Origin of the sequence: Azospirillum sp. SYSU D00513 (genome assembly GCF_017356015.1) — a bacterium.
GTDB lineage: Bacteria > Pseudomonadota > Alphaproteobacteria > Azospirillales > Azospirillaceae > Azospirillum.
In genome coordinates, this window is the sequence record NZ_JAFIQV010000047.1 from 1 (window position 1) to 51265 (window position 51265).

A 51265-nucleotide genomic window follows, 5' to 3' on the forward strand; every position below is an offset into this window, starting at 1 on the left:
CGATGGCATTCTTGGCCCAGTCGGGAGTTGCTGCCCTGAGTTGTAGCCCTTAACCACTCTCCGGTGTCCAACCTATTGGTGGCGGTACAAGCCAAGCGGGTACGCCGTTATGGATGCCTCAGATTCAACGCACGCCGCTGTAACGCAGGAGGTTTTGCCCCTTTCCTTGATCCAGTGCCTATCCGAGGTCGGGCAGAGAACGTCAACTGTCTCTGAGCATGGAATCAATGGTGGCCAGCAGCTTGTCGAGAGCTACCGGCTTGTTGAGCATCTGCATGCCGGGCTGCAACGGCTCTTCGCCGATGCCGGTGTTGTGGGCGTAGCCTGTGATAAAGAGAACCCTGAGGTCCGGGCGCAAACGCTGCGCCTCCTCCGCCACTTGACGGCCGTTCACGCCGGGGAGGCCGACGTCGGTGGCGAGCAGATCGATCTTCGTGCCCGCCTCTAGGATCTCGACGGCCGCTGAGCCGTCGCTCGCTTCCACGACCTTATAGCCATGGCTGGTCAATGCCTCTACCATTACCATTCGGACAAGCGCCTCGTCTTCCACCACCAAGATGGTGCCAGTCGCGGCGCGGGGTGCCTCCTTGACAATCTCGGCCTCCGGCAGGGCGTGTTCCATTCGATCCCGGCGGGGCAGGTAGAGCGTCACGGTTGTGCCCTGGCCCAGGCTGCTGATAATCTTGGCGTGACCGCCGGACTGGCGTGCGAAGCCGTAGAGCTGGCTGAGACCCAGGCCGGTGCCTTGGCCGAGCGGTTTGGTGGTGAAGAAGGGCTCGAAGGCGCGGTCCAGCACCTCCGGTGTCATGCCAGTGCCTGTGTCGGTAACCGAGAGCCGGACATAGTCGCCGGGAGGCAACCCGGCTTCTGGCTCATCCACAGCCGTAATGGTGTCGTTCGACGTCGCGATCGTCAGGCGCCCGCCGTTGGGCATAGCGTCCCGGGAGTTGACTGCGAGGTTGAGGAGGACGTTTTCCACTTGGTTGACATCGGCCCAGCCCATCCAAAGATCTGGCGGTAATCGCAGATCGATCTGGATCGATAGGCCGACAGAACGGCGGATCAGATCTTCCATGCCCAGAACCAAGCCATTGAGGTCGATTGCGCGCGGTTGGAGCGGCTGGCGCCGGGCGAAGGCGAGCAGGCGCTGCGTCAAGGTTGCTGCCCGCTCCACGGAAAGTCGGGCGGAGCGAGCAAACTGCTCCACCTCGGTCGTACCATTCCTGAGGCGCTGCTGGAGCAGTTCCAGATTGCCGCTGATAGCCTGGAGCAGGTTGTTGAAGTCATGTGCGATGCCGCCAGTGAGTTGGCCGACCGCTTCCATCTTTTGTGCCTGACGAAGCGCATCCTCCACCCGCTTGCGCTCATTGATCTCGGCGGCAAGCTCACGCGTGCGCTCCTCCACCCGACGCTCCAGCAGGCGGGACGCTTCAGCTATTTGGGTCAGGTGGGAGCGGGTGCGGTATTGCCGGTGTCGCGCACGGGCTGCCGCCTTCGCGGCGCTCTGCAGGCTCTCCCCGGTCATCGGCCGTTCGAGCAGCGTGATGTTGCCCAATTCCTCAAACAACGCGCGCCGTTGGCCGCTCACCGCGCGGCCGTTGCGTGCGCCCAGCAGAATGATAGGCAGGTCGGACCAGGGCGGTTGTGTTTTTAGATAATGCAACAGTTCGTCCAGAACATTGGTAAGCGCGCCCTCTGACAGGATGAGCGCGGTGACGCCTCCGGCGGATAATCTCTGGCAGATGCTGCTGAGATCGGCGCAAACGAGCGTAGGCAAGCCGGCCTCGCCCAATACGAGGCCGATTACCTCCGCGTCCCGACCCTCAGGTGCCAGAACAAGTATCGGATCGTCCATGGGGCAGCGTCAGTTCGCCTCAGTCATATCGCGCAACAGCGGGTCGGGCGACCCGCTGTAGCTGGGCACACCCGTGAGGATACCATGAAAGTCCATCAGGCGGGGACCGACCTGCATGCCCTCGGGGAAGAGACGGAATTCGCGTATCGACAGCTCATGCACGCCGCTGCGCTTCTTAACAACGGAAATGGCTTTGCGGACCTCGCCATAGGCCTCGAAGAAGCGCATGAGCACTACCGCATCGCTCATGAAGGAGAGGTCCACTGGGTTCTGCACGTCGCCGACAATGCCCTGTTGCGCGAGGATCAGGATGGTGACCACACCTTGGTTGTTCAAATAGGTCAGCAGCTCGTGCATTTGAAGGGTTAGAGCCTGCTCCTCCGGCATGGTGCTGAGGTAGGAATTTAGGCTATCGATGACCACGACGCGCGCCTTCCTGTCCTCCACCCCGCGACGGACCTGCCACACGAACTCCCCTGGCGAGAGGCGGGAGGGATTGGCGCGCTCCCAGCCGAGCTTTCCCTCCTTGAGAGCCTCGGCGATGTCGATGCCGAGCGCAGTGCTCCGCTGCAGTAGTGTCGCGAAAGTCTCGTCGAAGGAGAAGTAGGCGGCGTATTCGCCGCGCCGGACCGCCTCGGCCACATACTGCAACGCGAGAGAGGATTTACCGACGCCGGACGGGCCGACCAGCATGGTGGTCGTGCCGCGCGCCAACCCGCTACCTGTCAACTCGTCCAAGCTTTTGACGCCGCTGGAAACTTCGCCGGCCTCGAATTCGGTCTTATGCTCTTCCGCGATCAAACTAGGGAAGACAAGCACGGCCCCGGAGGTGATGGCGAAGTCGTGCCAGCCACTCTGGTAGGTAGCGCCGCGCATTTTGGCGATGCGCAGACGGCGGCGGGCGGCGCCGTACGAGCGCTCGACTTGCTCGAGTGAGATCACAGTATGCATCAAGCTGTGCAGGTCTTTGGATCCGTCGCGGTTGGTAAGGTCGTCGAGCACCAGCGTGGTGCAGCGGCGTTCCTGCAGGAACTGCTTCAGAGCCAAGATTTGCCGACGATAGCGGAGCTGGTCCTGGGCCAGTAGCCGCAGCTCCGACAGGGAGTCGATCACCACGCGGTCGGGATCAAGCGCCTGGATACGGTCCATGACCAGGCGCATGGTTTCACCCAGTTCAATTTCCGCCGGGTAGAGGATGCTCTGTTGGCGATCAAGCTGCGCCTCCAGCGGGACCAGTTCAAACACTTCGATTCCGTCGAGCGACCATCCATGGCTGGCCGCTGAAGCGGCAAGTTCGCTGGTGCTCTCCGACAGGGAAACATAGAGCCCCTTTTCTCCAACATCATCACGGCCTTGGATCAGGAACTGCATCGCGATGGTCGTTTTGCCCGTTCCCGGCGATCCTTCCAGCAGATGGAGCCGCTCGCGTGGCAGGCCGCCACGCAGGATAAGATCAAATTCCGGAATGCCGGTTTGCATTTTGTCGGGCGATTTGGGGGTAGGCACGCGCGACTCCTCTGAATGGTGCAGCCTGACCATAACAGTGCAAGTGCGCATAAGTGTCTTCAATGGTCTTTTTACGTCTTCTTGGGGCTTTGTCGCGTAAATCCGGTTCGTGGTTCCGGAGGGCGGCGCGTTGGGTATAGAGGCAAGTCCTGCCGCCGAGAGCCCGCATGTCGTACAAGCACCATGAACCGCGCCGTACACCGGAGGTAACGTCCAGAGTGGTGGTGGAAAAGGGCCCATGAAGGATCGGGCTGGTGCCGGGTGAAGCCCCTACACAGCGTAGCCCGCTACGAACCCCCTTGAGCGTCTCAACAAGGAAGTCAAACGGTGCACCGACGTTGTTGGCATATTTCCCAACGAAGACAGCGTTCGAAGGCTGGTCGGTGCAATCTTGCTGGAGAAGAACGATGACTGGCAGCTCCAGCACCGTTACCTGACACTCGAAACCATGACTGGGATCGCCGTAGCCGACGAGCCCGCCATCACACCGCTTCCCTCAACAAAGGCGGCCTGACTGACGACGCCCCTGACCACCTTCCAATTTCCACCACCTTGACGGACGTGCCCACTGGATACGCCTGTCGGAGGGTGAGGGCACCAAGGGTCCGCGCCTGTTCGACTGGGCCTACTTGGAACTGGCTGACAATGATCCGGAGGACGTCGGAGCCCCGGCCGGCCTGGGCCTGTGGACACGCGGTCTGCTGATCCGGCGTCATCCCGCCGATGGCGAACTGGCTTACTTCACGACTTGGTGTCGGCACGGCACGGAGCTGGAAACTCTGGTCCAGGTCGAGGGACGGCGCTGGTCGATCGAGGACGCGTTCGAGACGGCGAAGAACGAACTCGGCCTGGATCACAACGAGACCCGGAGTTGGCACGGCTGGCACCGCCATGTCTCGCTGGTGATGCTCGCCTTCGCCCTGCTCGCCGTGGTCCGCCACAAGGCCGACACCCTGGCCGCGCCCCTAAAAACGACGAGGAAAGAACCCCGGCAATGGTCCGCTGGTCCATGCAGGAGATCCGTCGCGTTGCCACCCGCTTAGCTCAGCGGCAGATCGAGCCCGCTCTCATTATCGCATGGTCCGTCTGGAGGCGAACCCACCAAGCCCTTGCCAAGCAGGCCCACCTCAGAAGAGCAGTGCAACTCTGATGCTAGACTTCCGCCCGCCTCCGTCAAATCCCGGAGGCGGGCTTTCTTGTGCCGGCTTACAGGTCGTGGGCGTACTCGGGGAACACCAATTCCAGGAACGAGTTCTGGCCGAAGCCTGTACCGCCGGCCACGCTATCCAGAGCGTCATCATTCAGTTCCATTGCCTTGACGGCCTGAAGATCCTCTTCGGTGACGTCATAGCCACATGCCTTCAGGGCGGCCGATGCACCAGCCGCATCCGTTGCCTCCGAAACAGCCTGGGCAATGGATGCCTTCAGTTCGGGGTTGCCTTCGGCGTCATTCTGTAGGCGTTGCAGTTCCTGGGCGCTCACCGTGGCCTCCTGGATTGAGTGAGCGGAAACGATACCACTTTCGCGCAGCTCGGGGTAGGTGAGCAGCGTCTTCGGAACCCACCGACCGTCAGCCGGTTTCCGAGCCGGGGCCGCTCCTGCCGGGCGTCCCTACGACCCGTATCCACTTGGCCCGCCTCTCGATTCGGAGGCGGGCTTTTTCGCGCTTGGGCGGAGACAGGGTAAGCCGCCCTCACAGCTGTTCATCGGCTGGCAATGTGGAGCAAGCTGAGGGCGCCCTTTACCGGGCATTGCTTTGTGCACTTAGCCCGCCACTCCGTTCCAACTGCACCGGAGTGGTGGGCTTCCTTATGCCCGGAGCCACGGCGCCTCTGCCTTTTGGTACGTTTCCGTACATTGGCATAAGGCGCCAGCGATATGGCAACGCAGCAAAGCAGCCCCATTTTCGGCTCATGGACAAGTCGCCGCCATCAACCATAGCAGTCGATGAGCTGCTCTTCTCAGCTACCCAGCTGCTGGAGTGCTATCGGCGTTCTCTGGAGCGATCCCGTGAGAGCGTAGAGCGGACACGCAAGTTCCTAGAACAGTTGGACCGGCCGCCACAGTAGTGAACCGCGCCGGGTTTCCCGGAGGCTCCATTTTCTGAGAGAGTGGGGTCATCATGACGAAACAGGCATCACCCAAATACGCTCCTGAAGTCCGCGAGCGCGCGGTTCGGATGGTGTTCGAGCACGAAGGGGAGCACGCCTCGCAATGGGCGGCGATCAGTTCGATCGCGTCGAAGATCGGCTGCAATCCCGAGACGCTGCGGAATTGGGTCCGGCAAGCCGAGCGTGACCAGGGCAAACGGCCCGGCCCGAGGACGGACGAGCAGGAGCGGATCAAGGCACTGGAGCGGGAGAACCGGGAGCTGCGCCAGGCGAACGAGATCCTTCGCAAGGCGTCGGCGTATTTTGCCCAGGCGGAGCTCGACCGCCCGTTCAGGAAATGATCGCCTTCATCGATGAGCATCGCGCCGTCCACGGGGTCGAGCCGATCTGCAAAGTGCTGCCGATCGCCCCGTCGACCTACCGCGCCCATGCTGCTCGCCAAGCTGATCCGTCAAAGGCACCAGCCCGCTCGCGAAGCGACGCGGAGCTGAGTGTGGCTATCCGGCGGGTCTGGGATGAGAACTTCCAGGTCTATGGGGTGCGCAAGGTCTGGCGGCAGTTGCGGCGGGAGGGCATGGACGTGGCGCGCTGCACGGTGGCCCGGCTGATGAGGCAGATGGGCCTGAAGGGAGTGACCCGCGGCAAGGCGGTGCGCACCACGATCGGCGACCGGGCGGCGCCGTGCCCCGCTGACCGGGTGAACCGCCAGTTCCAGGCACCCCGCCCGAATGCCCTGTGGGTGGCGGATTTCACGTATGTCGCGACTTGGCAAGGCTTCGTCTACGTGGCGTTCGTCATCGACACCTTCGCCCGCCGCATCGTTGGCTGGCGGGTGTCGCGCACAGCCCATGCCGGCTTCGTGCTAGATGCCCTGGAGCAGGCGCTCTACGACCGCCGGCCGGCAAAGGGCAGCGGCCTCATTCATCATAGCGACCGCGGGTCGCAATACGTTGCCATCAGGTACACCGAGCGCCTCACCGAGGCCGGTGTCGAACCCTCCGTAGGCAGCGTCGGTGATTCCTACGACAACGCTTTGGCCGAGACGATCAACGGCCTCTACAAGACCGAGGTGATCCGCCGCCGCGGGCCATGGCGCACCCTAGAGGCCGTCGAGTTCGCCACCCTGGAATGGGTGGATTGGTTCAACCACCGGCGCCTCCTCGAACCCATCGGCAACATTCCTCCCGCTGAGGCCGAAGCGCGCTACTATGCTCAAACCGAGGACGTCGCTATGGCGGCGTGACTCAACCAAAATAGCCTCCGGGAAACCCGGCGCGGTTCAGACCTCTTTGCCGATACGTTCCTGTACGGCCAGGGTATGGGCGCCCTACTTACTTATCTCAGAGCCGTTTTGAAAGCAGCCTCTGCCCCTTTTGAGTGGGGGTGCGGGATGAGGGTGCCGGCTGTTCAGAGGATGTTTTTCCCGTCTGGAGGCCGCCGATGTGGACACCCTCGGATCGCGCTCTGGTTGGGGACTTTGGATCCGGCCAAGCGCTCAGCAATGATCAGTTTCGTCTGCTCGAACCGTTGACTCCACCGGCCAAAGCTGGTGGCGGGCCACGGAAAACAGACATGCGGCGCATGCTGGACGGCCTGTTCTACGTTGTGCGTACAGGCTGCCAATGGCGCCATCTTCCGCCACCTCCGGCCTTCCCGCCCTGGCAGACGGTGTACGGGTACATGCGTGCGTTCCAGAAGGCGGGCGTGTGGGAGGCCATGCGCCACCATCTGCTGGTCATGTTGCGCGAGCAGGAAGGGCGCGAGGCCAGCCCGACAGCCGCCATCATCGACACCCAGAGCGTCAAGACGACGGAAAAAGGGGGCATCGCGGCTATGGCGCGGCCAACAAGGTCTGGGGCGCAAACGCCACTTCGCCGTCGAGACCAGCGGCCTGCCGCTGGGGGTCTCGTCCACGCCGCCAACCTCCAGGACGCCGACAGCGCCGGGGATCTGCTGAAACGGATCAAGCGCCTGTACTGCTGGCTGGAGGTTGTTTTCGCCAACAGCGTCTGCAATCGGCTGTCGGTCCTGCTCGCCTGCTTCCTGCTCGGCCTGACGCTTATCATCGTGCGCCGGAATGCCAGGACCGGCTTCACCGTCCTGCCACGGCGATGGGTGGTCAAAAGGACGCTCGGCCGGTTTGGTCGCTATCGGCGCCTGGGCAGGGACTATGAACAGCTGCCGGAGGTGTCCGAAACCATGGTCACACTGGCCGCAATCCGCCTCAGGATCCACCGATTGGCTCACCCAAACCGAAAGCGACTGCCATCACCATGACTTTCAAAACGGGCTGTGAGAAAATACCGAGTGCCTCAATGAACCTTTGAGGCTGCTCCACCTCAGGGGCAGCTAACCTCATCCTATGCCTTCTCCGCCTCGCGCACCAAGCCCTGCTCTTTGGCGCGATCCAGCAGGTGCTTTACTGACGAGCGACTCCACCGCAAGCCGCCACGGGGGGTGCGCTGTCCCATGCCCTGGAGTCGCCGCGCAATGCCGTCCAGCGTGATACCGGGCTCAGCACGCGCCAACCCCGCCACCATCAACACAAGATCGTTGCTATCGACCCGCTTGGGAGCCGGACTGAGAACGTCTTGACGGACCAAGCCCGCTGCGGCCAGCCGGCGCACGGATCGGACCAGGCTGTTGGGCGTCCACGGCCTGCCGTCCCAGGGTCGGCTTCGGCCCTGCCCCTTCAGCGCGCGCACCACCTGGTCCCACGGTGCCGTCGGCCGTAGCGCCTCTACGGTCGGTAGGTAATCCTGGGCGTGCGCGATGACCAAATCGTCGCGGGCGGACTCGCGGCCCTGGTGCGCTTTCTCCAATGCCGCAGGGTCACGGCGACGCAGGCCGGGGTTGCCGGGCTCCTTTCCCTTTGCCACGGCGGCCTTGAGCCCAGCGATGGAGCGCTCGCGTATCAGCGCTCGCTCCAACTCGGCGGCGGCTCCCAGAACTTGGAGCGCGAAGCGGCCCTGCGGGCTGGTGGTATCGATCGGGTCGCCCAGTGACTTGAAGGCGATGCCGCGCTGCCCCAAGCCGTCGATCACCTCCAGCAGGTGGAACAGTGAACGCGCCAGACGGTCGATGCGCGCCACTACCAGTGTGTCGCCCTTACTGAGGCTGGCCAGTGCCTTCGCCAACACCGGGCGGTCACGATCACCACCGGAGGCATGCTCCTCGAAGATGATCGAGCAGCCTGCCTGCTTGAGAGCGAGCAGTTGCGAACCTGTGGACTGCTCTTCGGTCGAGACACGGGCGTAGGCGACGAGGGCCATGGGATGTCCTATGGTTTTGGGAGGGCGAAACCTCCGCCAGCCCCCTTTGTACAGAATGTGTGTTGGCTTTATCCACCCGGATGAACATGGACGCATTCTCCATCCGGGGCGCCGCCCTGCCCTGCCCGCTCACCCACCCATGCCCGAGGATCCTCAGGCACACCATGGGCAATGCACCTCGCGAGCAACGCTGGGCGCCCCAATCAGCCGCGAAAGATGGCGCGAAGCCTCGCCGATAACCGCCCTACCCTGCTGGCATCGTGCGGCAAAACCCCCGCCCCTCCGCCTGCATCCAGCACGACTAGAAAGCGGAATTTTCGGACAGCGGGCGACGGCGGGGAGGCGCCGGTTTTTTTGTTGCGGTCTCAGAACTGTTCATATTCTTTGGTATCATCTCTTCAGCCTCACGCGTCCTCCTGGCTCACGATAGCTCTCCGCAGGCCTGCCAATGCATTGCGTTGGCACAGAACCCCTTCATTAAATTCAATGACTTACGGTAAGCTGCTCGCCGACGCCTGGTGCACGGGATCTGGGCCACACCGACGAGCCCGCCCTCCAGGACCGGCCGCTGGTGGCTGCCCGGCCAGCCCCGCCACTGCGTCAGGTCATCGGGGACGTTGGCGCGTGATTCGCCCAAGGCTGGCGGTGCCATGGTTCCGGCAGGTATAGAGGCGTCCCGCTGAAGCTGAGAGCCAGATGCCGTACAAGGCCAATGAGCCCCGTCGTCACAAGATCCCGCGCGCCCGTCACCGGGAAGGTTTTTGGCAAGGGCAAGTGGCACCTGGAGAAACACGGCGGCACGGCACGCCGGACGTGGCGGAAGCTGCACTTGGCGGTCGATCCCGGCACCGGCGAGATCCTCGCCTCGGCATTGACGAGCAACGAGGAGGGCGACGCCTCGCTGGTCGGTCCGCTGCTCGATCAGATCCCGCGCCCGATCGGCACGGTGCTGGCGGACGGTTCCTACGACGGCGAACCCGTCTATCACTGCGTGACCTCCCACAGCTCCACTGCGGAGTTGATCATCCCGCCGCGCTCAAACGCGGTGCCGAGCGATACAATCGCAAGCGCCCGCACACCGCGCGACCGCCACATCCAGCTGATCAATGAGCGTGGTCGGCTCGGATGGCAGCGGGCGGTTCAGTACGGCCGCCAATCCTTGGGCGAGGTGGCGATGATGCGCTACAAGCAAGTGATCGGGCGCAGCCAGCTCGCTCGGACTCTGCCTGCCCAGAAGCTCGAGGCCGCCGTCGGCTGTAAGGTCATGAACATCATGACCAGCTTGGGCATGCCGGCTACCTTTAAGGTCACCTGATCAACGGCTGGTCTGCCGCGGACTGCACCCTCACGCCGATTTGTGCGCCAAAGTCACCCTATAATGGTTGGGATTCGTACGTCCGTATCCTTGCGGCATCGGTTTTTTGCTATCATTAGCTTGTCGCCCGGAGGGGCGATACTTTAGTTTCCATTTGGTGTTTTTTAAAAGTTATGTGATATGCATATAGTACACGAGAGGGCCGCCCCCTGGCCCCGGTTCCCCCTGGCCGGCTGCGCCGCGAAGGCACAAGGTACTGTGATACCGTTTTTTCCCTTCTTTCCCCGGGTTCTGGCCCTGAAATTCCGAAAACTTAGGATCTGCAGGGCTTTGGCGATGATGCGATGTCATTGCTCCCACTAGTTTTGAGACGTGGCTGCTCCACGGCCATTCAACCGCGCTGCCAGGAGTGAAGCTACAGGACGAGTTTACTCAACGAGGCAAGTTCGTGCCGAAAACTTATCTTGTAAGCTTGTAGCCCCGGGGCCAACTATCTCAAGTGCGTCGTGAGCGACGTCGATTGTCCCATTGCTCTGACACCGCGGAAACGAGGGTGTTCGCTTCGGAGATCGCAGACCGGTCGATGTGGTTAGCCCGCTTAGCTTCAGCCTGGTGGGCAACCCACTCAGCTTCTCGCCGCGTGGAGCACTCAGCGACCCACTGCCCGTCCGTTCCATAGACGGTCCACCAGCCTTCGTGGTCAGGACCTATCAAGGCAGGCGAACGGCGCATGATGCTTCAGAAGGGCAGTTACAACGACGCGGGCTTATACCAGACACCGTCTTGTCGCGTCACTACGCCGAATGTCGGTACTGTGGCACGCAAAACACGGCGCAATCACCTAGCATCCGTGCCTCAGGAAAGGTCCTGTACAGCGCAAGCTCGACGGCTTGCTATGAGCCTGGATGCGAAACGCAAAGGCAATGATCTGATGGCTCCTCCTTCCAACTCACCCCGTTTTTCCAAGCCGCATTTCAACCGACGCCCGCAAGCGAGCCCAGTGCAAGGTGGGGGCGCTCAGTCGCTTCGGATCAATGGTTCTGCCCAGCAGAAACAAACTCAGTGGCTTGTGCGGGCGACCGAAGCTGAACGCGCCGGTGATGCCGTCGAGGCCGAGATGTGCCGGCAGTATGCGGAGCATTGGTTCCGGGTGTCTCGGGGACAGGAGTGACGCCTCCAACCAAGCCTTGTGCCAGTTGCGCCATATCCTCCCCCAACGTTTTGCTGACGAAACGACCCTACGCGAGTAAGCTTGGCGCAGGCGTTGGGCCGGTCACAGATGGCGCAAGGGAGTGCCTCGGCAATGGCGGTGTTCGAACTCACGGACGTTGGCGAGCAGTTTGTGCTTCCCGGTGCAGAACGCCGGACCTTTCCCGGCCTGCCCTATGCGATCGAGCCCAACGGGCAGCTGGCGCTCCACTTCTACGACCCGCCGCCGAAGCCGGAGCCCGTCGCAGTCGCGCCCAGCTTCTTGGTCCATCTCAGACACGAGCATCAGCCGACAACGACGGCTGAGCCTGGCACCCGCGGCGCTCACTTCCCCGACGTGACCCTTGAAGCCGCCGAGGCCTTTCGTGCTTTCCTGAGCGTTGGCCGGTAAGGCAGGGCCGCATTCGGCGTTGAAGCCTCCCTGTGCCCTTCCGGCGCACTCGCGACCAGCGTACACTGAGCAGGCATAGCCAAACCCCGATCGTCGTGCACCGGCTGCGTGGTCCGTCGCTGGAAATCCTCACTCGCGTCCGTCGTGGGCCGGAGGCCTTTAGGCATTCCGCCGGACGCTGTGTACAGAAGGTCATTCAGCATGATCCTGTGTAGCCCTGCTGCGGTTTCCGCTCTTGCAATCGGTCTGGTGCTGACGATCCCAGTGAACGGCAGCCCGCAGAGTGGTTTGGGGCTTCACCGACATGCTCAGGAGAAGCCCGCTCCCGAGTTACCTGAAATCCTAGCCGATAAAGCCGAGGCCTACATTCTGGAGGCGGTGAAACGCGCCATAGAGCTTGCTACTTCCCTTGGAGCGGCAGTGCCCTATGAGCTGCCGGAGGAATTGCCGAACGGTGATATCATCATACGACGCAAGCACCCCCTCCAACCAGAGGAGCCCGCACCGGGGCCAAGGCCGAACAATGCACCGGGGATCACCGACCTGTGAGCTGCGCATGAGCCGTTGTGAGTTTCCCGAGCGTCGCCCGGTAGGGTAGGGCGGGTGCGAACTCTGCCCCCTCCCCTGCCCTACCCGCGTGCATTTGCTCGCCATCGTTAACACGATGTTCATTGTTGTCGGCTCAGGCTCCGCCCCTAAACAAGGCAACATCGCTCTCGGAGTTCACAGGATGCCCAAGGGTATTCGGAAGGCCACTCTCACTGATGGCGAGGCCGCTAGCCCGAGTGCGGTCGATGTCCATGTGGGGGGGCGCATTCGTCTGCGCCGCACCCTGATGGGCATCACCCAGACCCAGCTCGCCGTGTCCGTCGGGCTGACCTTCCAGCAGGTTCAGAAGTACGAGAAGGGCTGGAACCGGGTTTCGGCCTCAAAGCTGTGGCAGTTCAGCAAGGCGCTCGATGTGCCAATCTCGTTCTTCTTCGACAACCTCTCCCCCGACGGACAGACCGTGGTGGCACCGTCGTCCCCACATGAATCTCGGCCTGAGGATTACGACCTGTTGTACAAGCGTGAGACGCTGGAGCTTGCTAAGGCCTACCATAAGATCGTATCTCCCGAGGCCCGGAGAGCGATGTTCGACATGTTCAAGGCTGTTGCCAATTCGATGGACCGGGCCAACACCGGCGACGCTTGATCGCACAGGTTCGTTCTAGCGTCTGAAGGGTCGCTCGCTTGCTTACTGAGAAGACCGGATCGGAGCTACCTAACAGACCTGCTGCGCCGGACCCCAGTGCCTGGGTGGTTCGCACGGTGAATCTCTCCAGCCGACGCACCAGCGTCAAGTTGGAGGCGATCTTCTGGATTGCGCTAGAGGGCGTGGCGGCCGAGTTGGGTACCAGCTGGCGCAGTCTTGTTGCACGCATCGCAACCGAGACAGAAGCCGCCGATCCCGCCCTCCCTCTCAGCCGGGCAATTCGCGTCTGGCTGATTCAGAGGCTGCAAAGTCGTCTTCACCAGGCAGAAGCTCCAAAACCCGGCGGCACGCCCTAGCCTCGAACGTCATCTGCTGTGGTGATGCGGAGGTCAAGGTCGGGTATTTCCGCGCTCGCGCTCGTGCCGAGCGGATGGCCTACGGTCACCAGCACTTGCACACCGTCCAAAGGAATGACTGAGACCTGTTGGCGGACGATCATGCGCGGGTCGGCAATTCCGCGGTCCGTATAGGACATCGAGAGAATGTCGGTCCGCCCTTCGAGCATCGGGATCGCATATTTCTCGACCATGTCCCCTGCTCTGCCATCGAACTTCGACAACATCGAGGAGCCGATCACGTCGAAGCGGCAGGACGCAAAGAGCCTCTCCAGAGGAGATGACACGGTGTGAACGATCATTCCCGGCGTGTAGAGGGCTGACATCTGCCCGGTAGCTTGCACCAACGCCTTGATGCCAAGGAAAGTCGGATGGCTCTTGAAGTGACCTGTCATCAGGTCTCTTAGCGTCGCCTGGGCTGCAGTATCCGGCAGGTCTGTGGCCTGCTCCCACCGCTGCACCATCTCAGGGGCAACCTGGATCATAGAGGCGAATTCCGCGGCTGTGAGCCCGTGAAGCTTTCGCACGCAGCGCACGAGGTTAGACCATTCAAGCGTCTGCATCACAACGCCCCAGGTGTCTCCAAAAGCCGGTAGCCGGCTCGCTGTCCAGCGGCGGCCTCCTGCGAGTTTCTCACCAACTCTGGGCAGGAGCAATTGGCCATGACGGAATGCATCTTTGGCAGCGAAATGCACCTCTTGCGCCGTCTAGAATGGACAGATGAGACACATTCTTCGCGCCCTCGCCTTCTCGCTCGCGCTGATCCTTGCGATCCCAGCAACGGCCGTTGGCGTGGTCGTCGGCATCATCGCCGCTCTGCCGCTGATCGCGGACTTCGTCCCGCTTAAGGTGGACCGTCTACTCCTGACCGACGGCGTTCGCCAGGTCGAGCTGCAGGGCATGGCCCATCTCGCCTCCCCTTCCTTCTATGCGGAGATCCGGAACCACGTCGCCCGCCGGCGCTCGGAAGGCTGGATGGTCTTCTATGAGGAGATCCAGGAGGAGCCAGGTCAGCAGTCAGCTGGCATGTCGGAGGTTCTCGGTCGCCTCGGTACGGAGTGGCCCCCCTCCCCTTCCGTCCAGCAGCAGCACCCTTACGAGGTCATGGCGCCCATCCTTGATGACGGCCTGGTCCTCCAGAACAATGCGACCCTGCTCGGCCCACCTGGGCCGGATGTCCGCAACGTCGATGTCACTATGTCCCAGCTGTTGGCCGCCCTCCCCTCCCCTACCGCCTCACGAACCGGTGCCCCGTCCAGATCCGACCAGGGAGCCGCGATCGATCTGATCGAGGCGCGGCAGATGTTCGATGAGATGCCTGGTTGGGCTCAGGATCGCGTCAAGGCGGCCCTGCAGATCGTCCTGGCAGTATCGGCCTCCGGTGAGTATGCGCAGCAGATCCTGCCGTCAGCGATCACATCCATGCGTGAGGAGATGGTAGCAAAGGCGATTGAGGCTGAGGAAGATCGAAACATCCTGGTCCTCTATGGTCAGGTGCACGTTAACGAGGTTGTAGGGCGCTTGATAAGACATGGTGCACCGTGGCGGCTCAAGTCCGTAGGTAGGCTTGCAGCATTCTGATCGTGCCTCCTCACAGGCTCATATCGCGCCGACGTCGTCCCCGTTAGCTTCGGTGTCAAGCTAGCGCCCGGTACATTATCAACAACGGTGCGGGGGTGACGATCTACGTCACGTGACAGTGACGCTTTTCGTCACTCCGGTTCTTGACGCTTAAAGCTGGCTCTGGCAGCATCCTCCGAAATCGAACGGCTCTCACGGAGGGTGAATTGACTCATTCTGAATTTACCGGCGAAGCAATGAAGGCGTTTCGCGAAGCGAATACGTTCGGTCAAGAGGAGTTCGCCCTCTGGCTCAATGAACAGATAGGAAGAAAATACGATCGAAACCGGATCTCACGGTGGGAGAACGGAAACGAGTCGATTCCTGCTAACGTGAAGCTTTTTCTTTTAGATAAGGCATCGATCGCACCCCGTGGCACTTCAATTCCTGCTCCAGTTCTCATTAGAACGGACGGCGATAAGGCTAGAGCTGCCACCAAGCTTGCTGTCGTCAATCAAAAAGGAGGTGTCGGGAAGACAACATGCACGGTCAACCTTGGCTATCTCCTTGCAAGTAAGGGTTTGAGGGTCCTAGTCGTCGATGCAGATGCACAGGCGAACGCAACGGCTTATTTAGGGGCTGATGGATATGCTCTCGATCAAGAGGAGCGCACTCTTTATCACGTGATTCTGAAAGACAAACCTACGGCCGACTCAATCATCCGTGTGTGCGACGGCTTATTCGGATTGCTTCCTTCCAGTCTTCGGTTATCTCAGGCCGACGCGGAGTTGGCAGCCGATCCGAACAGCAATTTGCTTCTTCGCGAGAAGCTCAATGAAGTCGAAGGCGAGTATGACATCATCATTATTGATTGCCCTCCTAACCTTGGGCACGTGACAATCAACGCGCTTAATTGCAGCGATTATGTCTTGGTGCCGGTTCAGACTGAGCCAATGGCAGCTCTGGGCATCCCTATGCTTCATGACACGCTGTCCAAAGTCAAACGGCGCGTCAATCCTAAAGTCGAGATTTTGGGAATTCTGCCAACAATGTTTGCAGCTAGCCATTCTGTGGACCAAGTGGTTCTTGGACAGATCAAAGAGCTTTGGGGAGATAGAGCCAGGATCTTCACGCCAATTCCTTCGTCAACGCTGTACCCGCAGAGTTCATATGCTGGACAACCAACCTTGATGGGGGAGCCTAAGGCAGCGGGAGCCGGGAGCTATCATGAAGTTTCCGACGCTTTGATTGCCTTGATGAACGAGCAGCGCCAGGGTGCTGCAAATGTCTAAGAAGGGCTTTATGGCGCGCGGCAGCAACATGCTTGCAAATGCAGTGACTGGGGCAGCTCAGGCGAATGTGCATGACCCTCGGTTCAAGGTTTCACAGGACCATCCTCAAGTCATTGAAATCGACGTTGATCAGGTTGACCCCAACCCTGACCAGCCGAGGCAATTCTTTGATGACGCAAAGCTAAAGGGTCTTGCTGATTCCATTTCCGAGTTTGGCTTGCGCCAGCCAATCGGTGTAACGGAGGGATCGCCTGGCCGTTACGTTCTTGTCTGGGGTGAGCGCCGCCTCCGGGCTTCGAAGATTGCGGGTTTGGAGACCATTTTTGCGATCCTTGTCAAAGACAAGGATTCACCCGAACTGGCGTTGATTGAGAACCTCCAGCGTGAAGATCTTGATCCATTTGAGATAGCAAATGGGCTCATGAGGCTCTCAGAACAGCATAAATATGGGCTTGAGAAGATCGCCTCCTCAACTCAACTCTCTCGCTCCGAGGCAGCGCGCCTGCTGTCTCTACTGCAGCTTCCCCATACCATTATCCAAGAGTATCCGCACTATCGGCAACAGGCCGGAAAATCAATGCTGTTTGAACTCGTTGACGAAACCAACAATGATACTCGCCTTGAATTATGGAACCTCATCAAAGAGGGTGTCACGGTGAAGGGCCTTCGAGAGGCTCGCAAACGTATTGGCAGCAGAGGCGAGATTCCTCCTGATAGCGGACTGAGCGATAAACTCCCCGCAGGCCCTATAACACCTGATCAATCGCGTCGCCCACACCCGGTACCTGTCAAAATCATACGCGCAAGCGTCGCAAAGCTTATGAAGAGTTTCGACGAGCTAGGAGAGGATCTAGCGTCGATCGATGATCAACAAAGGGAGGATCTCCGGGCTTTGCGTGAGCGCATCAACGGAATACTGCGCGATTAGCGCTCCGTCGTCGGGTCATGTTCGTGCGGCTTCGTCTGGATCGTAGCTCAGACCTAATGAGCGTTGCTCGTTGCGACGTCGCAATGCACTACCGAGGCAATTCCGCCTGAACAAAGCATTGCGACGTCGCAACTGAAGCCGTGTGTTGGTGCCTCTCGATGGCACCGGTAAACGCGGGATCACATCGCATTCCCGAATCACTTTCGCGCGGAACGGAGCGTTGCGACGTCGCAATGGGAACTGCACGTCCTTCACTCCCGTTCCGGGCCTTCAATTGCGACGTCGCAACGGTGTAAGCATTTGCCTTCCGCGCTGATGTCGATCGAATCCAGCCAATTGATGCTGATACACGTCACTTTTCTCCAGCGATTTGCACCGTCTTGATCGGCTACACCAGCAAGTCAGTTCGGTTTCTGGAGGGTGGAAGTGCGAATAAAGTTCGGCACCGAAAAAATGGGAGCTGGCGTCGACGCAGCGCCAATTTACTGGGACGCCTCGCGCGTCATGAACGGACACTTCACTATCGTCGGCCCATCCGGTTCAGGCAAAACGACGCGCTTGCGTCGCCTGATGGCTGGCATGAGTCTCATCAATCCAGACGTACGCTTCATCTTTCTCGACCCCCATGGGGACATGCGGATCCAGGGCGAAAGCGTCGTCCGTTTCTCGGAAACGGCCAACGTCGGGCTCAACCCGCTCCGCATCTCCGAAGACCCCGATTTCGGCGGTGTGCGCAAGCGCGTCAAATTCTTCCTTTCACTCATGAACCGGTTTGGACGGCAGCTCGGCGATCGGCAGGTCTATGCTGTGGAAAGCCTCCTCACTGACCTTTATGCCAAGGCTGGCTTCCTGGCGGACGAGCCCGAGACCTGGTCGCTGGAGTTCGATCCCCGCAGGGGTGCGGTCAATCGCAAGCGATACCCCACCGTTGCGGATCTCCGGAAGTTCGCTCAGCACAAACTCCTGCAGGTGTTCCTCGGCACGAGCAGCGAATGTGTCCATGCGCTTGATGACCTTTCCAAGCGCTTCAAGGATGAGGAGCAAAGCAAGGAAGCTCGTACGATCATCGAGGAGATCACCGGCGCCGTGCGTCAGCTGGAAGGGACGAGGGAGGCGGTCAGCGCGCTCGAGGAGCTCAACAAGCGGGTGCAGTCAATGCAGCGCGCTCTGCAGAAGGAGGCGAAGGGGCAGGAGGGGCCGACGTTGGCAAGCTCCAGGACAAGTGTAAGGAGCTGTTTGCCCGCTTCATCCATTCCATGGAGAGTGGAGATGAGATCGACAGCCTGCTGAAAATGACCTCCAAAGAGGTCCTGCAGAGCTGCTACGAGCGCCTGTGTAACCTGGAGAGCACGGGTATCTTTAAGCCTACAGCGCCGCAGTTCGACCCGTCTTCGTCCATCTGGCGCTATGATCTGTCGGCTCTGTCCACGGACGAGCAGAAGATGGTCGTCGACATGGTGGCCGAGGATCTCTTCGAGGACTCCCGACGCACCGGTGAGAAGGGCCAAACCGAGCTTTTCATTTGCATCGACGAAGGCCACAAGTTCGTCACCAAGGACAAGGATCACGTGCTTTCGAAGATCGCCCGCGAAGCGCGCAAGTTTGGTCTTGGGATGATCCTCTCGTCGCAAGGGCTGGGCGACTTTACCGACGAGATCCTCTCCAACATGGGGACCAAGTTCATCCTCGGCGTCGACAGCACCTTCCTGGACTCCACGGCGAAGAAGCTTAAGATCGAGCCCAAGCGCCTGTCATCGATCCAGATCCACAAGACCGCGGTCATCCAGATCAAGAACCAGATGGAGGATCACGGCTGGCATGATATGGACCTCGCCGGCTGAGGCTTGGAGGCCCTGCCCTGCCCTGCCCTCGTCTACTTCCGTCCATGCTAAGGCCGCTACCATGACCGCACTGTTCGAGTTTGCTCGCGTGGACACCAACCGGTATCCCGGCTTTCCGTGCGCCTGGTCGCACACGGACCGGCATGACTCCACACACCGCTTCACGCTCTGGCGCGTCTGGGATGACCGCCTGCCGTACATGCAAGTTATCGGCCTAAACCCATCGACTGCACATGAGGAGGCTCTCGACCCCACAGTGACCCGCGTCCAACGCTGGGCGCAGGCGTGGGGCTTTGGCGCCTTCACCATGACGAACCTGTTCGGCTTCCGGTCTCCGCATCCGACCGTCATGCAGGCTTCCGCAGACCCTGTCGGCGCTGACAACGATCACTGGCTTCACACGGCATTCCGTGGTGCGGGCCTGGTCGTGGCGGCCTGGGGGAATGGCGGCGAGTTTCTGGACCGCGCTCAGCGCTTCCTGGAAAGCCGGGCAGGGCTCGGCCTACCCGAGCTGCACTGCCTGGGTGTCACGGCCAACGGCTCGCCCATCCACCCGCTCGCCCGCGGCCGCCATCGCGTACCGGACGATGTTCAACCGATCCTCTGGCCGGTACCGGGAAGCTAAGCCGACGCCGGTCCGCTAGAGGCACTTCGACAATGTAAAACGGCCCGGGAAACTCCACGGGCCGTTTTGATTTTCAGGACCTCAATAGGCGGCCTGGGCTTACGCCTCTCTGGTCCAGGGCTCCAGGTCGTTGAGGAGCGCTGCGCAGGCGAGGGCGGTGGACTTGTCGATCGTGACCCTCTGCCCAGAGTCCCGCCGGCGGCCCAGCTCCCAGTAGGAGATGGTCTCCTTCGACTTCATGCCCAGCAGCTCGGCTGCCTGCACTTGGTTGATTTCGCGCCCCTGCCCCAGCTTTGCGCCCATCAGCCGCCGGAACTCGATGAAAGCGCTCGGAGGCATCACGCCAAGACGCTCATCCCAGCCGTAGGGCGGCACGCCGGCGGCCTCAGCGGCGCAGGCTAGGGCGATCTCGAAGGGGATCTCCTGAGGCTTACCGATGGTGCTCTCCCAGCGGCGCAGGGTGGACTCTCCACGCCCCAGAACCTCAGCCGCCTGCTTCTTGGTGTAGCCCCGCGAAACGCGCCAGAAGGTGAAGGCAGCGCGCGGCATACCCGAGGTCTGCATTCCAGTCTCACTCACGTTGGTTGTCTCTTCCTTTAACAAAGCGTCCTCCATTCCCTTGACCCGGCGAGCCGCGCCTCGTCTCATCGGTACAAGTCGCTCGCCGTTGCGGGCGCCCCTGCCCTGTCCCTCGCCTGCCCGCCCTGTTCGCCCTGCCCGGCCTGCGATCCGCTCTGTTCCGAACTACAGGTCGCCATGGCGCGGCGGAGCGCATCGAGCTCAGCCGCAGAAGCTGTCAGGTCGTACTTCGTCTTCACGAAGAGCCAACGGCGCACGTAGATGCAGCGGCGGGTCGGATCGTTAGGCAGCCACACGGCGGGCCCGAAGCTGCGCTTGCGTTCCATCGTCTTGGCTCCGGCCGCCGCGGTGACGGCCAGATTGTCCGGATCATTCAGGAAGGCATGCCGCTGCTCAGCGGTCCAGAGCTGACCGCCACTGTCGCTGCTCGCCAGCGTCGGCACAACATGCGACACCTCGGCCTCACTTGGGCGCTCCAGAATGACCCCGGTCCAGGCATCCTCCCAGCGGCCGCCAACCACGGTGCAGTTCCGGACAACCGGTTCCACGAGCGAGTCCCGGGCTAGCACCGCCTGCCGGGTCGTCATGCAACTCCTGTCCGTGTCTGACTGACGGCTCGGCGCCGACGTCTGGGCGTCGGCCGCACCGGGCAGAGCTGTCTGACTCAGACACAGGAAGACCAGGAGCGAGGGCAGGGCGCGCATGAGAGGAGATCCACAGCTGGCGTTGGCTCACGACAGATAGCTGAAGCGCGCGAACTCTGCAGGCCTTTTGGTGCTGGGGTCGATTGGCGGCTGCCCACTGCGGGCGGTGTCGAACACGGATCGCCGGAGTGCGGTGATGCACTGTCCCAGCCGGTCGTTCCTGGTCCGCTGGACCTGCACCATCTCCTCGATCCCTGGAACGGACCGGAAGCTGTCGGCGAAGATCTTGGCCAGGTCGAGGTCCGGGAAGCTGCCATAGACCCGCCCGGTCTTGCGCCAGAAGGCATGCCACCAAACCTCACCCTGGATGTCCTGAAGCGCGACCCCGACCGGCCCGTTCACCAGCACCACGTCCGGTGCGAGCACGCGATCATCCGCGGCGTAGAGGAAGGGCGGTTCAAAGCAGCGGCCCCAGGCCTTGGGCGTGTGCAGGACGGCGATCTCGGTGGTCATCGACTTGGCTTTCTGTTGGAGAGGTGAATGCTGGTGTGTGGTTTGGCGAGGGCTTGCCCGTAGGCGAGGGTTCCTAGTGTTCGTGTCAGCCTGCCAGCCCGAGTTCGACGGCTTTGTATCGGACCCAGGCGCGGCTGTACTTCTTGGCATGGGCGATGCGCTCCAGGTCCTCCACGGACTTTGCGAGCCCAAGCAGCGTTCCATACCGCCCGGTCCGCAGCTGCTCGTCCGTCATGGACCTGAGCACCCGGCGCCGGTTGATTTTGCCGTCGAGTGCGTTGGGCAGCGTCAGCGCGAGCGGGTAGGGCGTTCCGCACTCCTCGCACCGCGGATACTCCCGTGAGATGCGGGCGACGCGGTAGCAGCGCTCGCAGCGACGCACCGGCGTCACATCGAGGTGGTCGTAGCCACCGGCCAGAGATCAGGCACGGTCCTCGTCCAGCATGCCGTGCTCGAGCGTGTTGCCGACCATGTCGATGAGGATGCCTCGGCTCTTACCGGGCGAGAGCCGTGTCAGCCGCCCACCTTGCTGCAAGAACATCCCGGTGCTCTTCGTCGGGCGCAGCATGATTCCGCACTCCACGCCGGGCAGATCCGTGCCTTCCGAGACGATCTCGCAGCTGACGACGATCTGGAGCGTTCCGTCCACCAGCCCCCGCAATCGAGCGGCCCGGATCTCGTCGGGCATCTTCCCGTCGACCGGAGCTGCCGCATACCCAGCCGCTTCGAACTGCTCGGCCACATGTCGGCAGTGACGGCGCGACACACAGAAGACGACGGTGGGCCTGCCATGGGCGAGCTTCGCGTACTGCTGGACGGCAGGCTCCGTGACCTCCGGGTTGTCGAGGATGCGTTCCAGCTCGGTCGGCACATAGTCCCCGGCGCGGACTGGCACCTTGCGGAGATCCAGGTGGAGCGGGGGCGCATAGATGTCGACGGGAGCCAGATAGCCCTGCTCGGTTAGCCAAGCCATGCCGGGACCTTCCACCGGCGTGTCGAACACGGTGCCGAGGCCGGTCCCATCGCTGCGGAACGGTGTCGCCGTCACACCCAGACGCAGGGCGCGGTCCATCGCATCGAAGACCCGCATGTACTTGGTGCAGACCGAGTGGTGGCACTCATCCGGGATCACCAGGCGGATCTTCTCCAAGAAAGACCCGTAGTGCTCCAGCCGAGCGGCCAACGTGTCGATGCTCGCCACATAGACCCGCTCGGCCGCCAGCATGCGTCCGGGAAAGATCAGCCCGTGCGCTAGGCCGTTTCGGTGCAGCGCCTGGCTGGTTTGGCTGAGCAGCTCGAAGCGATGGGTGAGCACCATCACCGGCCATCCCGCGCCGGACACGATGTCCGCCACGTCGCTGAACACCGCCGTCTTGCCAGCCCCCGTAGGGAGCTTGTAGAGCGGGTTGCGGCGCTTGCGGAGCGCGGCGAGGATCGTGTCCCGATCTTCCTGCTGGTATGGGCGAAGAACGCGGCGGGCCATGGGAATGCTCGACCGAGGACCGCGTCAGGCGCAGACATGTGTGGCATGTGCGGCGACCGCACCCAAAGACTTGTCAGTCCATTCCTGACAGACGATAATGCTGCTGTTGGTTCCCGACATGTGGCACCTGCCTGAAGCGACTTAGTTCAAGCATGGTAGCGTACATTTGAGCGCCGCAGAAGCTGTTATTCCACGCTGCTTTGTTTTTCCTGTCTGTCCATTCCTGACAATGGGCCATCCTCCATAAGCGCTTCTCTCGTGTCTGTGTCTGACGAGCCGTTGCGATCACCAAGTTCGTTGACGGTGCCAGCGGCTCCGAAGGGAGCGAATGCCTCAGCCATGGCCAGGATCGCACCCCGGTCCTGGGCACTGGCTTGCCGGAACAGCAGAAGCAGTTCCCGCTCCTGTGGCTCCATCCACGGGAACAGGAAGCCAAAGGGCACGAGCATCCGATGGCGCGTCTGTCTGTTCCTGACCAGGGGGAGGGCTTGGTTGGTCTGCCCACCAAGCGCCTCGGGCCGGAGCTGGACCTCATCGTCCATAAAGGCTGGAATGGAACGTTCGACCGTGAGCCAGACCTGCTCGCAGGTTGCGCACTGGCGCTTGCGGCGGATGGAGTTGTCGGCCATCCCGCGCGTCTCGACCACTCCGTTGCGCGTCGATCCGCAGGTAGGGCAGGCGGTCGGGCTGGGTTTGGATCGGCCCGAAATCCGAGCGAGTGTGATGTCGTTTCCCGCCATGCTGCCCTCCGCGTGCTGGTGCATGGACCGGAAGTCTGACCGAGAACGCCATGCCCTCGCGCCCTCGAAAGATGATCCTCGGCGCGACTTCTCTGCGGTTCTGTGCTTGGGAGGACGGGCAGGGGGCATGTTCGGCTACCTGTCCGTTGCTGACAGGGCGGGGCGAGGTTGAAACGCTTGCGACCGGGCAGGGCGGTCCCCGTCCGGTCGCTTAAGAGAATCCTCTTCCTTTGGTGGCGTGCGACCGGACAGGCCGCACGCCACTGCCGGGATCACGCGGCGTCTGCTTGAGCTTCGTCCTGAGCCTCGCCATCCGTATTCTCGCCCGCGTTCTGGGTCCACGCCATGCCCACAGGCAGCCAGTTGCCGATCTGCTCCACCATCTGGACAGAGATCGGGCCATCGGCAGCGGCATCCACCGGGCCGAGATCGGACAGCTTCATCGCGCTCGGGTCCGCGAACCAGCGATCCAGCTTCTCGGCGATTACGCCCTTCTTCTGCGCCGCCAGAGCTTGCACACCACGGCCCAGCACGGTCACCTCGCTTGCAAGATAGCCCTTGGAGACGCGGGCGAAGAACTCCGTACCGGTGGGCCTCCACCACTTGGCCGGATCAGCACCGATCTGCTGGCCGATGTGTTCGGTGATCGGATCGACACGACCACCGTGCTCCGACAGGCCACAGGTCACGGTCGATGCCATGAGGTACGCCAGCAGCGCGTCCTTCTCGGTGTCGGACAGACCGTGGATGGCCTTGAAGACCTCCAGATTGTGGACCGGATCGCCGTCGCTCGGGTTCAGCTTCGCCTGGAAGGACGCCTTAATGGCTTGCATCGCCTTGGCTGCGAGCGTTGTCGCCATATCGGTAACAGTGTTCGTCGGCTGCGCGACCTCACCCGTGAGGCTGGACGAGGACACCACATAGCCGAGCCGCCCGAAGCGCTCCCAGAGCGTGAACAGGAGATAGCTCTTGGCATAGGCAGGGTGCTGAGCGAGCGCGATCTGGAAAGCCTGCGTGCGGTGTGCCGCCAGATCGGACGCCAGAGCGGCGCTGTACGGCCCCTTCTGAGCCTTGTCCGTGTTCGCGGCGGTCTGCTGCGGCATGCTGTCGGGCGTCAGGACCGGCGAGCCTTCCTCGGTGCTCGCTCCGGGCACCATGTAGCCCAGACGGAAGTCGAAGTCCCCATCGTGCGAAATCAGCACGAAAGCGCCTGACTTGGCCTTGATCGCCGCGCTGAAACGCGGGGTCGTCTTCTCATCGATCTCGGCGATTAGGCGCTTAAGTTCCGCCATGCGCTGCGCATCGGCCTCGGGAATGTCCACCTTTGTGGAGCTGACCGTCTGGCTGTCGCCCTCTCCGTCTTCACCGTCCTCTTCGCCGTCGAACGGCTCCGCTTCGCCCTCTTCCGCGCATTCCTCCGAACAGAACGGGTGGAAATCACAGTCGTCGGCAATAGGGTTGCCGCAGCATGCGCATTCAGCTTCCAGCGAAGTGTCGTCCAGATCGTCGCTATCGGCCTCGGAGCTGGGCTGGGGAGCCGGTGCGCCGCCGGGACGGCCAATTGTCAGGTCGGGGCGGTACTGGCTGAGGATGGTGTTGTGGGCCACGACCAGTGCCAGACGCTGGTCCTCATCCTCTTGGCTCAGAGTCGGGTTTTCGTCGGCTTGGACGCGCTTGTAGGCACCGAAGACCGAATAGTCGTATTCCAGCAACGGCTTGGCCCAAGCCCAACCCTCTTGGACGAGTTGTGCGCAGGCCGCATCCAGCTTCGCCGTGGCGACTTCGACAGCGGCGGCACGGTCGTCCAGGTACGTCCCATCCTCCGCAAACAGGTCAGTTGTGACCGGCAGCCCCTTGGCAATGTACTCGTTCCTGACAAAGCGCCCGAGCTTGCTGCTGGCGGCGAGCTTGCCTTCCGTAAGGGTGTGCCGGATCATGTGTGGCGTGAGGTTATAGCGGTGGCGCGCAAGCGTCTCATACACTTGCTCTTGCAAAGCATGATCGTCGCTCATGGCGAAAGCCTCGCAATCTTCCTGGTCGAGATCGCCACGGCGGAAGTGCCCCATCAGGACCGGAGAGAGCTTGCCGAGCTTGAGCCGCTGACGAACGGTGCGCTGCGGCAGACCAAAGCGCAGGGCGACCTCTTCGACCGTCTTGCCCTGATCGATGAGCTTGGCAAACGCCTCGTATGCGTCGGCGGGATGCATGGCGACTCTTGCCAAGTTTTCGCTGAGGCTAACCTCGGTCGCGTCGGCCTCAACGTCTTTGCGAATGAGGCAGGGAACCTCGTGGTCCTCGGTGATGTCGCCGCGAGCGGCCAGCAGCTGCAAAGCAGCCAGACGCCGTCCACCGCCCGTCACCTCGAACATGCCCTTGCCCTCACTCGGCCGCACAATGAGGTTCTGGAGCAAGCCATGCGCTAGAATATCTGCCGCCAAAGACTCAACATCGGAGTGCGGATCAGTCGTTCGGACGTTGCTGGCCGAACGACGAAGGTTCTTGATCGCGACTGCCTTGTGCATTTTTCTGCTTCCTTGCGAATGTTGGGTGGGCTGGTTGATTGCTGTGGGCTTATTACAGCGTACATCCGAGCGCACATCAACAGAAAAGTGCGGGTTTTCTTTATTTTTGTTTATGTCTGTTATAGACAAGGCAGAATATCTCCCGGTCCATTCCTGACTGCGCCCCACTCCTCTGTCTCGAATAGACCGAGCGAACTACAAGGGTGGCTCTTTTTTACTTTCATTACTTGTTGGCGTGGTTTCAAGGCCACGCCAACACTGCTGACGCTATGCTCCTGGTTGGGAAACACGCCATTTACGTCGCGCCACCTGCAATGAGATGGCTCGCCATCGTCACATTGGACCGATAGGGAGCGTCACCAAAAACCCTGAGAAAAGCGCGCCTACGCTTCATTTTTCGAACGCGCGTGCACCATCACTCTGCCGGTACGGTGAGCCAAGCGACACCTCAGCCTGAGCCAGACCGAAATGAATGCCATTCTCCCCGCTCGCCCCGCCTTTACCCGGCAACCCGTGTCCGATTGGACGCACCGCACCAAGTACGCTTTCGACGGAGAGGAGGCCCCGATAGACACGTTCCGCCGTGTCTCGGCTGCTCTGTTTGCGAAAGACGCCCAAGCGGAGCTGCTCGTGCCCCAGGTGCTGGAAGCGATGGCGGATTTCGCGTTCTTGCCCGCTGGCCGCCTCCTGGCTGGGTCCGGCACCGGGCGCTCAGTGACGCTGTTCAACTGCTTCGTCATGGGACGCATCGAAGACGATCTCGGCGCGATCTTCGCCCATCTGCGCGAGGCCGCTCTTACGATGCAGCAGGGCGGGGGGATCGGCTACGATTTCTCCTCCCTCCGTCCCAAGGGGGCTCCCGTGCTCGGCGTCGGCGCTGACGCCTCCGGTCCTCTGTCCTTCATGGACGTATGGGACAGCATGTGCCGCACCATCATGTCCGCTGGCTCCCGGCGCGGCGCGATGATGGCGACCCTGCGCTGCGACCACCCCGACATCGAAGCCTTCATCGACGCCAAGCGCGAGCCGGGACGCCTGCGCATGTTCAACCTGTCGGTCCTGGTGACCGACGCCTTCATGGAGGCGGTGAAGGGGGATCAGCCTTGGCCGTTGGTGTTCGGTGGCCAAGTCTTCCGCACCGTGCAGGCCCGCGAGCTGTGGGACCGCATCATGCAGGCCACCTACGCCTATGCCGAACCCGGCGTGATCTTCGTCGACCGGGTGAACCAGAAAAACAACTTGCACTACGTCGAGGATATCTCGGCGACGAACCCGTGCCTCACGCCCGACAGTCTCGTCCTGACCAAGGACGGATGGTTGCCAATTGCCGAGCTGACGGAAGCAACAGCGATCTATGGAAGCGATGGCCACCTCCACGCCATCAACCCCGCTTTTCGCACCGGAACCAAGCCAGTCTACCGCCTGCGGACTGAAGGCGGGGTGGTGCTGAAGCTGACGGCGGACCACAAGGTCCTCACCGAAAACCGAGGAGACGTTCCAGCGTCCGAACTTCTGCCCGGTGATGCGCTGGTAACCCTGGGCGAACTGCGTCCCTCGTCCATTCCTGACGGGCAGCCCACCGCCATCTATGGTCGGGATTGGATCTCCAGCTTGGAGCTGGTGGGGGAGAGCGAGGTCTGGGATCTCACTGAGCCCGACACGCACCACTTCATCGCGCGGGACCCGGCGTGTGTCGCTGGCGGGCTCGTTGTCCACAACTGCGGTGAGCAGCCGCTTCCGCCCTATGGCGCCTGCTTGCTCGGCTCCATAAACCTTGCGAGCTTGGTGCTCGATCCTTTCACCCCTCGGGCTCGCCTGGATATGGAGCGTCTCAAGCGGATCGTTCCGCTCGCCGTGCGTTCGCTCGACAATGCCATCGACGTGAGCAACTTCCCGCTGCCCGCTCAGGCGGAGGAAGCTCGCAACAAGCGTCGTCAGGGGCTCGGCGTCACCGGGCTGGCCGACGCGCTCGTCATGTGCGGAATCACCTATGGGTCGGACCAGGCTGTCGAGGCGGCGGAGACCTGGCTGCGCGCGCTTACCCGTAGCGCCTATCTCGCCTCGGTCGATCTGGCGCGGGAGAAAGGCGCATTCCCGGCCTTCTCCCGCGAGCACTATCTCGCCGGCGGCTTCGTGCGCTCCCTTGATGGGGACGTGCAGGCGGCGATTGCTGAGCACGGGATCCGAAATGCCCTGCTGACCTCGATTGCGCCGACAGGTACCATTTCGCTCTTCGCCAACAACGTCTCCTCCGGGATCGAGCCTGTCTTCTCCTGGCGCTACACCCGGACCGTGCTCGAACCGGACGGCAGCAAGCGCATGGAGGAGGTGTACGATGCCGCCTACCTGCTCTATTGCAGCCTGAATGGGCTCGACCCGAACGCCGATGAGACGCTCAAAGGTCTCCCGGCCTACTTCGTCGACGCCCAGACACTCCCGCCAGAAGCCCATGTGCGCATGCAGGCAGCCGCGCAGAAGCACATCGACAGCAGCATCTCAAAGACCATCAACTGCCCGGAAGACCTGCCGTTCGAAGCTTTCAAGGACGTCTACCGGCAAGCCTTCGAGGCTGGCTGCAAGGGTTGCACGACGTACCGCCCTAATCCGGTCACCGGATCGGTGCTCACCGTGAAAAAGGACGAGGCTCCCACTCCGCCGTCTGTGTCTGACACCGCCGATGGGCAGGGGGGCAGCGCGGCGGCTGTCGGGCTGGCCAAGCCGCTCGACCGGCCTGAGGCGCTTCCTGGCGAGACCTACAAGGTGCGTTGGCCGGACAGCGATCACGCCATGTACATCACCATCAACGACATCGTCGAAGACGGCCATCGGCGTCCCTTCGAGGTCTTCATCAACTCGAAGAACATGGAGCATTACGCCTGGACCGTCGCGCTGACGCGCATGATCTCGGCTGTGTTCCGCCGCGGCGGCGACGTCAGCTTCGTGGTGGAGGAGCTGAAGGCCGTCTTCGACCCTCGCGGCGGCGCCTGGATGAACGGCCGCTACGTGCCGTCGCTCCTGGCCGCCATCGGCGACGTGATCGAACGCCACATGAAGGCCGTCGGCATGCTGGCGCCACATGGTAATCTGGCCCTGGGCTCGGCAGAGCCCAACACGGACACAAGGGGAGAGGGAGCTGCTTCGTCAATGTCTCAGGTAAACGCTGCTCCCTCCAAAGCTCCAATCGGCAGGCAATGCCCAAGCTGCTTACAGATGACTCTCGTTAGGAAAGAAAGCTGCGATGGTTGCTTGTCTTGCGATTACAGCAAGTGCAGCTAGGGGGCGTCGCCATGTTTAAGGAGAAGACAGCACTTATGGCGCTACGCGTCATTTACACGCTCGCCATACTGCCTTCTCTGCTGTTCGCGTGCACAACCCCGTTCATGTACGACGCGCCCGGCTCCACCGAGAACGCCTACACGGATATGGCTGCCAGCGGACATTTGCTCCTCCCGCCAACACTGCTTTTGGCAATCCTGATAGGACGCTACCTGCAACGGAAAGGCCGCCTTCGGGCGGCCCTTCTGGTTCACCTGCTGCCGTTGGCTCCGGTGGCATTGGGCGGGCTGGGCTGGTACTTCCTCATTACCGTCTGTAATGGACAATTTGCCTGCCGCTAGAGTGCCTTGCATTAAAGCTAAAGCAGTTATATCTGCCCGCTCACCTAGCATTACAGTTGCAGCGTGAAGTGAGCGATTGAAGCAATCAACAGATTGCGGCACCTCGGACGAAACTCATTTTTTGTCTCTGATATGTTCATCATACGCGCGCTGTTGCTCGCTCCAGTAATGATCGTCAAGATCGTCCTTGTGGTTTCCTGGTGTTTGTTCATATTCGTCCTGCTCTTCTTTGCTCATTTGCCAATAAGAATACGGCCTTATCATCGCGCCTTTCGGCAACGAAAAATTGTTGGCCTTCCAGTACGCGGCGCTATCGCTCGTAAGAAGGTTGGACGGTACCGCCTGCATTCCAAAATGTTGTTCGGCCTCCGCATATATTCTGCGGGCAACGCCGTGTTTTCTGTACTGAATTTCAACAAATATATCTTGCGCCATCAGCGCCCCATCTCTAACGCCGAACACACCTCGCCCAATCTCTTCACCTCTTAGCAGCGCTTTTAAATGCAATACATTGTCCATCAATGTACGATCAAATGTTACATCATTTGCGTTTACCTGGACTTCTTTTACCATTACAACCTCCTTGCTTCCACCTTAAAGGTTGTACCAGACCTGCCTGCAGGATCCTTCTCGACCGGGATTAAGCTACCGACGCCTCGCGGCCGCGAGACTGGGTTCTCGGCCCCCGGGCGCTCAGGCCGGCTAAAGCGAACAAGCTCCAGTCGCCTGCGTGCCATGGATCTACAAAAAATGCAATCGCATTGCTAGAACTGGATCACGATATCGAAGTGACCATAGTAATTGAATCACGCGTCACCGTCGGCCGTAGGAAGTACCGAAGCCCGATGCTTCCAGTACTCACGCCGGCTGAGAACTGCACTCTCGATCACACGCCATATCAGCTCGTCGCTTGGGTCGTCTACGGACGCAAGCCCCTCAAAATCCACCACGAAATCCGGCTCCATAATGACATAGCCAGCATTTTCGAACGGTGTTTTCCAGCGATCCTCGACGCTCTTAAGCGTCATGTCGTGCGTCGCAAGCCAAGCCTTCGCTAACTTCATGTCTTCAGGTGACTGAACGTCTTCGGGAAGAGGATCAACCGCCGTACTGGACTTGGTCACGATACGAAGTAGTTCCTTTTGAAAATCGGATGTCCCCGCCATACTCTGCTCAGCAGCCAGTGCGCCCTTGAGGACGCGTAGTATATGTCCTACGAGAGCTTCGCCTGCGTAAGCAACGTCCATCTCGGCTTCCCAAGCTTTCCAGATAGCGAGAGCTTCGCGGGCAGCGGCCACAGCTTTCCGGTCGATGGCTTTGGACTTGTTGAGTGTCATTGTTGAACTCTCATAGAAATTAGTTGGTAGGCCGATGTGTGGGGCGGCGTTCAAGCGGCTGCAGCGGGGAAAGTTACAGCAATGTTCTTTGTCTCGCTGCCGGTTTCGGCTAGATAACGCGCTAACATGCCTAATCTTGTGGCTCGCAGCGCACGAGTTGCCAGAAAGCATACTCCGGTTCTGGAAGCCGAACATACCGGCTCCGTCGACGTGCCCACCGCTCATAGGAAGCTGGAGCGAGTTCAAGAGCAACGGGGCTGCTGTTTCAGTCTCCGATAAAGCGTGATAAACTAGCAAACTCGTTCACAGTGAAGCTAAGGGCGCCAAATGATTTATGATTATGAGCGCGGTCAAAAGCCGAACCCATCAAATATACAGAGGATATCGAGCGACGAGGCTAGGATACACCTATACCATAATGTGTGGGCAACCATTCGGCGGAAAGCGCCCGGAGTATGGCAACTCTGCGATCTAAATGGAAATCTGATCACTGGGATGGTATTTACTGGGCCTCGACACGCTGAAAAGTCAATACATGCTTCAGGTCCTAGCTTTTATGGATATTGATGCTGCAAGCAGGAGGGATCGACATCTATCAATGTAGGTACAGCGTGGCGTCGTTTTGGAATTGCCGTATGCCTGAGTACTAAGCAAACACGCGGCGGCCAATGAACTTCAGCCAAATGGCAAGCTTGGCCTTTTCACCGCGAAGCGCTCTAGTCACTGATGCATGGCCTTTATCATTGCTGAAGTCCAGACCCGGGCGTTCTCGCGTGCTTAGAGTTATGCTCCGGCTTAAGCAAACAGCCGCGGTTGGGATTGGAAAGGTCCAAGCACGTGTCCGAGTTCGTGCAACGCCACAGCATAGGTAATGGGCGAATCGACAGGCCGAACTGCAATGCGCTTTTCCGACCGAACAGCCCGACCGCCGGATGAGTGCGGGTGGCACGTGATCCCGTGCTCCGCGCACAAGGCGGCAACGTGGGCAGCCATCTCTTCGACACTGCAGCGAACGAACTCGCGCTGTTTGCTCCCCTGTCCATTCCTGACCAGCGAAGAGGAAGCTGTCCGGCTCACGGGCGGTGCACCTTCGCGGCGGCCGGGTTGAAGCCCAGCATTCGGCAGGCCACGATGCGCATCGCTTCAACTGGTGCTCCAGGGCGATGAGCGTTGTGGCGGCCGGAAGAGAAGCTGCCATTTGGGTTTTGGTGGATTGAGCCCACACAGCGTCCGCCGGCTATCACGCGCCACGAATAGCTTTCCTCTCTGGTGAGCCCCAAAGGCGCCTGCCCACGGGCAAGCTGCCGCATCACCTCGTGGGGCTTAGCAGGCCGCTGCCGGTTGGTGTGGCTGGCATGGATTTCGATCACGCTCGTGCCCACACTGAAGCTGTCGCGGAAGGTGGCTGATAGGTGCTGACGGTGCATGCTCGCTCCTGGGATGGCAGAGGGGCAGGGGAGGGGCGGGGAGACGACCGCCTGGGCGTTCAGGCGGCGGTCTGGAGCGATGTGGCGTCCCGAATGAGCCGGACCCCTTCGTCAGATCCGAATGCAGCCAGGATGTATGAGACCTGCGCTGTGAGGCCGCCGTTGTTCACCTCCGACGCGCCCTTTTCGGACAGCGTGATGGCTTTCTCCGCATCCGCATCGGACACGGTGTTGGCGATCCGCACGCCGACCGCTGCCGCGGCTTCGTGAACGAGTTCATCCAGAGCTTCCGGAAGGGGGGCGCGCCGCCGCGCCGGTAACGTCCAGAGGCGTGGTGGAAAAGCGCCCATGAAGGATCGGGCTGGGGCCGGGCGAAGCCCCCACACAGCGTAGCCCGGCCCCAGCCCGATCCTCCGCCTCGCAGGCGGTGTCTTCGGCGACAGGAGGTGGTCATCGAGCGTCTTTGGTAGGGTCAAGTTGCAACACACGATCACGACCAAGGACACCACGATGACCGACGACAGAATGGCACTGATCGAGCAGATCCAGAAGAGCACGGATGGCGATTTCCTGCGCGCCATCGCCGAGCACACGCTGCACCGGCTGATGGACTTCGAGGTCGAGGCGCTGATCGGCGCCGCCCGGCATGAGCGCAGCGACACGCGCACCACCCACCGCAACGGCTCGCGCCCGCGTCAGCTGGATACCCGGCTCGGCACGCTGGACCTGAAGATCCCCAAGCTGCGCCAGGGCTCCTACTTCCCGGCCTTCCTGGAGCCGCGCAAGACGGCGGAGAAGGCACTCACCGCCGTCATCCAGGAAGCCTGGATCCAGGGTGTGTCGACGCGCAAGGTCGATGACCTTGTCCAGGCGCTCGGAATGACCGGCATCTCCAAGTCTCAGGTCTCGGCGCTGTGCCAGGATCGGAGCCGACGGCAGAGCCGGCAATGGCCCGAAGGGGCATTGAGGCGGAGATGCCGTCCGAGACTTGCGAGGACGGCCAGATACCCGGGTGCAGTCCTTCCTGGAGCGCCCGCTGGAGGGCGAATGGCCGTATCTCTGGCTCGACGCCACCTATCTGAAAGTCCGCCAGGATGGCCGCATCGTGTCGATCGCGGCCATAATCGCCACCGGCGTCAACCAGGATGGCCGTCGCGAGATCCTCGGCCTCGGGCTGGGCCTGTCGGAAGCGGCCACCTTCTGGATCGAGTTCCTGCGCTCGTTGGTGCGCCGCGGGTTGAAGGGCGTGAAGCTGGTGATCTCGGATGCCCATGAGGGGCTGAAGGCGGCCATCAGCCAAGTGCTCAGCGCGACCTGGCAACGCTGCCGCGTTCATTTCCTTCGCTCGCTGCTGTGCCACGTGCCCAAGGGCCAGCAGACGGTGGTCTCAGCCGCCGTGCGCCAAGTCTTCGTGCAACCCGACCGCAAGGCCGCCGGCGGGGTCTGGCGCCATGTCGCCGATCAGCTGCGGGCGCGCTTTCCCAAAGTGGCGGCACTGCTGGATGCCGCCGAGCATGACGTGCTGGCCTACATGGATTATCCCGAGGCGCACCGCACCAAGCTACACAGCACAAACCCTATCGAGCGCCTCAACAAGGAGGTTAAGCGCCGCACCGACGTCGTCGGGATTTTCCCCAATGAAAGCAGCGTTCGTAGGCTGGTCGGTGCCATCCTTCTGGAGCAGAACGATGATTGGCAGCTCCAGCACCGTTACCTGACGCTTGAAACCATGGCGGGCATCGCCGCAGCCGATGAGCCCCCCATCACAGCGCTTCCCTCAACAAAGGTGGCCTGAACCGACGACGCTCCTGACCACCTCCTTATTTACACCACCTTGACGGACGTGACCAGGGCGGCCGACCGCCTCCAATTCGGCAACGAGCGCCTGAACCTGCCAGGGATTGGGACCATCGCTAAGCGGCGGAACGCCCGCTTCGATACGGCGGAGCTCGGCTATGAGCGCCTCCAGGGTACCTTCCGCCTGTGCTTGCTCCAGCCTTTTCGCCGTTACGGCCACATTCCCGGACTTATCTGCTAGGTGCTCGACTAGGCTGTTCCCGTCGAAGTGGGCAACCGCACAATCGATCTCGCACCAGGCATCGTTAGTTCGCTTGTAGCAGATGCCGTTTTGCCGCAAGAAACTTTCCAGTTCCTCGAACATGCCGTTGCTCGCATCTTCGTCGCGGAGCATGAGAACCTTCTGGTCGCGCAACGCTTCTTCAATGAGCGTTGCCGCTTCTTCGGCAGTCAGATAGCCGTTTCCAAACTCGTCACGGCATCCCTGGAACGCGATCACCTCGGCCAAGGAGGAACGGAGACTGGTGGGCAGTGCACCACCGATGTTAATGGTCGCGGGCAGACGATCCGCCATGGGGCACCTGTATGGATCTTGGGGGAGGAGTGGGAGGCGCGGCGCATGTCCAGCAGCCTTCATGCCCGCCAATGTGCGCTCGTTTGTACGCATTATCAAGCTATAAGTTAGCCTCTCCCCATATTTTCTGTTCTTTCGCCGAACCCTCCAAACCTTCTGAAAACACTACTGATCAAACGGACACGTTCGAGTTCATGCTGGCGATTGCCGTGCCCCGCTAGTCCATTCCGGATGCGGCGAATGCTAGCATGTTGGGTCCACTTCCCTATCTTATCTGTTAGCTTGACCACCCCCTGTCCGTTCCTGACGGGACACAAGGTGGGCGGCAGGCACTTTCCTGGTAATGGCGGTGGCCGGTCGCATAAAGAAGCCAGGTGGATAGCTTCCCGTAAGCAGCCGACGGCGTTAGGCTTCGGCCATGCCTCTCATCGCCTATTCCAAAGCCGGAGCCCGCTTCCCGGCATGGTCCATGTCCCCCGTCGAGTGGGACAGCTTGAAGACCTGCTACCGCGAGCTGGGGCTGACGGCGAGCTGCTGCGGCGCACCGGTCATCCCAGCCGTCTCGAAGCTGGGTTGGTGCTTTTATCGCCACACACCCGGCACCGCCTGCGAGCACGTGGAGTCACCCCTCCACCTCGTCGCCAAAACGATCGTCGCCCGAGCCGCTGAAGCCCTTGGCCTGAAGGCAACGACAGAAGCGCAAGGCGTGGAGGGAGCATGGCGCGCGGACGTACTGGTCGAACCTCCAACGGGTTCCTGGAAGGGAGCGCTGGAGATCCAACTGAGCCGGTGCGACCTGCCCGCCATCGAGGACCGCCAGGACCGCTACGAGGCGCATGGCGTGCGTGGCGCTTGGCTGGTCGGGTTCAATCTCCCAACCTATCGCCCCGTGGCCAGCTTGCCGCTCTTCCGCCTGGTGCTCCCACAGGAGGAAGTTCTGGATCCCTGGATCGACAATCCGCCGCCGCACTATGCCGGGCCGCAGCTTCCCCTGGCCGACTTCACCAAGGCGCTGCTGCGCCGCGGAGTGACACTGGTCGATCCGCCCCCCGATCTGCAGGAGCTTTCCGTCTGCATCGGAAAAAACCGCTGTTGGCGCTGCCACCAGGACCACGACGCTGTGATTGGGATCGTGAACGCGCCGGTGCATGTCGTGTTCTGTCCCAACGGCTTTCTCCCGGTGCGCGACATCGGCAAGCTGCCGGACCTCTGGGCGGCATACCGGTCGGCGGTGCCCGCCCTGATGCGGCTCAACCCGGACCTGTCGATCATCCGCCCTGCGCGGCCGCCAATGGACCCCACACAGCTGCGGTCCTATTGCGCCTTCTGCGAAGCCTCCACGCCCATCGAAAAGCTGCCCCAGACGCTTGGAAAGCCGGCGGAGCAACGTTGCTACACGCTGTCAGGACGCCAGTGGATGCTCTCTGACCGTGTCCAGCCTCATTGGGCTTGGCAAGGCGGACAAGACGCTCGACCGACGCGGTGAGATTCCACCGCCTTGGTCAGCGAACCCTCGAATCTTGCGTGCAGCTGCGGCTGAAGTGGATAGACCACCTCATTCTTGGATAGCAAATAGCACCTTCCAACAGTGGCGGTTAGTTCAGAAGCCCGACATCCTCCAAATCTGGGTCAAAAACTTCGTCGATATGACGGGCAGGTGCTTTGAGGATCGGCTCTTCCACATCTCTCATGATTCTCACGAACTGACTCCGTGCGTCCGTTCTGGAAAACTGAGGGGGCTTCGGGAGAAAGGGCTTATTCTTAGAATCTTTTACCTTAGAGTGGGTCGTGTCTGACCCCCCTGTGGACTTCTTGATCGACTTGTAGAATGGCTCCACAAGGCTGGTCAGGAGGATGCGCAGGCCGACGGCTTTGCCGCCGCGCTTGATCACGTCAGTGACGATGTAGGCGTCGCCGCGCAGCCCAGGCCCGAGGTCGCCCTGAAGCACGCGCAGGTGCCGCTTGATCGAGCTGAGCGATACGCCGAAGGCTGATGCGAGGGCGCCCTTGGTGGTTTCCACGAAGCCGCGGTTGCCTGACAGGGCAACGATCTGGCGCAGGGTCCGCAGCGCCTCGGCGTTAATGCGCTGATCGCGGTCCGCCCGGGTGGACATGGCGCGGGTGTATTGGCGCCGGCGCATGGGCGCGGGCTGGTAGACACGCCTTGGTGCCTTCCGTGCCTTGCTGGGAACGGCAATGCCGCTCTGGCGCGCGTGGAACACCTCGCCATCGCGCAGAGCTTGGTCGTCGCTAATGAGGCCGCGGGCGTAAGCCGCCCAATACTCTCCCGTTCCATAAGCAGGGATGCTCATGGCTGCTCCTATCTGGTTCGTAGGTCCGGAGCGCGACGGGCAAGCCTTCCCCGTTAACGGAAACCTCATGTTTCCGCTTGCCTGAGTTCGGGGCTTGGCCTAAGATCAGGGTGCTTGTATCTGTCTTAGGCGGCTTCTGTCGTCGCGCCAACGGCTCCGCTCGCCAAAGCGGGGCCGTTAGTGTTTCTAGAGATCGAGCTTCGGCGCGATGATCTCCTCATCAAGTTGAACCTTAGAAGCCTTCCGGGTCCGCCGAGGCTTGGTCGGACGGATCTCCATCTTGGCCTCATCTGGAATTTCCACGACTTCTGGCGCTTCAACGGCTGCCTCAACGGTGCCGCCAGGCGAGAGAAGTACGATCTGGTCCGCTACCGAGCGACGGCCGCCGGTTTTGGCGCCAACGGTCGGGAGCAAGGGGACGTAACGATCGGTAATCGTTACGTCGAATTCCGGGATGCCGCCATCCTTGGTCACTTGGTTGACCTGGACCTTGAATCGAGCGACGGGAACATTGCTGCCGACGGCAGCATGGAGCTTCCCTAGGGTGGTCTCCCACACCTTGCCGCCGTCGCAGTTCACACGAGCGAGGTCGTATAGACGGCGCGCAATCGGCGGAAGATCGAAATACGAGGTTGGGACGGCAAACATCTTCTTGTCGTGCTTGATGGCCCTGACCAGCCACTCGCAGAGCACAAGCTTGACATAAAGCATCCGACGCTCGCCGGACGCTTCGTTGATGTCATACACGATCGCTGTGCCATCGCCGAGCCAGTTGAACCATCCACTAACGCCACGGCCACCAGTCTCTACATTGGTTTTGACCATCGTGCCTTTGAGCCGATCCACCATCTGTTCGAATTTTTCGTAGGCGCGCATGGATCGATCCCGGCAGGCCTTTGCGAAAAAGTCGTGTGCAGAGAACACCAATTCGCGCTTGGGCTCGACCCCAGGCTCTGTATCGAGCTGCTGCTTGACCAGGCTTGCAGCGTAGATGATGAGGTCGCGGTCGTAGATCGTCGCGACTCCCTGACCAGACAGGGCTTTAACCTCGACCCTAGTCGTCCCACTCTGAAACGTGAGGTGCTCGCGGGTCGCCTTCCGATCGAGGTCGAAAAACGGGTAGACCATGATGTTGTGCTCGTTGCTCGGCCCCCCTTTCAGCGGGCTGTCAAGTTCGAGCATGCCTTGGCCACTGCTGCTGAGCGTAATCGTGCGGCCTTTACGCTTTGCCATCATGCCACTTCCTTGACCCGTCCAAACCCATATAGCCACGCTGTGAAGCCGAAGCTTCGCCGTATGTCCACAACGGACACGCGCAGACAGGACCAAGTCCCAATCCCGCAAAACAACCATCTCTTTGCGGCCGGTCGTATGTCGAGCGGATAAGTTCGTGATTTGGTGTATGAAACCCCCCGCCAACCCATTTTTTCCAGAGTCTTGTGCGGGTCGTGTCGGTCGAGACACTAGGGTAACCGGGTTCAGAAGGCAGTTTTTACGTGATTTGGTGTATGATTGCTTGCCCTGTGATGTAACGGATTCGGTGTTGCCCGGCGGGTGATTCGCGATTTGCGCTCCGATTCGGGGCAGACCCGTTTTCGTGGGAAGTCTGATGGAGATGCCTAAGGTGCTGATAAACAAAGGAAACCTGCCTTCAGAGCAATCATACACCAAATCACGTGAAGTGCGTGGATGCCGATCCGGCCATGGCGGAGGGAATCCAGCGGCTTGTTAGGGTTCAGCCTGACCGTGCGGAGATGGCTAATTCACCTAAGCCTCTGAAAACAAACAAAATCTGTCAGCCAGAGCAATCATACACCAAATCACGTGAAGTGGGTCGCTCTGGTCGGAACGTGACCGAGGATGGCCTTCGATTTGCGGGCGTCATTCGCTGCGCAAGGCGTACGGCGGGAGCACGTAAGGCATTGATAAACATCAGAAAGCCGCCCTGAGAGCAATCATACACCAAATCACGTGAAGTGCGCCTTTACCAGTTGGGTCATGTCTGACGGGTCCCCAGCCGCGTGCTAGGAATCATTCTTAACGTGAGGGAGGCCACGTCGGAAATTCCAGCAATATCAGCAGCTTAACGGAACAGGCCCTGAGCAATCATACACCAAATCACGAATCCGCCGCTTAGGCATGGTCCCAAAGCCCAGCAAATCCGGGCCTTTACAGGCCCGCAGGGGGCTGTTGCCGGGGTTCATTCGTGATTTGGTGTATGATTGCTCGGTCCGACGCTGGCGGCGCAGTTCGAGATGCAGCAAACCTCGTTGTCAGGCGTAACCCGACGCCAGCCGCTCCAAGCAGCTACAGCGTAGGATCACTGCCTATCACCACACAGCCTGTTGGTTCCGTGTCCCGCTTATCAGCGGGCGGCGAACGAATGCTGGAGAGAGCAAAGCCCATGAGCATCATTCTCTCGGGCTCAAATAGTCGCTCCGCAGCGTGGCGCAGCCGAGTCTCCGCTTCTCCTCAAGAGTGTGGTAGGGCGGGCCGGAGGTATTCATGACCACGGTCCAATCGTCAGCGGTCATCCCTTTACCGCCGGCGCAAAAGCGCTTCCATGCCTGGTCAGGGGAGGATGCCGAGGCCTTGCTCACGGCGGCCGATTGGAACCCAGCCCGCAGGTTCACCGGCTTCGGACCGCTGACCGGTGGCACGGCTTGGCCCAGTACAGGTCCGGCGGAGCTGCCGCCCATTGCTTGGCTCTCGATCCTCTGCACCGTCGACAGGATCTCGTCGATGTCGAGGTTGGGAGTGGCCCTGCTCGACGGCGCGACCGCCTGCCGAACGGGCCGGGCGGTTGTATCCGGATTAACGGCAAGGACATGCTCGTAGCCTTCGCCGCGGACTGCCGCTCCACCTCGGCTGGCACTGAGCCAGCCAACGCGGTTGGCGTAGGTCACGGGCACGGTGTCGGCGCTCTCGTCCACAATGGACAGGACGGGCTGGGCCTGAATCGCTGGCTCGGCACATCCCGTCAGGACCGTCCCGAGCAGGGCTACAGATAGGAGTGAGGGGCGCATTCTCGTCGCTCTCAGTTCGAATTGCCCGAGAGGCTAGCGGAATCCCGATGTGCATTTCGCTGCAGAAAGATGCATGTCGAGGCGATTTATCATCGGCGAAATGCGCAGACCGAGTTGGGTATCGCTAGGGGGAGTCAACAACGAGCTGCCCGATGAGCCTCGCCCTCTCCGACCAAATGCAGCGCATCTGGAAGTGGATCTACCCCGGCATTCCACCAGCCGCGGTGCCGATCACCGGTCCAGACTTCGACGACGACATTCCCAAATCGCCCCCGTTCGAGCGTGGCCTGCCCATCGTCAGCCTGGCCCGGCTGCTGGATCGGGAGAAGGAGTTGCTTCGGCGCATCCGTGAGATCTTCGCGCTCACGGATGAGGAGTACGAGCAGGTGATCATGCCGGTGATCCGGCTCTACGCGTCCTACGTCCACCTGCTCCCAGCATCCCAGCATCATCATCATAAGTTTGCCGGCGGGCTGCTGCGCCACGGGCTTGAGGTCGCCATGGCCGCAAGCCGGAGCGCTGGCGCCTACGTCTTCATGCCCGAAGGCACGCCGCTGGAACGCAAGCGGGTGGAGATCCGCTGGCAGGTGGCGATCTTCTTCGCGGGCCTTCTGCATGACGTGGGTAAGCCGATCTCGGACCTAGAGGTGGTCAACCGGGACGGCTCCATCGTGTGGACGCCCTACTCCAAGACGGTCGAGGCCTGGGCGGGCGAGCACAAGATTGACCGCTACTTCATGCGGTGGAGAAAGAACCGGACCAACAAGCACCGGATCATGGGTGGAACGGTCTTCACCAACATGCTCCCGATGGATATCCGTGAATGGCTCCTGGAGGGTGGAACGGACATGTTCCACACGATGGGCATCTACCTAGCCGGTGTTCCAGATGCAAAGCACCGGCTGACGGAGCTGGTGGACAAGGCCGACCAGTGGAGCGTCGAGAAGGATCTCGAGCAAAGCGGGCACGGGAAGATCCGTGAGCCCGGCCTCGGCGTGCCGGTGGAGTCCTTCGTCCTGGATGCGATGCGTCGGCTGATTGAGGACGGGACCTGGAAGGTCAACGAGCCTGGTGGCCGCGTATGGATCATCTCCGACGGGTTCTCGGAGGACGGCTGCTACATCGTGTGGAAGAAGGCGGTCGAGGAAATCACCGCCATGCTGCGGGAGGACCGTATCCCCGGCATCCCCCGCAACCCCGACACGCTGGCCGACATCCTCATCGAACGGAGCCTGGCGGAGGCGCGGAAGTCCAACGGTGACACGTACCGCTACTGGCCGGTCGCCCCGGAGATGATGAACAAGGGCACGCATCTTCTGAAGCTGACCATGCTCCGCATCGCCTCGCCGAAGCTGCTCTTTAATGAGCCGCCCGTGAGTGTGCCTGGTCTGATTGATCCTAACCCGGTGCAGCCGCAGCCGACGCTTCAGCAGGTGCCCGCTGGTCCGACACAGACCGGAGTCGGGCCGAGTCCGGCTGGTCCGTCTACGACAGCACAGCCATCCGCACAGACGACGCCGAGCCTATCGACTGCACCGTCGGCATCCAGCCAGCAGTGCCCGGCATGCGGTGCCGATAACCCGAAGACGGCCGCCGGTACGGAATGGACCTGCGGCGACTGTGGGGTTGTGGTCGGAGCTGCGACCGCGCCGACACCGGCCACTTCGCCATCGTCATCGCCTTCGCCGGCCGCCAGAACACCTCAACTGCCTCAGGTGCCGGATGTGGGCATTACGGTCACTCGTCCTGATGCCAGCGGCACCGTCACTCCATCGCCTATTAAGGTTTCGAGGCCGGAGCCAACACCGGAGGCTGTTGCAGACAAGCCGCGTGTGCGAGATGTGGCTCCCGGTGTTACGCGAACCAAGCCGAACAAATCAGAACCGGGAGACAACTTCTGGCCGGAAGGTGCGGAGGCGCAGGCTGTTCCGTCGGCACACGGTGCAGCGTCAGTCTCCGGGAAATCGGTGAATGAGGAACTGGTCCCAAGCGTGCCCCCGGATCGGCCTACCGGCTCCAAGGAGGAGCGTGCCGCAGCATATCGGTTCTTGAAGGGGAAGGGCTTCCCTGGGCGCCTCCTCATCGCCATGGCCGAAGACATCGCACATGGGAAGGCAATGTGGGGCGAGAGCCTGACGCGGGTTGGAGCGTCGCTCGTTATTCCGTGGCCGGGAGGATTTGCTCCCTACCTACGGCTCGAGCTGGGGGAAGGTACTGAAGACCGAACACCTCAGGAATGTGCCCGTAGCTTGAATGCTACCGGTTTCATCGACCTGGAAGATCCGACGATCCAGAAGATCACCATTCGTGAAATAGGGGGAGTCAAGTGCCTGCTGTTAACCCCTGAAACCGCAGAGATGCTCTCCTTTATAGCCGGGGATGGTTCAAAGCCGGTGAAGGCTTCTGAAGCCTCAAAAGGGTCTACTGGGCTCGATCATCAGCAGCCGGTGATGAACCGTGGATCTGCTCATCCGGAAACGCCAAGAGGGCAGACGAGGGCGAGCGGGGTGGAGCAGGGAGCCACTCCCAAGCAGCCACCTTCATCCGGCAAGAGCCATACACCGGTTAGCGCATCAAGCTCCTCTAATCGGGACCTGCTAAATCGCAATAGCCCAAGCAGCTTAAGTATGGAGCAAATCGAGGCCGATTTCCTCGCGTGGTGCAGGTCGCCAGGTGTAAGCGAGCATGTTCATGACTTGGGAGACATCATCGTTATTCGTCCGCCCGCACTTGCCGATTACACAACGCAAAGAAACATCCCGCAAAAACGCCTCAAAATGACCGCTCAGTGGTCCAGTAAGATCAAGCTGAGCGGCGACGAATACATAATATCGAAGGAGAGCTCAAATGGTTGAACGCTATGAAATGCCGTGGCGACCGAACTTCGAGGCCGTGGCGGCTACAGGTTGGTGCATGAGTTCGGCGGTTGCGATCCTCAGTGCGCAATTCACGTCGCTGCCGCCCGCTCCATTCCACTGGAGTGCTGCCTTGGGAGCCGCGTTCGGAGCGCATCAGGCTTACAAAGCCTACGGGCACCATCGCCGGAAAGCGCGTCTGTCCGGTCACGAACTGAAGTTCATCTCGATGGATGAGCTGAAAGCCAACATGAAGAAAGATCAGCTGTGGCTCGGGATGGGCTTCACGTGGGATCAGCCGCACACTCAGCTCTGCTATGAGATCCTGAAGCGGGACAAGTCCAAGATCCTGCCCCAGACGCAGCAGATGGGATCGCCGTGGATTCACGGTCTGTCCACGAAGGACGAGGATCTCCACCTGCAGATTGCCGACACGAAGGGCCATGTCCTCGTGGTTGGAACCACCCGCAGCGGGAAGACGCGCCTGTTCGACCTTCTGGTCACCCAGGCGATCATGCGCGGGGAATGCGTCATCATCATCGATCCGAAGGGCGACAAGGACCTGCGGAACAACGCCGCCAGGGCGTGTCAGGCCATGGGGCAACCGGAACGCTTCGTGTGGTTCCATCCCGGGTTCCCGGAGATGTCGGCCTGCATCGACCCGATGAAGAACTTCAACCGCGCCACCGAGCTTGCCGCCCGCATCGCCGGCCAGATGAAGGGTGACAAGAACGGCGACGGCTTCATGGCCTACTCGCAGATGGCACTGAACAACGTCATCCAGGGCCTTCTGCTCACCGGCGTCAGCCCGAACCTCATCAACATCAAGTCGTATCTGGACAGCAGCCCGCTCTTTGCCGATCTCGTGGCGAAGAGCCTTGGCATCTGGTGCGGCAAGCACGTCCCGACCTGGCAGGACGAGATTCAGTCCTACCTTGCCAAGGCAAAGGACGATGAAGGCCGGGCCAACGCCTACATCAAATACTACCGGGACCGGGTTGCCGAGATAGCGCCCAACCCGGACCTGGAGGGCCTGATCTCCCAGCATGAGCACGACAAGTCGCACCATGCCAAGATGATCGCGACGCTGATGCCGCTCATGAACCAGCTGACCTCCGGGCATCTCGGCCGGATGCTGTCGCCCGACCCGCAGAACATGGACGATGCCCGTCGCATGACGGACATGACCCGGATCATCGAGCAGGGGAAGGTCTGCTACGTCGGTCTGGACAGCCTGACCGATAAGATCGTCGGCCAGACGATCGGCTCCATTCTCCTGGCTGACCTCGCATCGGTTGCCGGTGACCGCTACAATTACGGGGTCAACAACCGCCCGGTAAACCTCTTCGTCGATGAGGCGGCCGAGGTGGTCAACGACCAGCTGATCTCCTTGCTGAACAAGTCCGGCGGCGCTGACTTCCGGCTTCTGATCGCGACGCAGACCCTGGCCGACTTCACCGCTGCGCTGGGGAGCGAGCCCAAGGCCCGGCAGGTTCTGGGCAACCTGAACAACCAGATCTCCCTCAGGATCATCGACCAGGAGACCCAGCAGTACATCGCCGACTCCCTGCCGCCGACCTGGATCAAGTACACGATGACCACACAAGGCAGCAGCATCGGGGTGGGCGGGCACGGAAGGATGGAGTTCTCCGGCAACTCCGGTGAACGCCTTATGGAGGAGGAGGTGCCCATGTTCTCGGCGCCACTCCTGGGCCAGCTCCCGAACCTGGAGTTCGTGGCGAAGGTTTCGGGCGCCAAGCTTTGGAAGGGCCGCCTTCCGATCCTCAAAAATTAAGACCAGCAGGCTGAACAATGATGCAGACCGAACTCGATCTCACGTCTCCGCTCTTGCGGCCTGCGGGCACCGCACGGGAAATCCGGGCAGGCTACCGCAAGGCTCGCCGTCGGTTCCGCGACACCCTCGCCATGCTTGCTGTGGATTGGCCCAATGCCATCAGCATCATGAGCAAGCTGTCGGAGTATGTAACGGACGCGATCCCCAGCCGTGATCCGCTTAGCGGAAAGGCAACCGTGCCCGAGCCAGCCCTGTACCACGCGTTCGATAAAGGTGTGCAAGCCTACGCGGGGTCGTTGAGGGAGATCGACCCGATGCGGCTCCTGCGCTTTTCAGATGCAGCCCTGTCGGAAATGGCAAGGCAGATTGCCGGGATTGCGGTGTCCAGTGCCGACCAGCGGGTCTGGACGCCGATCCTTGGCGAACCTCTGTCCGAATGGCTGGAGGGAAAGGACGCCGGAACGATCTCCATCACCTATCAACCGGGTGAGGCATCGATGAGCGCCACGCAGGACGCCCTCGCCAACTACGCGCTGACCGAACTGGATCGACGCATTCTGAAGAAGGTTCAACATGGCTGCTGAGAACAATGGGCGAGGTCTGATGAACTGGTTTTTCTGGTTCGTCCTGTCGGAGTTCGTCGTGATCCTAGTGATCACCCCCTTGCTGGGCCGGAACTGGATCGACCAGCTCATCACCTGGGAACGCGAGTTCTCCCTGGCGCAGGTTGGCTTTGACACGACTCTCTGGATCGAGCGGACGGGCTGGTCGATGTACGCCTGGATCTTCCGCGATTTCGGCTTGGAAAAGAGCGTCTACGAGTTCTTTCTGCCGAGCCACCAGCAGGCGGCGGCCTCCCGCGGCCTGGAAGCGCTGGGCGCGAAATGGTACTTCCCGCTGGTCCAGGCCGGGCTGGACAGCCTGTTCGGCTCCATTCAGCGCTTCTTCGTCCGCTTGGCGATGATCGGAGCCTGGTTGCCGGTACTGCCATTGATGCTCGTGCCGGCGATCCTCCATGGCATGATGGCGTGGCGCAGCCGCCAGTATACCTTCGACTACGCAAGCCCGTTGGTGCACGGGATGGCGGCCAAGGCGGCAATCTGGATTGTGATCGGAACGCCGATGATCCTGATGCTACCGGTGCCCATTCCTCCCCTGATCTTCCCGGTCTTCTTCCTGCTCCTGTCCCTGACCCTTCTGCTCGTGACCAAGCACACCATGAAGCGAATCTGAGAGCCAAGGGGCGCGACCTCACTCTGTCTGGAGGGAACCATAAAGCCTAACGAGAGCACCCATTAAAGCTCCTCGTGGGAACCAAAAATTTGTTCGGTGCTCAGAGGGCCGGAGCAATCCGGCCCTCTCCATTTTTCTGCAGGTAGTGCGCGGCGCTTGGGCGGCTATCGATCCCACGGCGACGGCCAACGGAACCGGTAAAATCCTGCAGAAAGATGATCGCTCCCGTGATTTATCGACGGCGCGGCGCAACAGCGGCTTCGGCCATAACTCCATCCAACAGCGATGGAGTGAAGCAATGGAGCCAGTAAAGATCCCCCGCACGATCAATGACCCGCCGAACGTCCTGCTGTGGACGACGGACGAACTCGCCCCGATCATGATCGGTCTGATTGGCGGCATGTTCAGCGGCAACCTTCTGATCGGGTTGATCCTCGGAGGTGCCGTTACGTCGCTTTACAAGCGGTTCCGCGATGGGCGGCCCGACGGCTACCTGCTCCATCTCCTCTACTGGATCGGCGTCCTGCCTGCCAAGGCGCGGACCGTCAAGAACCCCTTCGCCAAGCAATTTCTGCCCTGAGGCCCCGGATGAAGATCGAGAATTTCCTGTCGTCCTGGCAGGGGACGATGGCCGAGAACAAGTTCCATCGCTTCACGTCGGTGAGCATGCTCGGCATCATCGTCCTGCTGGCCGTTAACGCCATCCTCAAGGACAAGACGGTTGTCATTGCTCCCCCGGAGCTGACCAAGGCCGTGGAAGTGTCCCGCAGCGCGGCCAGTCAAGACTACCTCGAAGCCTGGACGTGGTCGGTCGGCATGCTGCTCGGCAATGCCACCCCCGCCAACGCCGGCTTCATCAAGAACGGCCTGGAGCCGATGCTCGCTCCGAGCATCTTCTCGGAAGTGACGACGGCCCTGGACCGGCAGATCCACGAGATCCAGCGCGAGCGCATCACGTCACGCTTTGATCCGCGCAAGATCGTCTTCGAGAAGGAAACCCAACGCTACTTCGTCACGGGCTATCGCGTCGTCGGAGGGCCGGCCGCCACGGAAAAGCGTGAGGAAGCCACCTACGAGATGCAGTGGGAAGTCCGGAGCTTCCGCCCGCAGATCACCCACCTCACCACCTACTCCGGCCGCCCGCGCACCAAAGAGGACCAGGAGCGTCGCGATCAGATCGACGAACGCAACAAGCGCCTCGATGAGCAGCGGCATCGCATGCAGGAAGGCAAGTAAGAATGCCCGCACATCGTATCCTCAGCGGCGTCAGCGCCGTCGCGGTCATAATCGGCCTCTCCGGAGGCGTTCTGGCCCAGACCTCCACCATCAACCTCGCATCCGACCTGCCGGTCACCGCGGTCAGTGACATCGAGGCCGAGTACCAGAAGAAGGCCGCCCCGGAAACGGAGCTGGAGACGCTCCGCAAGGCGCTCCAGTCCGAGATGCAGGAGCGGGCGAAATCCGCTCCCGCTGCGCAGGCGCCGGCAGCAACTGACTCGGCTGGCCGTGTGAACCAGGCGGTTCAGCAGAATGAAGCCGCCGCTGGTGCGGCCAAGGTGCAACCCGCAGCCATGTCGGCCCCGACGGTTGCCGCTCCGGCGGTGCAACGTGCCGCTGCTCCACCGCCTGCACCCCCCGCCAACGTCGAACTGCCTGCCGTTCCCGCCGCCGTCATGCGGCCCGGTGAGGTGCCAGCCGATGATGCCGCTCTCGCGCTGCCGGCACTCATCTCCATGAAGCCGGGCACGACGGAACTGGTCGCGGTCGCCGAAGGGCACCTGAACCGCATCGTCACGCCCTTTGCGGAGCCCTCGGTCGTCACCACCAGCGATGCAAAAACCCGCATCAGCGGCAATGTGGTCTACGTGTCCACGACGAGCCCGGCGACGATCTACATCACGCCCAAGGGCGATGAAAGCGTGGCTCTCCCGCTCGCACTGGTTCCCCGGCGCATTCCGCCTCGCGAAATCAAGCTGGAGATGAGCCAGAGCGCCGGCTGGGGCCTGACCTACGCCTCCATGGGCGGCGGCAGCGTTGGTGGGGCCTATGCCGCCCGCAACAAGAAGGCGGAGAAGTGGGAGGAGAACCAGCCCTATGTGGAGACGCTTCGGGCGATCTTCCGCGATGTGGCTCTCGGCAAGGTGCCCAGCGGCTACCAGATGCGTGAGGTCGGTGCCCGTGAGGCGGTGCCTCACTGTGACGCCCCCGGTGGGGTGAGCTTCCGCTTCGACGGTGGCCAGGTGCTGCAGGGCGGTCATCTGGACGTGGCGATCGGCATCGTCACCAACAAGACCGGCCAGACCATCGAGCTGTCCGAACCCTGGTGCGCTGGTGCGGACGTCGCCGGTGTCGCCTTCTGGCCCGCCAACGTCCTGCAACCGGGCCAGTCCACCGAAGTCTTCGTGGTGCGCCGCCCGATGCAGGAAACCGACACCGACACCCGCCGGCCCAGCCTGCTGGTCAACGCACGGGGGCAGTGATGAACCTCAAGGACACGAAAGACGCCTGGTCGGGGCTCAACCCGAAGGTCCGCCGAGGCGTCGTGGTTGCAGGTATCGCCACCGGCTTGTTCTCGCTGGTCTACCTGGCCCAACCGTCGGAAAAGACCCGCGCAGACCGAAACGACCGCAGCGGCATCATCGAAAACGTGCTCACCGACAAGGACACCCGCAAGGTCAGCCTCGACAGCATGGTCGCCCGGATCGATCTCCTCGAGAACGGCCTTTCCAAGAAGGACGAGGAGATCGCCCGGCTCCGCGAGGAGGTCGCCCGCAAGGAGCGGCAGGAAGGTGGAACCCCGGTGAAAGACCCGGCGATCGACATGCAGCTTGCCGAGCTGCAGCGGCGCGTCGGGGAGCTTCAGCAGAAGACCGCCAATCCTCCGCCGGAAACGCCTGCGGAGGGCGGGGCGAGTGCCGGTGGCGTTGACAGCGTTCCCGGTCGGGAACGGCAGAGCAAGATCCCAACCGATCTCCAGTCCGGTGGTATGCGTCCGGGTGTGACGCCAGCCGCTGTGACCAACCGGCCTCCGACCGCGGCGGATTTCTACAACGGACAGAACGCTGCCACGCCTGCCGCCCAGACCAGTACGGGCGCGGCCTCGACCAACACGGCCAACGCCACTCCCCCGCGCGCACCTGCGGAGATCCGGGTGCTGGTGGAGGCTGAAGAGGTCGCCAAGGCTGACGAGGCGGGTCAAGAGGAGACCATCCAGACCTATCTCCCGGCGGGCTCCATCTTCAGCGGCACGCTCATCACCGGCATGGACGCGCCCACGGGAAACAACGCCCGCCAGGAACCCTTCCCGGCGCTGCTGCGCGTGAAGAAGGACGCGATCCTGCCGAACCGTTACCGCGCCGACGTGAAGGAATGCTTCCTGCTGATGGGCGGCTTCGGTGACCTGTCGAGCGAGCGCGCCATGCTGCGCGGCGAGACGATCTCCTGCGTCACCAAGGACGGCAAGGTGCTGGAAGCCAACTTCCCGGCCTATGCCGTCGGCGAGGATGGCAAGGCGGGTATCCGCGGCCGCCTCGTGAGCAAGCAGGGCCAGATCATCGGACGCGCTCTGATGGCCGGCTTCCTGGATGGCGTTTCCAAGGCCTTCGACGTGCGTCCGGTGCCGGTGCTCTCGACCAGCAACACCGGCAACTCCCAGTACGCCGACGTGTTCGCGGGTGAGCAGTCCGTGCGCTCGGCGGCGTTCGGTGGCGCGTCGTCCGCCCTGGACAGGATTGCCAAGTTCTACACGGACATGGCCGCCAACATCTTCCCCGTGATCGAGGTGGATGCCGGTCGCCAGATCGACCTCATCGCGACTCGCGGCGTGAACCTCACCTTCCGCAAGAAGGGCAAGGACGAAGCCGTGCGCGACATGCGCATGCCCGGCCAGGGTTCCGGCATGGGGCAGGGAATGGGGCAAGGCATGGGCCAGGGTACGGGCCGCGGCGGCTCCTCGAACGGCTCCATGTTCGGCCTCCCCAGCATGTCCAACCTGATGGGCGGGAACCGCCAATAGCGCAAAAACCGCGAGAAAAGTTCACTTCGAGTGAATTTATCGACAGCGCGCGGCACCGCTCCTTCCGTCCATCATCCGTCCATCACCGACACACCGCGAGCACAGCGATGCTGAGATCCACAAGCAAGTTTCTGGTTCTGTCCGCCCCTCTGCTTCTCGGGGCGTGCGGCAGCCTGGGTATCGGCGAGTCCGAGTTCGGGTGTGCCGGTATGCCTCAGGGTGTCTCCTGCTTGAGCGCTCGCCAAGTCTACGAGGAGACCAACAACCGCGACCACCTGTCCGGAGCGGATCTGGCTCGGGAGATGGAGGCTGGCCGTCAGGCTGCCTCCGTGGCTCCCACCAGCCGCCCCCGGACCGCCTCCGACATCGGCGGCATGCCCGTTGGCTACGCCGCCATGCCCGTGGCCCACACCGACGACGGGCGGGTGCCCATCCGCACCCCCGCCGTGGTCATGAAGGTGTGGGTCGCCCCTTACAGCGACGGCAACGGCGATCTGCACATGCCGGGCTTCGTCTTCACCGAGATCGAGCCCCGCAAATGGCAGGTCGGCATGCCCGACACCAGTGCGGCCAACAGCCACGTCTTCCAGCCGCTCAGCGCCCAGCCGGTGAACACACCGTCTGTCCAGAACAGACCAGCGGCTCCGGCCCCCTCTGCCACCCCGGCACGGTCGGACCGCTCGGCCTCAACCACCACCACTTCGAACCTGACCACCGTCAGCTCATTGGAGAAACAGTGATGAACAAGTCCTTCAACGCCGCTTCCGTCACCAGCCTCGCTCTGGCCCTGGTTCTCGTGTTCACCGTCTCCGACGCCTTCGCCGGCACCGGCGGCACCGCCTTCGACGACGTGTGGCTCACCCTGACTGATTGGACGCAGGGCACCCTCGGCCGCATCATCGCCGGTTCCATGGTCGTCGTCGGGCTGGTCAGCGGCATCGCCCGCCAGAGCCTGATGGCGTTCGGCCTGGGCATCGGCGGCGGCATGGGCCTCTACAACACGCCGGACGTGATCGAGACCATCATGACCGCCACGCTGCCGGTCGCGGTGAACGTGGCGACCGAGGCTGGTATGGCGCTCGCCGCTCTGCCGCACTGAGCGCCTCTCCAGCGTAGCGGCTCATCGCCAGCAAAAGGGCGCTCCAGGAATGGAGCGCCCTTTTTCACTTGGTGCGCCCAGCATGGGCGTTCTCTTGTGGGTGCAAGTCCCATCGTAAGCTGATCACGGCGAGCGAAGTGAAGCGCAACTGCGGAAGGGCGACCGACCGTGGGGAGGAAGCGCGGATCGAAGCCGCGGGCCG

At 61.6% G+C, this 51265-nt stretch carries 45 protein-coding genes, 4 pseudogenes and 1 other annotated feature; of the genes and pseudogenes, 29 read left to right on the forward strand and 20 right to left on the reverse strand.

The window, feature by feature from the left end; genetic code table 11:
- Nucleotides 1-202 precede the first annotated feature (202 nt).
- Both JUB11_RS26455 and JUB11_RS26460 read right to left on the reverse strand, forming a co-directional pair.
- Nucleotides 203-1855 carry an ATP-binding protein gene (locus JUB11_RS26455; protein ID WP_207461794.1) on the reverse strand — a complete coding sequence of 551 codons (1653 nt, stop codon included), beginning with the start codon at nucleotides 1853-1855 and terminating at the stop codon, nucleotides 203-205.
- Nucleotides 1856-1864: 9 nt separating this feature from the next.
- Nucleotides 1865-3361: an ATPase domain-containing protein gene (locus JUB11_RS26460; protein ID WP_348771513.1), complete on the reverse strand. Its 1497-nt coding sequence runs from the start codon at nucleotides 3359-3361 to the stop codon at nucleotides 1865-1867.
- Nucleotides 3362-3647: 286 nt separating this feature from the next.
- On the opposite strand from JUB11_RS26460, the pseudogene JUB11_RS26465 reads away from it, so the two are divergent.
- Together JUB11_RS26465 and JUB11_RS26470 are read left to right on the forward strand one after the other, a co-directional pair.
- Nucleotides 3648-3875 (forward strand): annotated as a pseudogene (locus tag JUB11_RS26465) (transposase); the annotation flags it as partial.
- A 49-nt stretch (nucleotides 3876-3924) separates the two neighbouring features.
- Nucleotides 3925-4404 (forward strand): annotated as a pseudogene (locus JUB11_RS26470) (transposase); the annotation flags it as partial.
- A gap of 163 nt (nucleotides 4405-4567) precedes the next feature.
- On the opposite strand, the gene JUB11_RS26475 reads toward JUB11_RS26470, so the two are convergent.
- Complete coding sequence (locus JUB11_RS26475; protein ID WP_207461795.1) at nucleotides 4568-4843, reverse strand: Nif11-like leader peptide family RiPP precursor; 276 nt, start codon at nucleotides 4841-4843, stop codon at nucleotides 4568-4570.
- 640 nt (nucleotides 4844-5483) lie between these two features.
- On the opposite strand from JUB11_RS26475, the gene JUB11_RS26480 reads away from it, so the two are divergent.
- Both JUB11_RS26480 and JUB11_RS26485 read left to right on the forward strand, forming a co-directional pair.
- A protein-coding gene (locus JUB11_RS26480) for an IS3 family transposase (protein ID WP_207461796.1) occupies nucleotides 5484-6715 on the forward strand; the annotation gives its coding sequence in 2 pieces (ribosomal slippage) (nucleotides 5484-5775 and nucleotides 5775-6715; 1233 coding nt in all).
- Nucleotides 5768-5884: a sequence feature (AL1L pseudoknot), on the forward strand. (Overlaps the previous gene by 117 nt.)
- A 197-nt stretch (nucleotides 6716-6912) precedes the next feature.
- Nucleotides 6913-7749, forward strand: a complete 837-nt coding sequence (locus JUB11_RS26485; RefSeq protein WP_207461797.1) for an IS5 family transposase — start codon at nucleotides 6913-6915, stop codon at nucleotides 7747-7749.
- A gap of 83 nt (nucleotides 7750-7832) precedes the next feature.
- On the opposite strand, the gene JUB11_RS26490 is transcribed toward JUB11_RS26485, so the two are convergent.
- On the reverse strand, nucleotides 7833-8744 hold the full coding sequence (locus tag JUB11_RS26490; protein ID WP_207461798.1) for a recombinase family protein: 912 nt from the start codon (nucleotides 8742-8744) through the stop codon (nucleotides 7833-7835).
- A 748-nt stretch (nucleotides 8745-9492) separates the two neighbouring features.
- On the opposite strand from JUB11_RS26490, the pseudogene JUB11_RS26495 reads away from it, so the two are divergent.
- From JUB11_RS26495 to JUB11_RS26515, 5 genes and pseudogenes are all read left to right on the forward strand, one after another.
- Nucleotides 9493-10059 (forward strand): annotated as a pseudogene (locus JUB11_RS26495) (IS5 family transposase); the annotation flags it as partial.
- Between the two features lie 931 nt (nucleotides 10060-10990).
- Nucleotides 10991-11230: a DUF4167 domain-containing protein gene (locus tag JUB11_RS26500; protein ID WP_207461837.1), complete on the forward strand. Its 240-nt coding sequence runs from the start codon at nucleotides 10991-10993 to the stop codon at nucleotides 11228-11230.
- Between the two features lie 132 nt (nucleotides 11231-11362).
- Nucleotides 11363-11659: a hypothetical protein gene (locus tag JUB11_RS26505; protein WP_207461799.1), complete on the forward strand. Its 297-nt coding sequence runs from the start codon at nucleotides 11363-11365 to the stop codon at nucleotides 11657-11659.
- Between the two features lie 201 nt (nucleotides 11660-11860).
- Complete coding sequence (locus tag JUB11_RS26510) at nucleotides 11861-12208, forward strand: hypothetical protein (RefSeq protein ID WP_207461800.1); 348 nt, start codon at nucleotides 11861-11863, stop codon at nucleotides 12206-12208.
- 181 nt (nucleotides 12209-12389) lie between these two features.
- The gene (locus tag JUB11_RS26515) at nucleotides 12390-12854 is read left to right on the forward strand and encodes a helix-turn-helix domain-containing protein (RefSeq protein WP_207461801.1); all 465 of its coding nucleotides are present in this window, start codon (nucleotides 12390-12392) and stop codon (nucleotides 12852-12854) included.
- 352 nt (nucleotides 12855-13206) lie between these two features.
- On the opposite strand, the gene JUB11_RS26525 is transcribed toward JUB11_RS26515, so the two are convergent.
- Nucleotides 13207-13734, reverse strand: coding sequence for a hypothetical protein (locus JUB11_RS26525; RefSeq protein ID WP_207461803.1), 528 nt, complete (start codon nucleotides 13732-13734; stop codon nucleotides 13207-13209).
- Nucleotides 13735-13969: 235 nt separating this feature from the next.
- Between JUB11_RS26525 and JUB11_RS26530 the strand changes: the two genes are divergently transcribed.
- The 6 genes from JUB11_RS26530 (at nucleotide 13970) to JUB11_RS26555 (ending at nucleotide 19495) form a co-directional block, all read left to right on the forward strand.
- Nucleotides 13970-14830, forward strand: a complete 861-nt coding sequence (locus JUB11_RS26530; RefSeq protein ID WP_207461804.1) for a hypothetical protein — start codon at nucleotides 13970-13972, stop codon at nucleotides 14828-14830.
- 206 nt (nucleotides 14831-15036) lie between these two features.
- Nucleotides 15037-16101: an AAA family ATPase gene (locus JUB11_RS26535; protein ID WP_207461805.1), complete on the forward strand. Its 1065-nt coding sequence runs from the start codon at nucleotides 15037-15039 to the stop codon at nucleotides 16099-16101.
- Complete coding sequence (locus JUB11_RS26540) at nucleotides 16094-17029, forward strand: ParB/RepB/Spo0J family partition protein (RefSeq protein ID WP_207461806.1); 936 nt, start codon at nucleotides 16094-16096, stop codon at nucleotides 17027-17029. Before JUB11_RS26535 ends, JUB11_RS26540 begins: the two co-directional genes overlap by 8 nt.
- A 426-nt stretch (nucleotides 17030-17455) precedes the next feature.
- On the forward strand, nucleotides 17456-18319 hold the full coding sequence (locus tag JUB11_RS26545; RefSeq protein WP_207461807.1) for a DUF87 domain-containing protein: 864 nt from the start codon (nucleotides 17456-17458) through the stop codon (nucleotides 18317-18319).
- A gap of 2 nt (nucleotides 18320-18321) precedes the next feature.
- Complete coding sequence (locus JUB11_RS26550; RefSeq protein ID WP_207461808.1) at nucleotides 18322-18870, forward strand: ATP-binding protein; 549 nt, start codon at nucleotides 18322-18324, stop codon at nucleotides 18868-18870.
- Nucleotides 18871-18931: 61 nt separating this feature from the next.
- Nucleotides 18932-19495 carry a DUF1643 domain-containing protein gene (locus JUB11_RS26555; RefSeq protein ID WP_207461809.1) on the forward strand — a complete coding sequence of 188 codons (564 nt, stop codon included), beginning with the start codon at nucleotides 18932-18934 and terminating at the stop codon, nucleotides 19493-19495.
- Between the two features lie 99 nt (nucleotides 19496-19594).
- On the opposite strand, the gene JUB11_RS26560 is transcribed toward JUB11_RS26555, so the two are convergent.
- The 7 genes from JUB11_RS26560 to JUB11_RS26590 form a co-directional block, all read right to left on the reverse strand.
- Nucleotides 19595-20074 (reverse strand): hypothetical protein, encoded by a 480-nt coding sequence (locus tag JUB11_RS26560; RefSeq protein ID WP_207461810.1) that lies wholly within the window; start codon nucleotides 20072-20074, stop codon nucleotides 19595-19597.
- A 65-nt stretch (nucleotides 20075-20139) separates the two neighbouring features.
- Nucleotides 20140-20661, reverse strand: coding sequence for a DUF1524 domain-containing protein (locus JUB11_RS26565; protein WP_207461811.1), 522 nt, complete (start codon nucleotides 20659-20661; stop codon nucleotides 20140-20142).
- A gap of 144 nt (nucleotides 20662-20805) precedes the next feature.
- Nucleotides 20806-21231 (reverse strand): hypothetical protein, encoded by a 426-nt coding sequence (locus tag JUB11_RS26570; protein ID WP_207461812.1) that lies wholly within the window; start codon nucleotides 21229-21231, stop codon nucleotides 20806-20808.
- Nucleotides 21232-21316: 85 nt separating this feature from the next.
- Nucleotides 21317-21622, reverse strand: coding sequence for a hypothetical protein (locus JUB11_RS26575; protein ID WP_207461813.1), 306 nt, complete (start codon nucleotides 21620-21622; stop codon nucleotides 21317-21319).
- Nucleotides 21623-21652: 30 nt separating this feature from the next.
- Nucleotides 21653-22714 (reverse strand): DEAD/DEAH box helicase, encoded by a 1062-nt coding sequence (locus JUB11_RS26580; protein ID WP_207461814.1) that lies wholly within the window; start codon nucleotides 22712-22714, stop codon nucleotides 21653-21655.
- Between the two features lie 185 nt (nucleotides 22715-22899).
- Entirely contained in the window at nucleotides 22900-23454 is a 555-nt protein-coding gene (locus JUB11_RS26585; protein ID WP_207461815.1) for a hypothetical protein, read from the reverse strand.
- A gap of 272 nt (nucleotides 23455-23726) precedes the next feature.
- Nucleotides 23727-25976 carry a ParB/RepB/Spo0J family partition protein gene (locus JUB11_RS26590; RefSeq protein WP_207461816.1) on the reverse strand — a complete coding sequence of 750 codons (2250 nt, stop codon included), beginning with the start codon at nucleotides 25974-25976 and terminating at the stop codon, nucleotides 23727-23729.
- A gap of 468 nt (nucleotides 25977-26444) precedes the next feature.
- On the opposite strand from JUB11_RS26590, the gene JUB11_RS26595 reads away from it, so the two are divergent.
- Entirely contained in the window at nucleotides 26445-29252 is a 2808-nt protein-coding gene (locus JUB11_RS26595; RefSeq protein WP_207461817.1) for a ribonucleoside-diphosphate reductase, adenosylcobalamin-dependent, read from the forward strand.
- 11 nt (nucleotides 29253-29263) lie between these two features.
- Nucleotides 29264-29593, forward strand: coding sequence for a hypothetical protein (locus JUB11_RS26600; RefSeq protein ID WP_207461818.1), 330 nt, complete (start codon nucleotides 29264-29266; stop codon nucleotides 29591-29593).
- A 114-nt stretch (nucleotides 29594-29707) separates the two neighbouring features.
- Here the strand turns inward: JUB11_RS26600 and JUB11_RS26605 are convergent, their stop codons facing one another.
- The 4 genes from JUB11_RS26605 to JUB11_RS26620 form a co-directional block, all read right to left on the reverse strand.
- Complete coding sequence (locus JUB11_RS26605) at nucleotides 29708-30166, reverse strand: hypothetical protein (RefSeq protein ID WP_207461819.1); 459 nt, start codon at nucleotides 30164-30166, stop codon at nucleotides 29708-29710.
- Nucleotides 30167-30399: 233 nt separating this feature from the next.
- Nucleotides 30400-30930 (reverse strand): hypothetical protein, encoded by a 531-nt coding sequence (locus tag JUB11_RS26610; protein ID WP_207461820.1) that lies wholly within the window; start codon nucleotides 30928-30930, stop codon nucleotides 30400-30402.
- A 1073-nt stretch (nucleotides 30931-32003) separates the two neighbouring features.
- Nucleotides 32004-32357 (reverse strand): hypothetical protein, encoded by a 354-nt coding sequence (locus JUB11_RS26615; RefSeq protein WP_207461821.1) that lies wholly within the window; start codon nucleotides 32355-32357, stop codon nucleotides 32004-32006.
- Between the two features lie 59 nt (nucleotides 32358-32416).
- The gene (locus JUB11_RS26620; protein ID WP_207461822.1) at nucleotides 32417-32914 is read right to left on the reverse strand and encodes a hypothetical protein; all 498 of its coding nucleotides are present in this window, start codon (nucleotides 32912-32914) and stop codon (nucleotides 32417-32419) included.
- Here JUB11_RS26620 and JUB11_RS26625 point away from each other — a divergent pair.
- A pseudogene (locus JUB11_RS26625) lies at nucleotides 32868-34152 on the forward strand (IS256 family transposase). The gene JUB11_RS26620 and the pseudogene JUB11_RS26625 overlap by 47 nt on opposite strands.
- On the opposite strand, the gene JUB11_RS26630 reads toward JUB11_RS26625, so the two are convergent.
- Nucleotides 34135-34728: a hypothetical protein gene (locus JUB11_RS26630; RefSeq protein WP_207461823.1), complete on the reverse strand. Its 594-nt coding sequence runs from the start codon at nucleotides 34726-34728 to the stop codon at nucleotides 34135-34137. The pseudogene JUB11_RS26625 and the gene JUB11_RS26630 sit on opposite strands and share 18 nt — an antisense overlap.
- A gap of 418 nt (nucleotides 34729-35146) precedes the next feature.
- Here JUB11_RS26630 and JUB11_RS26635 point away from each other — a divergent pair, with 418 nt between their 5' ends.
- Nucleotides 35147-36214 (forward strand): hypothetical protein, encoded by a 1068-nt coding sequence (locus JUB11_RS26635; protein ID WP_207461824.1) that lies wholly within the window; start codon nucleotides 35147-35149, stop codon nucleotides 36212-36214.
- Nucleotides 36215-36323: 109 nt separating this feature from the next.
- On the opposite strand, the gene JUB11_RS26640 is transcribed toward JUB11_RS26635, so the two are convergent.
- The 3 genes from JUB11_RS26640 to JUB11_RS26650 form a co-directional block, all read right to left on the reverse strand.
- Nucleotides 36324-37040 carry a hypothetical protein gene (locus JUB11_RS26640; protein ID WP_207461825.1) on the reverse strand — a complete coding sequence of 239 codons (717 nt, stop codon included), beginning with the start codon at nucleotides 37038-37040 and terminating at the stop codon, nucleotides 36324-36326.
- A gap of 186 nt (nucleotides 37041-37226) precedes the next feature.
- Nucleotides 37227-38276: a replication initiator protein A gene (locus JUB11_RS26645; RefSeq protein WP_207461826.1), complete on the reverse strand. Its 1050-nt coding sequence runs from the start codon at nucleotides 38274-38276 to the stop codon at nucleotides 37227-37229.
- Nucleotides 38277-39451: 1175 nt separating this feature from the next.
- Nucleotides 39452-40066, reverse strand: a complete 615-nt coding sequence (locus tag JUB11_RS26650; protein WP_207461827.1) for a hypothetical protein — start codon at nucleotides 40064-40066, stop codon at nucleotides 39452-39454.
- A 152-nt stretch (nucleotides 40067-40218) separates the two neighbouring features.
- Here JUB11_RS26650 and mobH point away from each other — a divergent pair, with 152 nt between their 5' ends.
- The 10 genes from mobH to traA all read left to right on the forward strand — a co-directional run bounded on the left by mobH (nucleotide 40219) and on the right by traA (nucleotide 51063).
- A complete protein-coding gene (gene mobH / locus JUB11_RS26655) occupies nucleotides 40219-42921 on the forward strand; it encodes a MobH family relaxase (protein WP_207461828.1) in 2703 nt (900 codons plus the stop codon).
- Nucleotides 42914-44716, forward strand: coding sequence for a conjugative transfer system coupling protein TraD (gene traD, locus JUB11_RS26660; protein ID WP_207461829.1), 1803 nt, complete (start codon nucleotides 42914-42916; stop codon nucleotides 44714-44716). Before mobH ends, traD begins: the two co-directional genes overlap by 8 nt.
- Nucleotides 44717-44733: 17 nt before the next feature.
- Nucleotides 44734-45300: a hypothetical protein gene (locus JUB11_RS26665; protein WP_207461830.1), complete on the forward strand. Its 567-nt coding sequence runs from the start codon at nucleotides 44734-44736 to the stop codon at nucleotides 45298-45300.
- The gene (locus JUB11_RS26670) at nucleotides 45290-45949 is read left to right on the forward strand and encodes a DUF4400 domain-containing protein (RefSeq protein ID WP_207461831.1); all 660 of its coding nucleotides are present in this window, start codon (nucleotides 45290-45292) and stop codon (nucleotides 45947-45949) included. The genes JUB11_RS26665 and JUB11_RS26670 overlap by 11 nt, the downstream gene beginning before the upstream one ends.
- Before the next feature lie 298 nt (nucleotides 45950-46247).
- On the forward strand, nucleotides 46248-46529 hold the full coding sequence (traL, locus tag JUB11_RS26675) for a type IV conjugative transfer system protein TraL (RefSeq protein ID WP_207461838.1): 282 nt from the start codon (nucleotides 46248-46250) through the stop codon (nucleotides 46527-46529).
- An 8-nt stretch (nucleotides 46530-46537) separates the two neighbouring features.
- Nucleotides 46538-47185 carry a TraE/TraK family type IV conjugative transfer system protein gene (locus JUB11_RS26680; protein WP_207461832.1) on the forward strand — a complete coding sequence of 216 codons (648 nt, stop codon included), beginning with the start codon at nucleotides 46538-46540 and terminating at the stop codon, nucleotides 47183-47185.
- A gap of 2 nt (nucleotides 47186-47187) precedes the next feature.
- Nucleotides 47188-48429, forward strand: coding sequence for a type-F conjugative transfer system secretin TraK (locus JUB11_RS26685; RefSeq protein WP_207461833.1), 1242 nt, complete (start codon nucleotides 47188-47190; stop codon nucleotides 48427-48429).
- Entirely contained in the window at nucleotides 48429-49964 is a 1536-nt protein-coding gene (locus JUB11_RS26690; protein ID WP_207461834.1) for a TrbI/VirB10 family protein, read from the forward strand. The genes JUB11_RS26685 and JUB11_RS26690 overlap by 1 nt, the downstream gene beginning before the upstream one ends.
- Before the next feature lie 107 nt (nucleotides 49965-50071).
- Nucleotides 50072-50704, forward strand: coding sequence for a type IV conjugative transfer system lipoprotein TraV (gene traV / locus JUB11_RS26695; RefSeq protein ID WP_207461835.1), 633 nt, complete (start codon nucleotides 50072-50074; stop codon nucleotides 50702-50704).
- The gene (gene traA, locus JUB11_RS26700; protein WP_247887339.1) at nucleotides 50704-51063 is read left to right on the forward strand and encodes a TraA family conjugative transfer protein; all 360 of its coding nucleotides are present in this window, start codon (nucleotides 50704-50706) and stop codon (nucleotides 51061-51063) included. Before traV ends, traA begins: the two co-directional genes overlap by 1 nt.
- Nucleotides 51064-51265: the final 202 nt, after the last annotated feature.

Coding starts and splice junctions, on each gene's coding strand:
- JUB11_RS26690 (WP_207461834.1), top strand. CDS start 48,429: ATGAACCTCAAGGACACGAAAGACGCCTGGTCGGGGCTCAACCCGAAG.
- JUB11_RS26650 (WP_207461827.1), bottom strand. CDS start 40,066: ATGCGCCCCTCACTCCTATCTGTAGCCCTGCTCGGGACGGTCCTGACG.
- JUB11_RS26600 (WP_207461818.1), top strand. CDS start 29,264: ATGTTTAAGGAGAAGACAGCACTTATGGCGCTACGCGTCATTTACACG.
- mobH (WP_207461828.1), top strand. CDS start 40,219: ATGAGCCTCGCCCTCTCCGACCAAATGCAGCGCATCTGGAAGTGGATC.
- JUB11_RS26485 (WP_207461797.1), top strand. CDS start 6,913: ATGTGGACACCCTCGGATCGCGCTCTGGTTGGGGACTTTGGATCCGGC.
- JUB11_RS26525 (WP_207461803.1), bottom strand. CDS start 13,734: ATGATCCAGGTTGCCCCTGAGATGGTGCAGCGGTGGGAGCAGGCCACA.
- JUB11_RS26640 (WP_207461825.1), bottom strand. CDS start 37,040: ATGAGCATCCCTGCTTATGGAACGGGAGAGTATTGGGCGGCTTACGCC.
- JUB11_RS26565 (WP_207461811.1), bottom strand. CDS start 20,661: ATGACGACCCGGCAGGCGGTGCTAGCCCGGGACTCGCTCGTGGAACCG.
- JUB11_RS26585 (WP_207461815.1), bottom strand. CDS start 23,454: ATGGCGGGAAACGACATCACACTCGCTCGGATTTCGGGCCGATCCAAA.
- JUB11_RS26685 (WP_207461833.1), top strand. CDS start 47,188: ATGCCCGCACATCGTATCCTCAGCGGCGTCAGCGCCGTCGCGGTCATA.
- JUB11_RS26645 (WP_207461826.1), bottom strand. CDS start 38,276: ATGATGGCAAAGCGTAAAGGCCGCACGATTACGCTCAGCAGCAGTGGC.
- JUB11_RS26665 (WP_207461830.1), top strand. CDS start 44,734: ATGATGCAGACCGAACTCGATCTCACGTCTCCGCTCTTGCGGCCTGCG.
- traL (WP_207461838.1), top strand. CDS start 46,248: ATGGAGCCAGTAAAGATCCCCCGCACGATCAATGACCCGCCGAACGTC.
- JUB11_RS26590 (WP_207461816.1), bottom strand. CDS start 25,976: ATGCACAAGGCAGTCGCGATCAAGAACCTTCGTCGTTCGGCCAGCAAC.
- JUB11_RS26570 (WP_207461812.1), bottom strand. CDS start 21,231: ATGACCACCGAGATCGCCGTCCTGCACACGCCCAAGGCCTGGGGCCGC.
- JUB11_RS26605 (WP_207461819.1), bottom strand. CDS start 30,166: ATGGTAAAAGAAGTCCAGGTAAACGCAAATGATGTAACATTTGATCGT.
- JUB11_RS26510 (WP_207461800.1), top strand. CDS start 11,861: ATGATCCTGTGTAGCCCTGCTGCGGTTTCCGCTCTTGCAATCGGTCTG.
- JUB11_RS26635 (WP_207461824.1), top strand. CDS start 35,147: ATGCCTCTCATCGCCTATTCCAAAGCCGGAGCCCGCTTCCCGGCATGG.
- JUB11_RS26610 (WP_207461820.1), bottom strand. CDS start 30,930: ATGACACTCAACAAGTCCAAAGCCATCGACCGGAAAGCTGTGGCCGCT.
- JUB11_RS26490 (WP_207461798.1), bottom strand. CDS start 8,744: ATGGCCCTCGTCGCCTACGCCCGTGTCTCGACCGAAGAGCAGTCCACA.
- JUB11_RS26455 (WP_207461794.1), bottom strand. CDS start 1,855: ATGGACGATCCGATACTTGTTCTGGCACCTGAGGGTCGGGACGCGGAG.
- JUB11_RS26500 (WP_207461837.1), top strand. CDS start 10,991: ATGGCTCCTCCTTCCAACTCACCCCGTTTTTCCAAGCCGCATTTCAAC.
- JUB11_RS26670 (WP_207461831.1), top strand. CDS start 45,290: ATGGCTGCTGAGAACAATGGGCGAGGTCTGATGAACTGGTTTTTCTGG.
- traA (WP_247887339.1), top strand. CDS start 50,704: ATGAACAAGTCCTTCAACGCCGCTTCCGTCACCAGCCTCGCTCTGGCC.
- JUB11_RS26515 (WP_207461801.1), top strand. CDS start 12,390: ATGCCCAAGGGTATTCGGAAGGCCACTCTCACTGATGGCGAGGCCGCT.
- JUB11_RS26540 (WP_207461806.1), top strand. CDS start 16,094: ATGTCTAAGAAGGGCTTTATGGCGCGCGGCAGCAACATGCTTGCAAAT.
- JUB11_RS26530 (WP_207461804.1), top strand. CDS start 13,970: ATGAGACACATTCTTCGCGCCCTCGCCTTCTCGCTCGCGCTGATCCTT.
- JUB11_RS26680 (WP_207461832.1), top strand. CDS start 46,538: ATGAAGATCGAGAATTTCCTGTCGTCCTGGCAGGGGACGATGGCCGAG.
- JUB11_RS26505 (WP_207461799.1), top strand. CDS start 11,363: ATGGCGGTGTTCGAACTCACGGACGTTGGCGAGCAGTTTGTGCTTCCC.
- JUB11_RS26555 (WP_207461809.1), top strand. CDS start 18,932: ATGACCGCACTGTTCGAGTTTGCTCGCGTGGACACCAACCGGTATCCC.
- traV (WP_207461835.1), top strand. CDS start 50,072: ATGCTGAGATCCACAAGCAAGTTTCTGGTTCTGTCCGCCCCTCTGCTT.
- JUB11_RS26630 (WP_207461823.1), bottom strand. CDS start 34,728: ATGGCGGATCGTCTGCCCGCGACCATTAACATCGGTGGTGCACTGCCC.
- JUB11_RS26580 (WP_207461814.1), bottom strand. CDS start 22,714: ATGGCCCGCCGCGTTCTTCGCCCATACCAGCAGGAAGATCGGGACACG.
- JUB11_RS26615 (WP_207461821.1), bottom strand. CDS start 32,357: ATGCACCGTCAGCACCTATCAGCCACCTTCCGCGACAGCTTCAGTGTG.
- traD (WP_207461829.1), top strand. CDS start 42,914: ATGGTTGAACGCTATGAAATGCCGTGGCGACCGAACTTCGAGGCCGTG.
- JUB11_RS26595 (WP_207461817.1), top strand. CDS start 26,445: ATGAATGCCATTCTCCCCGCTCGCCCCGCCTTTACCCGGCAACCCGTG.
- JUB11_RS26550 (WP_207461808.1), top strand. CDS start 18,322: ATGACCTCCAAAGAGGTCCTGCAGAGCTGCTACGAGCGCCTGTGTAAC.